At 69.0% G+C, this 54,772-nt stretch carries 55 protein-coding genes, 1 tRNA gene, 1 other RNA gene and 3 pseudogenes (2 of these 60 only partly in view); 33 read left to right on the top strand and 27 right to left on the bottom strand.

All coding sequences use genetic code 11. From position 1 onward, the window contains the following. On the bottom strand, positions 1-296 hold the 5' portion of the coding sequence (gene sucD, locus QZ607_RS03205) for a succinate--CoA ligase subunit alpha (RefSeq protein ID WP_295879581.1). The gene continues 580 nt to the left of window position 1, outside the view; the window shows 296 of its 876 coding nt (coding positions 1-296); its start codon is at positions 294-296; its stop codon lies beyond the left edge, outside the window. Between the two features lie 34 nt (positions 297-330). Beyond that, a complete protein-coding gene (sucC, locus tag QZ607_RS03200) occupies positions 331-1,515 on the bottom strand; it encodes an ADP-forming succinate--CoA ligase subunit beta (RefSeq protein ID WP_295879579.1) in 1,185 nt (394 codons plus the stop codon). A gap of 187 nt (positions 1,516-1,702) precedes the next feature. On the opposite strand from sucC, the gene QZ607_RS03195 reads away from it, so the two are divergent. The 8 genes and pseudogenes from QZ607_RS03195 (at position 1,703) to QZ607_RS03165 (ending at position 12,549) form a co-directional block, all read left to right on the top strand. Beyond that, the gene (locus tag QZ607_RS03195; protein WP_295879577.1) at positions 1,703-3,358 is read left to right on the top strand and encodes an ATP-binding protein; all 1,656 of its coding nucleotides are present in this window, start codon (positions 1,703-1,705) and stop codon (positions 3,356-3,358) included. Positions 3,359-3,527: 169 nt separating this feature from the next. Beyond that, positions 3,528-5,048, top strand: coding sequence for a sigma-54 dependent transcriptional regulator (locus QZ607_RS03190; RefSeq protein WP_295879575.1), 1,521 nt, complete (start codon positions 3,528-3,530; stop codon positions 5,046-5,048). A 234-nt stretch (positions 5,049-5,282) separates the two neighbouring features. Further along, positions 5,283-6,638 carry an amino-acid N-acetyltransferase gene (gene argA / locus QZ607_RS03185; protein WP_295879573.1) on the top strand — a complete coding sequence of 452 codons (1,356 nt, stop codon included), beginning with the start codon at positions 5,283-5,285 and terminating at the stop codon, positions 6,636-6,638. Positions 6,639-6,825: 187 nt separating this feature from the next. Beyond that, the gene (locus QZ607_RS03180; RefSeq protein ID WP_295879571.1) at positions 6,826-8,997 is read left to right on the top strand and encodes an HAD family hydrolase; all 2,172 of its coding nucleotides are present in this window, start codon (positions 6,826-6,828) and stop codon (positions 8,995-8,997) included. 78 nt (positions 8,998-9,075) lie between these two features. Beyond that, a complete protein-coding gene (locus QZ607_RS03175; protein ID WP_295879568.1) occupies positions 9,076-9,936 on the top strand; it encodes an HAD-IIB family hydrolase in 861 nt (286 codons plus the stop codon). Positions 9,937-9,992: 56 nt separating this feature from the next. Then, complete coding sequence (locus QZ607_RS03170; RefSeq protein WP_295879565.1) at positions 9,993-10,655, top strand: YceH family protein; 663 nt, start codon at positions 9,993-9,995, stop codon at positions 10,653-10,655. Between the two features lie 211 nt (positions 10,656-10,866). After that, positions 10,867-11,025 (top strand): annotated as a pseudogene (locus tag QZ607_RS25805) (helix-turn-helix domain-containing protein); the annotation flags it as partial. Positions 11,026-11,034: 9 nt separating this feature from the next. After that, positions 11,035-12,549 (top strand): sigma-54-dependent Fis family transcriptional regulator, encoded by a 1,515-nt coding sequence (locus QZ607_RS03165; protein ID WP_295879563.1) that lies wholly within the window; start codon positions 11,035-11,037, stop codon positions 12,547-12,549. 33 nt (positions 12,550-12,582) lie between these two features. Here the strand turns inward: QZ607_RS03165 and QZ607_RS03160 are convergent, their stop codons facing one another. The 3 genes from QZ607_RS03160 to QZ607_RS03150 form a co-directional block, all read right to left on the bottom strand. Beyond that, complete coding sequence (locus QZ607_RS03160) at positions 12,583-12,861, bottom strand: type II toxin-antitoxin system RelE/ParE family toxin (RefSeq protein ID WP_295879561.1); 279 nt, start codon at positions 12,859-12,861, stop codon at positions 12,583-12,585. A 75-nt stretch (positions 12,862-12,936) separates the two neighbouring features. Beyond that, entirely contained in the window at positions 12,937-13,161 is a 225-nt protein-coding gene (locus QZ607_RS03155; protein WP_295879559.1) for a CopG family ribbon-helix-helix protein, read from the bottom strand. A 46-nt stretch (positions 13,162-13,207) separates the two neighbouring features. After that, positions 13,208-13,396 carry a hypothetical protein gene (locus QZ607_RS03150; RefSeq protein WP_295879558.1) on the bottom strand — a complete coding sequence of 63 codons (189 nt, stop codon included), beginning with the start codon at positions 13,394-13,396 and terminating at the stop codon, positions 13,208-13,210. Between the two features lie 199 nt (positions 13,397-13,595). Here QZ607_RS03150 and QZ607_RS03145 point away from each other — a divergent pair, with 199 nt between their 5' ends. Both QZ607_RS03145 and QZ607_RS03140 read left to right on the top strand, forming a co-directional pair. After that, on the top strand, positions 13,596-13,922 hold the full coding sequence (locus QZ607_RS03145) for a transcriptional regulator (protein ID WP_295879556.1): 327 nt from the start codon (positions 13,596-13,598) through the stop codon (positions 13,920-13,922). Positions 13,923-13,994: 72 nt separating this feature from the next. Then, entirely contained in the window at positions 13,995-14,279 is a 285-nt protein-coding gene (locus QZ607_RS03140; RefSeq protein ID WP_295879554.1) for a UPF0175 family protein, read from the top strand. Positions 14,280-14,286: 7 nt separating this feature from the next. Here QZ607_RS03140 and QZ607_RS03135 read toward each other — a convergent pair whose 3' ends face one another. Continuing rightward, on the bottom strand, positions 14,287-14,430 hold the full coding sequence (locus QZ607_RS03135) for a hypothetical protein (protein ID WP_295879553.1): 144 nt from the start codon (positions 14,428-14,430) through the stop codon (positions 14,287-14,289). Here QZ607_RS03135 and QZ607_RS03130 point away from each other — a divergent pair. Both QZ607_RS03130 and QZ607_RS03125 read left to right on the top strand, forming a co-directional pair. Beyond that, positions 14,429-14,752: a type II toxin-antitoxin system RelE/ParE family toxin gene (locus tag QZ607_RS03130; RefSeq protein ID WP_295879550.1), complete on the top strand. Its 324-nt coding sequence runs from the start codon at positions 14,429-14,431 to the stop codon at positions 14,750-14,752. The two genes, QZ607_RS03135 and QZ607_RS03130, sit on opposite strands and share 2 nt — an antisense overlap. Further along, on the top strand, positions 14,736-15,065 hold the full coding sequence (locus QZ607_RS03125) for a type II toxin-antitoxin system MqsA family antitoxin (protein ID WP_295879548.1): 330 nt from the start codon (positions 14,736-14,738) through the stop codon (positions 15,063-15,065). Before QZ607_RS03130 ends, QZ607_RS03125 begins: the two co-directional genes overlap by 17 nt. A gap of 54 nt (positions 15,066-15,119) precedes the next feature. Here QZ607_RS03125 and QZ607_RS03120 read toward each other — a convergent pair whose 3' ends face one another. Genes QZ607_RS03120 through QZ607_RS03110 form a run of 3 tightly spaced genes read right to left on the bottom strand, consistent with a single transcriptional unit; the run spans position 15,120 to position 16,943 of the window. Next, positions 15,120-15,587 carry a hypothetical protein gene (locus tag QZ607_RS03120; protein WP_295879546.1) on the bottom strand — a complete coding sequence of 156 codons (468 nt, stop codon included), beginning with the start codon at positions 15,585-15,587 and terminating at the stop codon, positions 15,120-15,122. Beyond that, positions 15,577-15,933 (bottom strand): hypothetical protein, encoded by a 357-nt coding sequence (locus QZ607_RS03115; RefSeq protein WP_295879544.1) that lies wholly within the window; start codon positions 15,931-15,933, stop codon positions 15,577-15,579. The genes QZ607_RS03120 and QZ607_RS03115 overlap by 11 nt, the downstream gene beginning before the upstream one ends. Beyond that, on the bottom strand, positions 15,930-16,943 hold the full coding sequence (locus QZ607_RS03110) for a helix-turn-helix transcriptional regulator (RefSeq protein ID WP_295879541.1): 1,014 nt from the start codon (positions 16,941-16,943) through the stop codon (positions 15,930-15,932). The genes QZ607_RS03115 and QZ607_RS03110 overlap by 4 nt, the downstream gene beginning before the upstream one ends. 331 nt (positions 16,944-17,274) lie before the next feature. On the opposite strand from QZ607_RS03110, the gene QZ607_RS03105 reads away from it, so the two are divergent. From QZ607_RS03105 to QZ607_RS03090, 4 genes are all read left to right on the top strand, one after another. Continuing rightward, positions 17,275-17,637: a hypothetical protein gene (locus QZ607_RS03105; RefSeq protein ID WP_295879538.1), complete on the top strand. Its 363-nt coding sequence runs from the start codon at positions 17,275-17,277 to the stop codon at positions 17,635-17,637. Next, positions 17,571-17,960 carry a hypothetical protein gene (locus QZ607_RS03100; RefSeq protein WP_295879535.1) on the top strand — a complete coding sequence of 130 codons (390 nt, stop codon included), beginning with the start codon at positions 17,571-17,573 and terminating at the stop codon, positions 17,958-17,960. The genes QZ607_RS03105 and QZ607_RS03100 overlap by 67 nt, the downstream gene beginning before the upstream one ends. Positions 17,961-18,216: 256 nt before the next feature. Next, a complete protein-coding gene (locus tag QZ607_RS03095) occupies positions 18,217-18,405 on the top strand; it encodes a hypothetical protein (RefSeq protein ID WP_295879532.1) in 189 nt (62 codons plus the stop codon). Beyond that, entirely contained in the window at positions 18,402-18,695 is a 294-nt protein-coding gene (locus QZ607_RS03090) for a type II toxin-antitoxin system RelE/ParE family toxin (protein WP_295879529.1), read from the top strand. The genes QZ607_RS03095 and QZ607_RS03090 overlap by 4 nt, the downstream gene beginning before the upstream one ends. Before the next feature lie 542 nt (positions 18,696-19,237). Here the strand turns inward: QZ607_RS03090 and QZ607_RS03085 are convergent. Beyond that, positions 19,238-20,173, bottom strand: coding sequence for a cytosolic protein (locus tag QZ607_RS03085; protein ID WP_295879527.1), 936 nt, complete (start codon positions 20,171-20,173; stop codon positions 19,238-19,240). A 331-nt stretch (positions 20,174-20,504) separates the two neighbouring features. On the opposite strand from QZ607_RS03085, the gene QZ607_RS03080 reads away from it, so the two are divergent. After that, on the top strand, positions 20,505-20,741 hold the full coding sequence (locus QZ607_RS03080) for a hypothetical protein (RefSeq protein WP_295879525.1): 237 nt from the start codon (positions 20,505-20,507) through the stop codon (positions 20,739-20,741). Positions 20,742-20,969: 228 nt separating this feature from the next. Here the strand turns inward: QZ607_RS03080 and QZ607_RS03075 are convergent, their stop codons facing one another. Further along, positions 20,970-21,494 (bottom strand): GNAT family N-acetyltransferase, encoded by a 525-nt coding sequence (locus QZ607_RS03075; protein ID WP_295879522.1) that lies wholly within the window; start codon positions 21,492-21,494, stop codon positions 20,970-20,972. After that, positions 21,487-21,936 (bottom strand): CopG family transcriptional regulator, encoded by a 450-nt coding sequence (locus QZ607_RS03070; protein ID WP_295879520.1) that lies wholly within the window; start codon positions 21,934-21,936, stop codon positions 21,487-21,489. The genes QZ607_RS03075 and QZ607_RS03070 overlap by 8 nt, the downstream gene beginning before the upstream one ends. 218 nt (positions 21,937-22,154) lie before the next feature. Here QZ607_RS03070 and QZ607_RS03065 point away from each other — a divergent pair, with 218 nt between their 5' ends. Beyond that, the gene (locus QZ607_RS03065) at positions 22,155-22,529 is read left to right on the top strand and encodes a hypothetical protein (RefSeq protein ID WP_295879518.1); all 375 of its coding nucleotides are present in this window, start codon (positions 22,155-22,157) and stop codon (positions 22,527-22,529) included. Between the two features lie 239 nt (positions 22,530-22,768). On the opposite strand, the gene QZ607_RS03060 is transcribed toward QZ607_RS03065, so the two are convergent. From QZ607_RS03060 to rpiA, 5 genes are all read right to left on the bottom strand, one after another. Then, positions 22,769-23,230: a hypothetical protein gene (locus QZ607_RS03060; protein WP_295879516.1), complete on the bottom strand. Its 462-nt coding sequence runs from the start codon at positions 23,228-23,230 to the stop codon at positions 22,769-22,771. A gap of 370 nt (positions 23,231-23,600) precedes the next feature. After that, positions 23,601-23,676 (bottom strand) — tRNA-Gly (locus QZ607_RS03055). A 149-nt stretch (positions 23,677-23,825) separates the two neighbouring features. Beyond that, positions 23,826-24,416 carry a CDP-diacylglycerol--glycerol-3-phosphate 3-phosphatidyltransferase gene (pgsA, locus tag QZ607_RS03050; RefSeq protein ID WP_295879698.1) on the bottom strand — a complete coding sequence of 197 codons (591 nt, stop codon included), beginning with the start codon at positions 24,414-24,416 and terminating at the stop codon, positions 23,826-23,828. Positions 24,417-24,677: 261 nt separating this feature from the next. Continuing rightward, a complete protein-coding gene (gene uvrC / locus QZ607_RS03045; protein WP_295879514.1) occupies positions 24,678-26,495 on the bottom strand; it encodes an excinuclease ABC subunit UvrC in 1,818 nt (605 codons plus the stop codon). 271 nt (positions 26,496-26,766) lie between these two features. Further along, positions 26,767-27,426 (bottom strand): ribose-5-phosphate isomerase RpiA, encoded by a 660-nt coding sequence (rpiA, locus tag QZ607_RS03040; protein WP_295879696.1) that lies wholly within the window; start codon positions 27,424-27,426, stop codon positions 26,767-26,769. Positions 27,427-27,657: 231 nt separating this feature from the next. Between rpiA and ilvA the strand changes: the two genes are divergently transcribed. Further along, positions 27,658-29,226 (top strand): threonine ammonia-lyase, biosynthetic, encoded by a 1,569-nt coding sequence (gene ilvA / locus QZ607_RS03035; RefSeq protein ID WP_295879512.1) that lies wholly within the window; start codon positions 27,658-27,660, stop codon positions 29,224-29,226. Between the two features lie 273 nt (positions 29,227-29,499). Here the strand turns inward: ilvA and QZ607_RS03030 are convergent, their stop codons facing one another. The 4 genes from QZ607_RS03030 to QZ607_RS03015 all read right to left on the bottom strand — a co-directional run bounded on the left by QZ607_RS03030 (position 29,500) and on the right by QZ607_RS03015 (position 31,252). Then, positions 29,500-30,105, bottom strand: coding sequence for a 5-formyltetrahydrofolate cyclo-ligase (locus tag QZ607_RS03030; RefSeq protein WP_295879510.1), 606 nt, complete (start codon positions 30,103-30,105; stop codon positions 29,500-29,502). Positions 30,106-30,520: 415 nt separating this feature from the next. Continuing rightward, positions 30,521-30,705: non-coding RNA, 6S RNA (ssrS, locus tag QZ607_RS03025), on the bottom strand. Between the two features lie 14 nt (positions 30,706-30,719). After that, a complete protein-coding gene (locus tag QZ607_RS03020) occupies positions 30,720-31,046 on the bottom strand; it encodes a cell division protein ZapA (protein WP_295879509.1) in 327 nt (108 codons plus the stop codon). Beyond that, positions 31,043-31,252 (bottom strand): TIGR02449 family protein, encoded by a 210-nt coding sequence (locus QZ607_RS03015; RefSeq protein WP_295879507.1) that lies wholly within the window; start codon positions 31,250-31,252, stop codon positions 31,043-31,045. The genes QZ607_RS03020 and QZ607_RS03015 overlap by 4 nt, the downstream gene beginning before the upstream one ends. Before the next feature lie 167 nt (positions 31,253-31,419). On the opposite strand from QZ607_RS03015, the gene QZ607_RS03010 reads away from it, so the two are divergent. The 6 genes from QZ607_RS03010 (at position 31,420) to QZ607_RS02985 (ending at position 38,014) form a co-directional block, all read left to right on the top strand. Further along, a complete protein-coding gene (locus QZ607_RS03010; RefSeq protein WP_295879505.1) occupies positions 31,420-32,022 on the top strand; it encodes a UPF0149 family protein in 603 nt (200 codons plus the stop codon). A 10-nt stretch (positions 32,023-32,032) separates the two neighbouring features. Beyond that, positions 32,033-33,406 carry a Xaa-Pro aminopeptidase gene (gene pepP, locus QZ607_RS03005; RefSeq protein ID WP_295879504.1) on the top strand — a complete coding sequence of 458 codons (1,374 nt, stop codon included), beginning with the start codon at positions 32,033-32,035 and terminating at the stop codon, positions 33,404-33,406. Positions 33,407-33,408: 2 nt separating this feature from the next. Next, complete coding sequence (gene ubiH, locus QZ607_RS03000; RefSeq protein ID WP_295879501.1) at positions 33,409-34,659, top strand: 2-octaprenyl-6-methoxyphenyl hydroxylase; 1,251 nt, start codon at positions 33,409-33,411, stop codon at positions 34,657-34,659. Between the two features lie 81 nt (positions 34,660-34,740). Next, positions 34,741-35,970 (top strand): UbiH/UbiF/VisC/COQ6 family ubiquinone biosynthesis hydroxylase, encoded by a 1,230-nt coding sequence (locus QZ607_RS02995; protein WP_295879499.1) that lies wholly within the window; start codon positions 34,741-34,743, stop codon positions 35,968-35,970. 26 nt (positions 35,971-35,996) lie between these two features. Beyond that, entirely contained in the window at positions 35,997-37,256 is a 1,260-nt protein-coding gene (locus QZ607_RS02990) for an ABC transporter permease (protein WP_295879498.1), read from the top strand. A 113-nt stretch (positions 37,257-37,369) separates the two neighbouring features. Then, complete coding sequence (locus QZ607_RS02985) at positions 37,370-38,014, top strand: DUF3299 domain-containing protein (RefSeq protein ID WP_295879497.1); 645 nt, start codon at positions 37,370-37,372, stop codon at positions 38,012-38,014. Positions 38,015-38,628: 614 nt separating this feature from the next. Here QZ607_RS02985 and QZ607_RS02980 read toward each other — a convergent pair. After that, positions 38,629-39,045, bottom strand: a complete 417-nt coding sequence (locus tag QZ607_RS02980; RefSeq protein ID WP_295879494.1) for a SufE family protein — start codon at positions 39,043-39,045, stop codon at positions 38,629-38,631. A gap of 301 nt (positions 39,046-39,346) precedes the next feature. On the opposite strand from QZ607_RS02980, the gene QZ607_RS02975 reads away from it, so the two are divergent. Continuing rightward, positions 39,347-40,009, top strand: coding sequence for a hemerythrin family protein (locus QZ607_RS02975; RefSeq protein WP_295879491.1), 663 nt, complete (start codon positions 39,347-39,349; stop codon positions 40,007-40,009). 84 nt (positions 40,010-40,093) lie between these two features. On the opposite strand, the gene QZ607_RS02970 is transcribed toward QZ607_RS02975, so the two are convergent. Then, entirely contained in the window at positions 40,094-41,455 is a 1,362-nt protein-coding gene (locus QZ607_RS02970) for a glycosyltransferase (RefSeq protein WP_295879490.1), read from the bottom strand. Positions 41,456-41,751: 296 nt separating this feature from the next. Here QZ607_RS02970 and QZ607_RS02965 point away from each other — a divergent pair, with 296 nt between their 5' ends. The 6 genes and pseudogenes from QZ607_RS02965 (at position 41,752) to pstB (ending at position 47,674) form a co-directional block, all read left to right on the top strand. After that, positions 41,752-42,090 carry a hypothetical protein gene (locus tag QZ607_RS02965; protein WP_295879488.1) on the top strand — a complete coding sequence of 113 codons (339 nt, stop codon included), beginning with the start codon at positions 41,752-41,754 and terminating at the stop codon, positions 42,088-42,090. Positions 42,091-42,340: 250 nt separating this feature from the next. Continuing rightward, the gene (locus QZ607_RS02960) at positions 42,341-43,381 is read left to right on the top strand and encodes a PstS family phosphate ABC transporter substrate-binding protein (RefSeq protein WP_295879485.1); all 1,041 of its coding nucleotides are present in this window, start codon (positions 42,341-42,343) and stop codon (positions 43,379-43,381) included. Between the two features lie 105 nt (positions 43,382-43,486). Further along, positions 43,487-44,878 carry a phosphate ABC transporter permease subunit PstC gene (gene pstC / locus QZ607_RS02955; protein ID WP_295879483.1) on the top strand — a complete coding sequence of 464 codons (1,392 nt, stop codon included), beginning with the start codon at positions 43,487-43,489 and terminating at the stop codon, positions 44,876-44,878. Continuing rightward, positions 44,871-45,368 (top strand): annotated as a pseudogene (locus QZ607_RS25800) (DUF3333 domain-containing protein); the annotation flags it as partial. The gene pstC and the pseudogene QZ607_RS25800, both read left to right, overlap by 8 nt. A gap of 546 nt (positions 45,369-45,914) precedes the next feature. Continuing rightward, a pseudogene (pstA, locus tag QZ607_RS25795) lies at positions 45,915-46,721 on the top strand (phosphate ABC transporter permease PstA); the annotation flags it as partial. 89 nt (positions 46,722-46,810) lie between these two features. Continuing rightward, positions 46,811-47,674, top strand: a complete 864-nt coding sequence (gene pstB / locus QZ607_RS02945) for a phosphate ABC transporter ATP-binding protein PstB (RefSeq protein ID WP_295879478.1) — start codon at positions 46,811-46,813, stop codon at positions 47,672-47,674. 16 nt (positions 47,675-47,690) lie between these two features. Here the strand turns inward: pstB and QZ607_RS02940 are convergent, their stop codons facing one another. The 3 genes from QZ607_RS02940 to prsT all read right to left on the bottom strand — a co-directional run bounded on the left by QZ607_RS02940 (position 47,691) and on the right by prsT (position 51,601). Beyond that, entirely contained in the window at positions 47,691-48,554 is an 864-nt protein-coding gene (locus QZ607_RS02940; RefSeq protein ID WP_295879475.1) for a Uma2 family endonuclease, read from the bottom strand. A gap of 9 nt (positions 48,555-48,563) precedes the next feature. Continuing rightward, positions 48,564-48,701: a hypothetical protein gene (locus QZ607_RS02935; RefSeq protein ID WP_295879473.1), complete on the bottom strand. Its 138-nt coding sequence runs from the start codon at positions 48,699-48,701 to the stop codon at positions 48,564-48,566. A gap of 152 nt (positions 48,702-48,853) precedes the next feature. After that, complete coding sequence (gene prsT, locus QZ607_RS02930) at positions 48,854-51,601, bottom strand: XrtA/PEP-CTERM system TPR-repeat protein PrsT (protein ID WP_295879471.1); 2,748 nt, start codon at positions 51,599-51,601, stop codon at positions 48,854-48,856. 736 nt (positions 51,602-52,337) lie between these two features. Between prsT and QZ607_RS02925 the strand changes: the two genes are divergently transcribed. Further along, positions 52,338-53,051, top strand: coding sequence for a PEP-CTERM sorting domain-containing protein (locus tag QZ607_RS02925; protein WP_295879468.1), 714 nt, complete (start codon positions 52,338-52,340; stop codon positions 53,049-53,051). Positions 53,052-53,205: 154 nt separating this feature from the next. Here the strand turns inward: QZ607_RS02925 and QZ607_RS02920 are convergent, their stop codons facing one another. Continuing rightward, on the bottom strand, positions 53,206-54,772 hold the 3' portion of the coding sequence (locus QZ607_RS02920; protein WP_295879465.1) for a translation factor GTPase family protein. The gene runs 548 nt beyond the window's last position; the window shows 1,567 of its 2,115 coding nt (coding positions 549-2,115); its start codon lies off the right edge, out of view; the stop codon is at positions 53,206-53,208.

The following is a 54,772-nucleotide window of genomic DNA, read 5'->3' as shown; positions in this document are numbered from 1 at the left end:
CCCTCGGTGATGCAGACGATGACGCGGATGCCCGCATCCGCCGCCTCCATGACGGCATCCGGCGCGAAGGGCGCCGGGACGTAGATCATGCTGGCGTCGGCGCCGGTCTCGCGCACCGCGTCGTGGACGGTGTCGAACACGGGTCGGTCCAGGTGGCGCTGCCCGCCCTTGCCCGGCGTGACCCCGCCGACGAGGTTGGTGCCATAGGCGATGGCCTGCTCGCTGTGGAAGCTGCCCTGCCGGCCGGTGAAGCCCTGGCAGATCACCCGTGTCTGTGCGTTGACGAGTACGCCCATGCGCTGCTCCTTCAGTTGTCAGCCCTGGCAGTTGTCAGCCCTGGCAGTTGTCAGCCCTGGCAGCTGCCGCGGCCACGGCCTGCTGGGCCGCGTCGGCGAGACTGCTGGCGGTGGTGAGCGCGAGCCCGCTCGCCGCAAGCAGCGCCAGGCCCTCGGCAGCGCGGGTGCCCTCCAGGCGCACCACCAGCGGCACGTTCAGCGCCACCTCCCGCGCGGCGGCGACGATGCCCTCGGCAATGAGGTCGCAGCGCACGATGCCGCCGAAGATGTTCACCAGCACCGCACGCACACGACCGTCGCTCAGGATCAGCTTGAAGGCCTCGGCCACGCGCTCGGCGCTGGTGCCGCCGCCCACGTCGAGGAAATTGGCCGGCGCGCCGCCGTGCAGCTGCACCAGGTCCATGGTGGCCATGGCGAGCCCGGCGCCGTTCACCATGCAGCCGATATCACCGTCGAGGGCGATATAGCTCAGCTGATGCGCCGCGGCGGCGAGCTCCCGCGGGTCCTCCTGGGCGGGGTCCCGCAGCCCGGCGAGGTCGGCGTGGCGGTAGAGGGCGTTGTCGTCCAGGTTCACCTTGGCGTCCAGGGCGAGCAGGTCGCCGGCGGCGGTGACCACCAGGGGGTTGATCTCCACCAAAGCGGCATCGGACGCCGTCAGCAGCCGATACAGGCCTGCCAGCATCTCACCCAGGGCCGCCACCTGCGGCTTGCTGAGCCCAAGGCCATACCCGAGCCGCCGCCCTTGCCAGGGCAGCAGGCCGATCACCGGGTCCACATGCGTCAGCAGCAGCCGCTCGGGGGTCTCGGCCGCCACCGTCTCGATGTCCATGCCGCCGGCAGCAGACGCCATCAAGGCGACCCGCCCCGCACCCCGGTCCACCAGCGCCGCCAGGTACAGCTCCCGGGCGACAGCGGTGGCCGCCTCCACCAGCACCTGCGCCACCGGCAGCCCCTCGGGCCCGCTCTGGTGCGTCGCCAGCCGGGAGCCGATGAGCGCCTGCGCCGCGGCGGCGACCTCCGCCTCGCTCGCGCACAGGCGCACGCCGCCCGCCTTGCCGCGCCCGCCGGCATGCACCTGTGCCTTCACCACCCAGCGCTCGCCGCCGAGGGCACGCGCCGCCGCTGCGGCGGCGTCGGCGCTGTCGGCCAGCCTCCCGGGCGGCACCGGCACGCCCTGGTCCGCAAGCAGGGTCTTGGCCTGGTATTCGTGCAGATGCATGGCTGATGGGCTGGGCTCAGGCGGTTGGGTTGGCGGGGTTGGCTTGGCCGACTGGGTTGGCGGGCTGGATCGACAGACCGGGCGGCTTGCGTGCGCGCACTGCGGACATCAGCGTGATCCGGTTATTCTGTGCGAATGCTTCCCCCCTGGCAAAGGTAACCGGGTCTTGCCCCTGCGCAGCAACGGTATGGACCAGCCGCCGGCCCAGCTCGCGGCGCCCGGCGGCGCGGCGCAGCGGGCATTCCGGGCGGACAGTGCCCTCACCTGGCTGTTTCTCTACCGGCTGCTGCTGGCCGCGCTGCTCCTGTTCCTGTTCTCCTACCCAGCGGAGCAGCCCTGGCTCGGCAGCGCCGCCGACGCCGGGGTGGCACGGGTCATCCTCGGCCTGCACGGCCTGACCATCCTCGCCGGCGGGCTGCTGATCGGCGCGCAGCGCCCGAGCCGGGCGCATCAGATCCAGGTGGCGATCTTCCTGGACATCACCGCCTACACCCTCCTGATGCACCTCGCCGGCGGCGTCGCCAGCGGCCTCGGGCTGCTGCCCGCCATCGCCGTCATCGTCGGCGCCATCCTGATGGAGGGGCGACTGTCCCTGCTGTTCGCCTCCCTGGCGACGCTGGCGGTGATGACGCAGCAGCTGTACTCCCAGCTCTACGTCGACACCCAGTCCGGCACCTACACCCAGGCGGGCCTGCTCGGGCTCACCTACTTCGCCGTGGCGCTGCTCGCGCACGTGATGACGCGCCGGCTGCGCGAGACCGAGCGCCTCGCCGCCCGCCGCAAGGTCGACATCGCGGACCTGTCCCGGCTCAACGAGTACGTCATCCAGCGCATGGCCATGGGGGTGGTGGCCATCGACGGCGAGCGCCGGCTGCTGCTGCTGAACAATGCGGCCCGGCGCCTGCTCGGCGCCCCGGACGCCCAGCCCGGCGACAGCCTGTTCCTGCTGGCGCCGGCGCTGCGGGACTGGTTTCTTGCGCGCCTGCGCGACGACGCCGACACGGATCAGGACGACAGCCTGGTGCAGATCGGCGACAACGAGGTGCTGCCGAGCCTGACCCTGCTCGGCGACAGCCGCGTCAACGGCGCCTTGATCTACCTGCGCGACCAGCGCGAGCTGGTGCGCCAGGCGCAGGAGATGAAGCTCGCGGCCCTCGGGCGACTCACCGCAAGCATCGCCCACAACATCCGCAACCCCCTGTCGTCGGTGACTCACGCGGCCCAGCTCCTGGCGGAGTCGGAGCACATCGACGAGGCCGACGCCAACCTGCTCGGCATCCTGCGACGCAACGCGCTGCGCATCGACGAGACCGTCACGAGCATCCTGGACCTGTCCCGCCGCCACGCCGCCGAGCGCACCGACATCGACCTCGCAACCTGGCTCAAGGACTTTGCCGACGAATACGCCGACAACCACCCGGACTGCGCCGGGCGGCTGCGGGTGGTGACGGACGCAACCCCGCTGCCGCTGCGCGTGGACGTGCGCCACCTGGGCCAGATCCTGCGCAACCTGTGCGACAACGGCTTCAAGCACGGCAGCCGCGGGGGCGCACCGGCGCGGGTGGAGCTGCGCGCCGGTCGCGACGGCCGCGCCGGCATGATCCAGCTGGAGGTGCGGGACTCGGGCCCCGGCGTCACGCCGGACAACCGGCGGCAGATCTTCGAGCCCTTCTTCACAACCTCGACGAGCGGCACCGGGCTCGGTCTCTACATTGCGCGGGAGTTGGCAGAAGCGAACGGCATGAGGTTGGAGTATATTGGGGGAGGGCCGATGGAAGGCCGTTTTCGCTTGACATTCGGACCGAACGGGATGCGCCGGCCTACCGGTAACGCCGCGGCCTGACGCCGAACCCGATCCGTCCGACCAGCCGAGCCGCCCAGCCCGGGGCCACGAGACCCGGCAGCCTAAGGCCGGCCCAGCGGCAAAGCGGCGCCGGCCGTTGCGCCCGCGGGCCGCGACACGGGAGGGCGCCGGCACCCCGTCCGTTGCAGCCAGCCCCCGACCCGAGCCCATGCCCAAGCCCACGGCGCCCCACCCCACTGCGCCCGATACCACAACCAGCCCTGCAACCGCGCAGACCCCGGCACCCAAGCCCAAGGCGCTCATCGTCGACGATGAGCCCGACATCCTGGAGCTGGTCAGCATCACCTGCGCCAGGCTCGGCGTCGTCGCTGCCACCGCGGGCAGCCTGCACGAGGCCCAGGCGTTGCTCGAGCAGCGCAGCTTCGACCTTTGCCTCACGGACATGCGCCTGCCGGACGGCAACGGCATCGAGCTGGTGCGGGCCATCGCCGAGCGACGTCCCGAGACGCCCGTGGCCATGATCACCGCCTACGGCAACATGGAGTCTGCGGTGGCGGCCATGAAGGCGGGCGCCTTCGACTTCGTTGCCAAGCCGCTGGATCTGCATGTGCTGCGGGATCTCATCGGCGCGGCGCTCAAGCTGCGCACGCCGCTCGCGGCGGAGAGCGCCGACGGCAGCGACTCCGGGCTGCTCGGCACCTCGGCGCAGATGCGCGAGATCCGCAGCCTTATCGCCAAGCTCGCGCGCAACCAGGCGCCGGTATTCATCAGCGGCGAGAGCGGCACCGGCAAGGAGCTCGCCGCGCGGCTGGTGCATGCCCTTGGGCCCCGCGCGGACGCACCCTTCGTGCCGGTGAACTGCGGCGCCATCCCGGGCGAGCTGGTGGAGAGCGAGCTCTTCGGCCACCGCAAGGGCAGCTTCACCGGCGCCGTCAGCGACAAGCAGGGCCTGTTCCAGGCCGCCCAGGGCGGTACCCTGTTCCTGGACGAGATCGCCGACCTGCCCCTGCCCATGCAGGTGAAGCTGCTGCGCGCCATCCAGCAGAAGAGCGTGCGCCCGGTGGGCGCCGAGCAGGAAGTGCCGGTGGACGTGCGCATCATCAGCGCGAGCCACCACGACCTGAAGCAGGCGGTGGACCGCGGCGCCTTTCGTCAGGACCTCTTCTACCGCATCAACGTCATCGAGCTGTTCATACCGCCGCTGCGGGAGCGCCCGGAGGACATCGACGTACTCGCCGGGAGCATCCTGACCCGCATCGCCGCGCAGGCGGGCGGCGAGCCGCAGCGGCTGTCGGAGGCCGCACGCGCGGCGCTGCACGTCTACGACTTCCCCGGCAACGTGCGCGAGCTGGAGAACATCCTGGAGCGCGCCACCGCCCTGTCCGACGCCCCTGTGCTGGAGGTCGCTGACCTGCGCCTGCCCGACCGCGAGCCGAGCGCCACAGACCCCGACCCCGGCACCGACCCAGCGGCGGCAGCCGCAGCGCCAATCCAGGCCACCAACCAGCAGCCCCGCGCCCATGCCCAGGCGCAGCCCCAGCCCGACAGCACCGACGCCGAGATCGACATCGGCGACCGCCCCCTCGAAGCCAAGCTGGACGAGATCGAAAAAAAGGCCATACTCAAGGCCCTGGACACCACCCACTGGAACCGCACCGCCGCGGCCAAGCTGCTCGGCATGACACCCCGCTCCCTGCGCTACCGCCTGAGCAAGCTCGGGCTGGACTGAGACCACCGCGGGCGCGACGCCCCCCCTGGGGCCGCCGACTTCCAGTCGGCCCACCGCTTACCCGACATCAAGCCGGCCACCGGACGCCACAGCCCGAAGACCCAGCTGAGCCGCAGCAGATCCGACCACTCCCTATTTGAACGCAGCCGCCTTCATGGCAGCGTCGGCGGCAACAGCCCGCCCATCGACCCACGCTGACGCACCAATTCCAGCCGCACCCACACGCACCCCACCGTGCCACCCACCCTCAACAGCGCCACCTCCTTCGCACACTGGTTCCGCCAGTGCACCCCCTACATTCACGCCCATCGCGGGCGGACCTTCGTCATCGCCTTCGGCGGCGAGGCCCTGGACGACCCCGCACTGCCGACCCTGGTGCACGACATCGCCCTGCTGCACGGCCTCGGCATCCGGCTGGTGCTGGTGCACGGCGCCCGACCGCAGATCGAGCGCCGCCTCGCCGAGCGCGGCACCGAGCTGCACTACATCGGCGGGCTGCGCATCACCGACGATGCCGCCCTCGCCTGCGTCAAGGACGCCGCCGGCAGCGCCCGCGTGGAGCTGGAGGCGCTGCTCTCCATGGGCCTCGCCAACTCCCCCATGGCCGGCGTGCGCATCCCGGTAGCCTCCGGCAACTTCGTCATCGCCCGGCCCATCGGCGTGCTCGACGGCGTGGACTATCAGCACACAGGCAAGGTCCGGCGTATCGATCGCGAGGCCCTGCGCGCAGCCCTGGACGCCGGCGCCGTGGCACTGATGCCGCCCATCGGCTACTCGCCCACGGGCGAGGTGTTCAATCTTTCGGCCGCCGACGTCGCCCGCGCCGCCGCCGTGGCCCTGGCGGCAGACAAGCTCATCTTCCTGGTGGAAGGTGAAGGCGTCACCGATGCCGCAGACCGCCCGGCGTCGAGTCTGCTCGCCGGCGACGTGGACGCCCTGCTGGCGGGCGACGCCGGGCTGCCGGAGGAGCTGGCGCAGGCGCTGCGGGCGGGCGCCGACGCCTGCCGCAGCGGCATCCGCCGGGTCCACCTGATTCCGCGGGCGCAGGACGGCGCGCTGCTGCAGGAGCTCTTCACCCGCGACGGCGCCGGCACCCTCATCTCCGACCGGCCCTTCGAGGAGCTGCGACCGGCGCGCATCGACGACATCCCGGGCATTCGCGCCCTGCTGGAGCCGCTGGAGCAGGCCGGCGTGCTCGTGCCGCGCCCGCGCGAAGATCTGGAGGAGGTCATCGACCGCTTCCGCGTCACCGAGCGCGACGGCACCGTGATCTCCTGCGCGGCCCTGTTCTGCTGGCCCGAGGAGCAGATCGGCGAGCTCGCCTGCGTGGTAGTGCACCCGGACTACCGCACCCGCGGCCGCGGCGACCGGCTGCTCGCGCACATGGAGGCCCTGGCCCGCGAGCGCGGCCTGAAACGGCTCTTCGTCCTCACCACCCAGACCGCTCACTGGTTCCGCGAGCGCGGCTTCGAGCCCGCCGGCGTCGGCGACCTGCCGACCACGCGGCGGGCGGCCTATAACGCCCGCCGCAATTCCAAGGTCTATATGAAGCGGCTCGCCGCAACGGCCGAATCCGCTCAGGTCCCATGACCGCCGTAGGCGTCCTCTCAGCAGGAGCGGACGCCGCAGCCTCCACCGAGCGGCAACCAACCCGGCCGCGAACGCCCCGGGCGCGTCCGACCCAACTCCGCAGACCCCCTTCCGGCACGCCCCACTGGAGACGCAAGCCCGCAAGCGTTAGGCTGATGGCCCGATTCCAGCCCCAGCCCTGACACCCATGTCCGACAAGCGTCGCCACCTGTACATCGCCCTCATCAGTGTGCACGGCCTGATCCGCGGCCACAGCCTGGAGCTCGGCCGGGATGCGGACACCGGCGGGCAGACGCTCTACGTGGTGGAGCTGGCCCGAGCACTCGCGGCCCGGGACGACGTGGACCGGGTGGACCTGTTCACGCGGCTGGTGGAGGACCCGCACGTGAGCGGCGACTACGCCGAGCCGCAGGAAGACCTCGGCAACGGCGCCCGCATCGTGCGCATCGAGGCGGGACCCGCCGGCTATCTGCCCAAGGAGCAGCTCTGGGACCACCTGGACGCCTTCTCGGACAACATCCTGGCCTTCCTGCGCGAGGAAGACAGCCTGCCGCAGCTGCTGCACAGCCACTATGCCGACGCGGGCTATGTGGGCGCGCGGCTCACGGCGCAGCTCGGCGTGCCGCTGGTGCACACCGGGCATTCACTCGGCCGGGTCAAGCGCCAGCGCCTGCTCGCCTCCGGCATCAAGCAGGAGGCCATCGATGCACGCTACAACATGGACCGGCGCATCAATGCCGAGGAGGAAACCCTCGCCGCGGCGGCCCTGGTGATCACCAGCACCACGCAGGAGATCGAAGAGCAATACGGCCTCTACGACCATTACCAGCCCGAGCGCATGAGCGTGATTCCGCCGGGCACGGACCTCAAGCGCTTCCATCCGCCGGATGGCTCGGAGCAGCGTGCGCCCATGCGCCAGGAGCTGGGGCGCTTCCTGCACCAGCCCGCCAAGCCCATGATCCTGGCGCTCTCGCGGCCGGACGAGCGCAAGAACATCGCCACGCTGGTGGAGGCCTATGGCGAGTCAGAAGAGTTGCAGCGGCTGGCGAACCTGGTCATCGTCGCCGGCAACCGCGACGACATCCGCGAGCTGGACGCCGGCGCCCAGCAGGTGCTGACGGATATCCTGATCCTCATCGACCTGTTCGACCTGTACGGCCGCGTCGCCTACCCCAAGCACCACAGCTCTGACGAAGTGCCGATCCTCTACCAGCTGGCGGCGGCCTCCGGCGGCGTGTTCATCAACCCGGCGCTCACCGAGCCCTTCGGCCTGACCCTCATCGAGGCCGCCGCCAGCGGCCTGCCCATTGTCGCCACCGAGGACGGCGGACCCATCGACATCGTCAAGCACTGCTCCAACGGCATCCTCATCGACCCGCTGGACACCCAGGACATCACCAAAGCGCTGCTCAAGGTGCTGAGCGACCGCAACCGCTGGCGCCAGTACGCCAAGAACGGCGTCAGCGGCGTCAAACAGCACTACTCCTGGCAGGCCCACGCCGAGAGCTACATGAACGCCGTCGGCCCCCTCCTGGAGCGGGTGGAGCCGCCGCCGCGGGCACCGGTGACGCGCCGGCCCATGCTCTACCACGACCGGGCCATCTTCACCGACCTGGACCAGAACCTGCTGGGCGATCCGGACGCGCTGGCGGATTTCATCCGCGTCATCCGCGAGAACCGCAAGTGCACCAGCTTCGGCATCGCCACCGGCCGGCGGCTGGACTCGGCGCTGGCCACCATGCGCCGCTACGGCATCCCGCGCCCGGACGTGCTCATCACCGGGCTCGGCACCGAGATCTACTACGCCCCACAGCTGACCCGCGACTACGCCTGGTCACGCTACATTGACTACCTCTGGTACCCACGGCGGGTGCGGGACGCGCTCGCCGACCTGCCGGGCATCGAGCGCCAGCCGCGTACCGAGCAGAGCCGCTTCAAGGTGAGCTTCTACATCGACCCGGAGGTCTCGCCCAGCCTGGACGAGATCGCCAGCCTGCTGCACCAGGCGGACCTGCACGTGCAGCTGAACCTGTCGTTCGGCCAGTTTCTGGACGTGGTGCCGGCGCGGGCATCCAAGGGGCTCGCGCTGCGCTATGTGGCGGACCAGTGGGGCATCCCGCTGGAGCACTGCCTGGCCGCCGGGGGCAGCGGCGCGGACGAGGACATGATGCGCGGCAACACGCTGGCGGTGGTCGTCGCCAACCGCCACCATGAGGAGCTGTCCCAGCTCATCGACACCGACGGCATCTATTTCGCCGAGGCGCCCTACGCCGCCGGCATCATGGAGGCCATCGAGCATTACCGTTTCTTCGAGGCATGCCAGGTGCCGAGGGACCCCGAGCCGAAGGGCACTGGCTGAGGGACCGCTCCGCGCGCCCTGCACCGGCATCCCCGGCCGCACCATCCACCGCAACCGCACAGCAAGCAAGGGGGCAAGATGTCCGCACCCGACGGCGCCATTCTCATCTGCACCGACCTGGACCGCACGCTGCTGCCGAACGGCTCGCAGCCCGAGTCCGCCAGCGCCAGGCCCCGTTTCCGGGCACTCGCCGCACATCCGGACGTGCGCGTGGCCTATGTGACCGGCCGCCACCACGCGCTGGTGGACCGGGCCATCGAGGAATTCGACATCCCGGTGCCCGATTACCTCATCGGCGACGTGGGCACCAGCATCTACCGGGTACAGGGCCGCACCTGGCTGCCCCAGCACGACTGGCAGCAGCAGATCGCCGCCAGCTGGGGCGGTCGCGACGGCCCGGCGCTGCACCAGCTCATCGCCGACATCGACGGCCTCCTGCTGCAGGAGCCCGCCAAGCAGGGCCCCTGCAAGCTCAGCTACTACACGCCCGAGGACTGGGATCGGCCGGTACGGCTCGCGGAGATCGAAGCCCGTCTCGTGCACGAGGGCATCGCCGCAAACCTGGTGTGGAGCCTCGACGAGCACGCCGGCACCGGCCTGCTGGACGTGCTGCCGGCGGCCGCGAGCAAGCTCACCGCCGTGCAGTGGCTGATCCGGCTCGAGGGGCTGGATGCCGATCACACCGTCTGCGCCGGTGACAGCGGCAACGACCTCGCCATGCTCACAGGCCCCATCAACGCGGTGCTGGTGGCCAACGCCACCGCCGATGTGCGCGCCGATGCGGCCGGTCTGGCGGAGGCGAGCGGTTACCCCGACCGGCTGTACCAGGCCAAGGGCGACTTCCACGGCATGAACGGCTGTTACTCCGCCGGCATCCTGGAAGGCGTCGCCCACTACCTGCCCAACAGCGTGACGCTGTGGGCGGACGTCGACGCTTAAAAACTCCGGCACAACCCAGAAAGGGCGGCGCCCGGCAGACGCCGCCCGCCACCGCGATGACCACCATGCACGACGACGACAACGACCAGCCCGAGCCACTGCTGAGCCCCATCGAAGCCCGCGTCATCGGCAGCCTGATGGAGAAACAGCGCACCACGCCCGACCAGTATCCGCTGACGCTGAACGCGCTGGTGTCCGCCTGCAACCAGAAGAGCGCCCGCCACCCGGTGATGCAGCTGACCCCGGGGGACGTGGGCCACACCGTGAACCACCTGCGCGACCGTGGGCTGATCCACGCAAGCTTCAGCGGCCGCACCGAGCGCTACGACCACAAGCTCGCCGGCACCTACATGCTCGACCGCCGCCAGCTGGGTCTGCTCTGTGCGCTCATGCTGCGGGGCCCGCAGACGCCGGGGGAGCTGCGCACCCATGCCGCGCGCCTTGCGGATCTGCCGGACCTGGCCACGGTGCACGAGACCCTGGACGGCCTGGTGCAGCACGACCCGCCGCTGGTGCGCGAGCTGCCGCGCCAGGCCGGCGCCCGCGAGCAGCGCTTCGCACATCTGCTGTGCGGTGAGCCGAAGCTGGAAGAGCGCCCCACGGCGGCACAGGCGGCCTCGGTTGGGGATGGCGCCCTCGCCGAGCGGGTGGAGCGGCTTGAGCAACAGGTCCAGGAGCTGAGCCAGGCGCTGGCCGCGCTGCGCGAGCGCCTGCCCTGACCGGCGTCATCCCCCGCTCGCCGAGCGACCGCGTGCGCGAGCGCGTGCTCGCCGCCGACAGCGACACGCTGTTGGAGTGGCTCGACCGCATTCTGGTGGCCGAGTCCGTGGATGCGGTGCTGCATTGAGGTCCGGGGCGAAGCGTCTGGCCAGCCCACATTGACGCGACGGCTCATTCGATCATGCCGGGATTGACTGAAAAAGCGCTGCGTCAAAACGCACCCTGCAAGACTGGGAGCAAGGCCGGCGCCAGCCGAGCGGCGCCGCCAAGACCCTGCTCCGCGTGGCGGATCGGCATCCCGTAGTCCTGCGCGAACTGGGTGCGGAGTCGTTCGGTACGCCGGTGCGCCGCCGTGACCAGAACGGCTAGGATGCATCGATGAACCGCATCCTGCTCTGCTGGCTCGGCCGCACCGACCTGCGCGCTGTCGATGAACAGGATCGAGTCGGCATCGGCCCCATCGCCCAGGCCCTGGCAACTGGCCGCTTCGCTCGGCTGGAGCTGCTCTGCGACTACCCGCCCGCCGAGGTCGAGCCCTACCTCGACTGGCTGCGCGCCCGCACCGACGCCCACATCCAGCCCCACCCGGTCACGCTGCCAAGCCCGACGGACTTCGAGGCCATCTACCGCCACGCCCGCGCCCTCACCGACCAGATCCTCGTCGACGGCAGCATCACGCCCGAGCACCTGACCTTTCATCTGAGCCCCGGCACCCCGGCCATGGCCGCGGTCTGGATCATCCTCGCCAAGACCCGCGTCCCGGCCGAGCTGATCGAGTCGTCCAAAGAGCACGGCGTGCAGACCGTCTCGATCCCGTTCCAGCTCAGCGCCGACTTCCTGCCGGACCTGCTGCGCCGCCCGGATGCCGAACTGACCCGACTGACCGCCGGTCTGCCGCCCGCCGCCCCGGCCTTCGACGCCATCATCCACCGGAGCCCCGTCATGCAGCGCGTCGTCGCCCGTGCCCGCCGGGTCGCGCCGCGCCGCATCCCGGTACTGATCGAGGGCGAATCCGGCACCGGCAAGGAGCTGTTCGCCCGCGCCATCCACCAGGCCGGCCCGCGCAGCGACCGGCCGATGATCACCGTCAACTGCGGCGCCATCGCCCCGGAGCTGATCGAGTCCGAGCTGTTCGGCCACGAGAAGGGCGCCTTCACCGGCGCCGTCGGCCCGCGCCAGGGCGTCTTCGAGGCCACCAATACCGGCACGCTGTTTCTGGACGAGATCGGCGAGCTGCCCAAGGCGGCCCAGGTCCGCTTCCTGCGCGCCCTTCAAGAAGGCGAGATCACCCGCGTCGGCGCCACCGCAACCAAGCGCGTCGACGTGCGCATCATCGCCGCCACCAACCGCAGCCTCACCCAAGAGGTCGCCGCCGGGCGCTTTCGCGAAGACCTGTTCTACCGCCTGGCCGTCGCCGTCATCACCCTACCGCCGCTGCGCGAGCGCGACGGCGACGCCGCCCTGCTCCTCGACCGCCTGCTCCACCAGGTCAACCGCGAGAGCGCCACCGAGCCCGGCTTCTCGCCCAAGCGCCTCTCCATCGAGGCCAGACGCCTGCTGCTCGCCCACCCCTGGCCCGGCAACGTCCGCGAGCTGCTCAACACCCTGCGCCGCGCCGCCGTCTGGACCCCCGGCGACATCATCGACACCGACGACGCCCGCGAAGCCCTGCTGCCGGCCCCGGCTGCCCAGCCGGGCCAAGACCCGCTCCTGGGCCAAGACATCCGCCAAGGCATTGACCTCAATGGCATCATCGACCAGGTTGCGCGACACTACCTGGAGCAGGCCATGCAGCACACCGCCGGCAACAAGACCCGCGCCGCGAAACTCCTCGGCTTCAGCAACCCGACCACGCTGACGAACTGGCTGCGCAGGCACGGCGTCGAGCCCTGATGCGGCGTGACCTGCATCTATAAACCGACGAGATCAGAGGGCATCCGGCCAACGCCGGGCACTGTGCAGCACGCGCAGCACCTCCAAGCGCTGGCCGCGGACGCGATAAGGCACGATATACGGTGTATCGCTGACGATGAGTTCACGGGTGCCGGGAATCCGGCCGGGCCGACCGAGGTGAGGATGCTCGGCCAGGTGCTCGACGGCTTCCAGAATGCGCCGGACAGCCACCGGCGGCGATGTGCCGGCGCCGAGGTAGTCTGCCACCGCATCCAGATCGCAGTCCGCACGGCGGGTCCAGACGATCTTCATCGGCCAGTCATTCAGCTGGAACGGCAGCGCTGTGGGCGCACTTCAGCAGCCAAATCAGTTCTCCGTCTCCCCCCACTACCCGGCTTGCCAGCGTCGCTTGACCTGCTCGTGATCCACCACTCGGCCAGCATCCGCGTCCGCCAAACCGGCCCTGATCGCCTCCACCTGCCAGGTATTCGGCCTCGTATACTCATCGATGGCGACAAGCGCCAGCTCGGCTTTCGATCGGCCTGTTGCCTTCGCCAAGTCGTCGAGGGCCTTGTCGGTCTCGTCCGGGATAGGCAAAGTCAGCGTTGTCATGCGTGTACCTTGTGGTTGTCCATCGATTGCGGACTAGTGTAGCGGTTCAGAGCCGGACTCGGGCAACTTCGCAGGTGTGCAGCCGGTCGGCGCTGGCGTTTTCGAGCGGCGGATGCAGATCAACGATTCCGTCAAGCACGCCCACCGTCTTCACTCCGGCAAAGATGCGAAGAAGTACCAGATCGAGCAGATTCGGGCTTGGCTTTCTGAACAGGGTATCCAGCCATGACAGCAAGAACGCTCAGCTACAAAGGCTACATCGCCGCCATCGAGCACGACGAGCGCGACGACATCTACTGGGGCAAGGTCCTCGGCATGACCGACCGCATCACCTTCTAGGGCGAAACGCTGCAGGCACTCACCGAGGACTTCCACAACGCCATCGACTTCTACCTGGGCCTGCGCAACCGAATCGACCATCGGGCCGCCGAGCCATGCCCCTAGCGAAAGCCTTCAAAGACGTCGTCAAAGCCCGCGCCCAGGCCGACTCGGCCTTCCGCGTCGCCCTGCTTGAAGAGGCCCTCGACGCATTCGTCAACAACGACCTTGAGACCGGCAAACTGCTCCTGCGCGACATCATCAACGCCACCGTCGGCTTCGAGACCCTCGGCGCGCAGTTGCCCAAGAGCCCCAAGAGCCTGAAGCGCTTGTTGAGCGCCGAAGGCAACCCGCGGGTCGACGACCTGTTCGCAGTCGTCGCCCATCTCAAGGCATCTGACGGCGTCTCCTTCAGCGTCCGAGCCTGCGCCGACAAGCCATGATGGCTTGCTACGATGCCGCTGATCCGTTCAGCATAGCGACCGAAACGACACCCGCTGCCGAGAGCATCACCAATGAGTCACACCCTATCGCTGGAGTATCCCGAGAACCTGCCCGACGCCCTGCACATGAGCCGCGCCGAATTCGAGCAAGAGGCACGGCTGGCGATGGCCGCCAAGCTGTTCGAGACCGGCAAGCTCTCGTCCGGCCAAGCCGCGCGGCTGATCGGCATGGCGCGGGTCGCGTTCCTGAGCGAGCTGGGAAGGCTCGGCGTGTCGGCCATCCAGATCGAGCCGGACGAGCTGGCGCAGGACCTTGCCGCTGCCGAGGCTGCCGCCGGTGATCATCCTCGACAGTAGCCCGGTTCTACACCTGACCGCCTGCTTCGACGGACTGGATCACCAGCCGAACCTGCATGGGTTGATCGTCCGGTTGAACGAGATCGCGCCGAATCGGGCTTGGCAGCGTCAGGGCTTGCGATTGTCCGGCATTGCCGTACGATTGGGCCATGCACACCTTCGTCGAGCTGCCCTTATTCACCCGCTATGCCGGCGACTACTTCGACGACGGCGACCTTGTGGAACTGCAGACCCATCTTGCCGCGAACCCCCAAGCAGGCGACGCGGTGCCGGCAACCGGTGGCGTTCGGAAGCTGCGCTGGTCCCGTCCGGGGATGGGCAAACGCGGCGGACTGCGCATCCTGTACTACGTGCAGGACGCCAAAGGTCGCATCTGGCTGCTGACGGTCTACGCGAAGAGTGCACGCGAGAACATCGCCGCGGCCACCCTCAACACCCTCAGAGAGATTGCCGATCATGCCGAGATTGACTGAAGATGCGTTGCTGCAACGCGATGCCGAGCGGGACCTGAACGCGGAACTGTTGGACTCGGTCGACGACCTCCAAGCAGGTCGACTCGGCCGCGTGACCATCGTTCGCGACGGCCAAGTCGTCGAGTCCCCCGTCACCAGAGCACGACTGGCCACGAAGCTGTCCCAAGCACGATTCGCGAGCCTGTTGGGCATCTCCAAACGCACACTGGAAGACTGGGAGCAAGGCCGGCGCCAGCCGAGCGGCGCCGCCAAGACCCTGCTCCGTGTCGCCGAGCGGCATCCTGAAGTCCTGCGTGAGCTGGGAACGGAGTAGATCGAACGTCGCTGAGCCCCGAGCCACTGTTTCAAGCCCACCTGGCTAACCACATCACATCCACACCTGCACATCGCGCCCAAACCGCAGGCCCATGACCTGGCACGCCAGCTTCAGCAGTTGGCGCTTCTTGTCATCGCTCTCGTTGGTGCCCACCACCCAACTGGGTGCAAACGGCTCTGTTTCAGACCATAGCTTCGGTCGACTCGGATAGACCTCCTGCGGCGTGCGGCCGACATAGCGGCGGGTGCGCCCGATGCCCCGCGCCGCGACCCGGAACCGTTCAGGGAACGCCGGTTCCAGCTCGGCGAAGTGGCGGAACAGGCCGACGAAGCTGTCCTTCGCAAACCGAGTCGGGAAATCTTGCCCGAACAGCCGGTAGCCCGACACCAGGGCGCGGGTCTGAGGGGTCTGCGGCACCGATTCTGGTGTCTCCATCCCTTTCTGAAGCCTGGCAATGGTCTGCTGCAAGCCGGCGAGCTGGTTTTGCAGTGTGGCGAGCTCGACGGTATCAGGCAGCATTGGCGTGGTCTCCTGCGACGGATGTGTCTTGGGTGGTTCGGTTCGAGTCGCTCGCACCGGTGTGGCGATGCAGGCCGCGCAACAGGCGCTTCTCGGTCCTACGCGAAGGGCGATAGACGGTGACGACCTTGTCGGCGGCGATCACAACCCGGCAGCCGCGCAATCGCTCCAGCGCGCTGATCTCCTGCTTGCGGCGTCGGATCTCCCGGTCCACGTCGTGCGCGCGCAGCAGCAGGCTGTCGTCGTCCACCGGCGTGCCGGCATCGACAATCATCGGGATATCGCATTCCCGCAGACCGCGCTGGCGGATGCGGGCCTCGGCGTGTTGGGTCAGGACCAGGTTCATGTGCGTTGCTCCGTATTGGTGTTCTCAACATCGGGCGCTTCGTCGGAAGTGCTTCCGGTATCGAGCTGCGATGCGCGTTCTCCCGCAGATTCGGCGAACAGCAACAAGCCATCCGGGATTTTGAAGCGCGATGCGAGCTCTTCGGTTATCACCCGGTTCCGCTCCTCAAGCCAGCCGCGGTAGTCTTCTGGCTCAGCCGTGTTTTTCTTCTCTACGACATCCTGTAGGTCGATCCGCCCATCCTGAATCTTCTCAAGAATCTCCTGGTCGGCTTCATTATCCGGTTCGAGCCCGACAATCCGGCCAAGGATGGGCGCAGGGATCGCATAATCCGGTATCGCGCCGCGATAGCTGAACGAGAAATCGATCGGGTCGTCCTCAAACAGGCCAAGCGTCTTCAGTTGATCTTCCAGGAAATTGACGAAGGGCGAGAGTTCGTTGCCCTCGTCATCCTGGTGCGTCATCAGCAGTTCTCGATCTTTCAGAGACTTCCGCTCATCCTCAATCCAGTCGTAGTCGTAGCCATCGTGAAATGCGCCAGGCATGTACGGCAACCGCCGGCACGCCTCTGCGGTTGCGGCCTCCAACGCCTGAAGAGTTTCATCAAGGGCAGTCTGTCGCGCGCGCAAGCTCTGCTTTGCAAGGATCAGAACGGCCAGCGGGGCCAGGTCGAGGATCGCGTCTTCGGTCAAGCCAAGTTGCCATTGCACGATGGTGAGAAAGGTCCGTGCCGATCCGTCGATGCCGCCCTTGAGCGGGATCCGGTTGTACAACTTCAACGTGTCCTTCTCCTTCGGGGGGCGCGTCAACTGCTCCCACTCGACGCCGAGGGCCTCGCACAGCCGTTCGCGATTGCTCTGCCGGATGTTGTCGATCTGATCGCCTACCTCCCAGCGGCTGATCTGCCGCCTGCTCGGGCTGGGGTGGATCGCCTCTGCGAGTTTCTGTTGGGTCCAACCCTTCTGCTTTCGGTAGAACTTCAGGGCGTCCGGGTTCAAACGATCAGTCATGGTGCATCTCCTGCCTTGTGCCGTTGCAGGAAATTATAGGCGCTTTCGGAGTATGGTCTACGGACGTTTAGGCGCCAACAATCTATCTAACGGCACTTGGTGAACTTCGATTCGAGACTTGGTGCCCGGCGCTAAAACGGCGCCATGACCGTCAGATCCGGCGTCGTCCGCTCGACCGCTGGTCCGAAGAGGCGCAATCGACGTCCTTCGCGCGACAACACCGGCCTCTTGACTGGTGTCGACAAACAACCAGCGTTTCAGTCGAAGGCGTTCCGGGAACGGAACACCCGGCTGCGCCGATCTTTGAAAATGGGATCAACCCCCTCCCGTGTTGCCACGAAACATCGCGTCGCAAACCGAGCAAAACGGCGCTGAAGCGCTCGCCCAGGACGTGCGCTTCAAGACGTCGTTCAACGAGCAGGTGGCGGAGCTTCAGGGCATCGCCGAGCGGTTGTCGGGGCTGGTGGAGGACTTCACTCAGGTCCGTTCCTTCGATGCGCCGGAGGCGCCGGGCTCGGTGGAGGGGCGCGAGCGGCCCCCCGATGAGATCAGGTTCGGATCATCCAGTCGCTCGACCAGCGCGTGCCGCATGGGCTCGACGAGGATTTCCGCTGCAAACGCCCGGCGGTGTTCACCCTCGACGGCGTGCGCTTCGACAACAGCCACTGCTGGTCGCAGCTTCACCGCGCCTTGATGGCCCCGCCATCTGTGTCGATGCGCAGCGAGCCCGCGGTCGTCGCAGACCAGTCGCGGGCGGCAGAGCCGCCAAAACGGCATGCCGAGGCAGAGCCTCGGCACGAGATGAACTCGGTCTTCATCAGCAGCCGCGGCAACCGCTCCTTCTCCCGCCAGCGCGACGAACTGCTCGCGGCGGCGGAGTTCAGCCGTGGGGTGTTCGCCGAGACCAACCTGAGCGCCAATCAGATCCGAGACAACATTGCGCGCCTGCTCGGCGCGTTCGGCTTGCAACGGGATGCGTTCACGGTGTTTCTGCGCGAGGATCGGGATGCCGGCTGATGATGATTGGTCCGGTCTTCCCCGCTCGTCGCTGCCGCGCTCCGCAGGGCAAGCCCTGCCGCGGGGCGACACTTTGCTTCCGAGCTGGGGAATCGAGCGCTGGCCGCATGGGGTTCGCACGCTGGGCGTGGGCCGGGGAGACCGAAAGGGCTTGGGATCAGCAAGACTCTTCGTAGGCAACTGGTTGCTGATGCGCTTGCCTTCCGCGGGCAAACCGATATCCTCTCCTCAACCGCCGCTCTAACTGGAGATCAACATGTCTACGGTCGTCAGCAAACAAGAAGCGCACAAGCTCATCGATCAACTTCCGATCGATGCGACTTGGGAAGACCTGATGCGGGAGATCTATGTGCGCGCAGTGATCGAGAAAGGGCTGGAGGACAGCCGATCAGGAAGGACCAAAGACGTCTCGGAGATCAGAGCGAAGTACGGCTTGACCGAATGAAGGTCCACTGGACCGCCGCGGCGGAGGCCCATCTGGACGCGATCTACAGCTACATCGCGCAGGATTCCGAGACCTACGCCCTGTGCATGATCGATCGAATCACCAAACGATCAGAACAGATCGGGGCATTCCCGCTGTCGGGTCGGCGAGTGCCGGAATACGATATCGATCAAATCCGAGCGGTGTTCTGCGGCCCGTACCGGCTCGTCTACCACATCAAGTCGGACGGCATCGACATTCTCGCCGTGATTCACGGAGCGCGGAACGCACTTCAGGACAACGGGGATTAGGTTCGGATTATCGAGGCGTTGCATCAGCCTGTGTCGTCTGGGCTCTAAGGTGCTTCCGCTACAAGCGCCCAGCGGTGTTCACCTTCGACGGCGTGCCCTTCGACGGCACCCACACCTGGTCGCAGCTTCACCGCGCCTTGATGGCCCCGCCATCTGTGTCGATGCGCAGCGAGCCCGCGGTCGTCGCAGACCAGTCGCGGGCGGCAGAGCCGCCAAGACGGCGTGCCGAGGCAGAGCCTCGGCACGAGATGAACCCGGACTTCATCAGCAGCCGCGGCAACCGCTCCTTCTCCCGCCAGCGCGACGACCTGCGCGCGGCGGCGGACTTCGGTCGCGGGGTCTTCGCCGAGACCAACCTGAGCGCCGATCAGATCCGCGACAATTTGTTTGGCCTATGGCGCCCGCCTGCTCGGCGCATTCGGCTTGCCACGGGATGCGTTCACTGTGTTTTTGCGCGAGGATCGGGATGCAGGCTGAACGAGGTTCGTAAGTGTTTCCTGTCAGATCTACCCCTGACGCCCAGGACAAAGGTGACGATCGGTTCAGGCGTCGTCAGTGAAGACCTCATCCAACGTGCGCGCGTCCAGCACCCGCCGGCTCCAGGCGAGGAGCTGATCCGCATCGGCGGCTTCAAGACGCGCGGTGATTGCCTCGGACAGCGGGCCGAAGCGCTGTTCCAGCTGACCACGGAGCATGACGCCGAAGCCGCGGGTCTCGCCGCGGGCCTCGCCGCGACGCTCGACAAAACTCAGGTAGGGCATGTTCTTGCTCTCCTCGATTTGATAGATCGCGTCGGTATATCGCAGCTCCAGCGCCTCGGGTAGCCGCAGCACCCAATCGATGAAGCGGTACAGGTGCAGGATCTGCTGCTTGGACAGGCCGCGTTCGTAGAGCCGGCGCGTGAGCTCGAGCTTCTCCGCGTAGCGCGCCTCGGCGTCACGGCGGGTGGCGAGGGCGGCCAGGTGGGTCAGCACGACCGTTGCGAAGGGGTTCAGCTCCGCCTCCAGCTCGGCCTCCCGGCCCGCGTAGTCGAGCAGCTTGACGGTCGGGAATTCCAGCCCAAGCCGGCTGCCCCAACGGCCTATCTCGAAGCGGTCCGGTCGCCAGTCGCGGCTGCTGTCGGCGAGCACGGCGAGGCTGACGATCTCGCGGGCGTAGCGGTCGTAGAGCCGGTAGGCATACACAAACATGCGCTGCGCAAAGCCGGCGTCGCGCCGGCCTTGGATCTCGATGTGGATCAGCAGCCATTCCTCGCTGCCGTCTAGGAGATGGACCCGCACCAGCTTGTCCGCGTAGCGCCGGCCCAGCTCGGCGTCTTGGACGACTTGCGCCAGTTCTTTGTCCAGCAGCTCGAAGCCTCGCGACCAGTCGATCTCCGCGGCGGCGGCGGGGAAGAAGAAGGCCATGAAGTCTGGGAAGTAGGCTTCCAGGATGTCCTTCCAAGGGCTGTCGAAGTCGTCGGGCATGGCGTTGGCCACGGTTGCTCCTCGGCGCCGACATTAAGCCGGACCGCTGGTTGCGTCAAACAGACCTCTCGACGCTGGTGGCGGACTTCACCAAGGTGCTGAGCTTCGAGGCCCCGGACGCGCCTCAGTGCAACGAAGAACGGGAGCATCCGGAGCGGATCACCCAGTCGCTGGACCGGCGGGTGCCGCATGGGTTCGGCGAGGACTTCCGCTATAAGCGCCCGGCGGTGTGCACGCTGGACGGCGTGCTGTTCGACGGCACCAAGACGTGGGCGCAGGTCTACGCGGCCCCGTGCCGGCACCTGAACTCACAAGTGGGCGATGCTGAGGCCGGCGGTGTTCGATGCCCGCTCGGAACAATCCGTACAATCCGGTTTTCGTCAGCAACCGCGGCAACAGGTACTTCTCGCACCAGCCGCAAGACCTGCGTTCGCAATCGGACGACGGTCGCGAGGTCTTCGCCGAGACCAACCTGGGCGCCAATCAGATCCGCGACAACATTGCCCGCCTGCTCGGGGCATTCGACCTGCCGCGGGATGCCTTCGCCGCGTTTCTGCGCGAGGACCTGGATGCCGGGTGACTGCGCTTAGCCTGGCGGTGCTCACTGGCTCCCACGCTCCAGCGTGGGAGCTCAGGGCGGACGCTCCAGCGTCCCGAATGCCGCCGGCTCGGTTCTGCGTGTGAGACTCGGCGCTGGAGCGCCCGCCAGACACTCCCACGCTGGAGCGTGGGAGCGAGGCGCGGGACTCTGGGGCATGGCGCAGAACGGCACCGCCTTGGCGGCGACCGGGCGCGCTGGTATTGAGCTTCATTCCAACGCGGCGATGATCCGGCGTATTGCCAGGAACATCGGCAAGGGCTCCGGGCGGTCGCCGAGGGCGCCCTGCATCGCCTCCAGCGGTCGAAAGCCCAGCGTTGTATAGAAGGGGATCGCAGTGACCTTGGCATCCACGACGACGCCGACGCAGCCGAAGCGATCCCGCAGCTCAAGCGCAAGCCGAAAGGCAAACCGCAGCAGCAACTTGCCGATGCCGCGGCGTTGTGCTCGATGGTCTACGGCGAGGCGCGAGACCCGCAGGATCGGCAAAGGATAGTCTGGCAGCCGCTTGCGGGTGTGCTCGAAGACCGTCGCCCCGGTGATCTCGCCGGGGCTCACCGTGACGAAGCCGAGTATCCGCGCGCCGTCGACGGCGACGTAGGTATTGCCGATGTGGTGTCGGAACTGGTTCTGTCCGGCATAGCGCTGAAAGAAACGATCCAGCTCGATGTCGCCGCAGCCGAAATCGGATCGGTCATCAGACCTGGCCAGCGGGCGGACGACGACCTCAGCCATCCACGCGCATCAGCTCCCGCAGGGCCTCGCTGGGCGGGGTATCCGTTTCGATCTCGGCGACGACCTGCTCAAAGGAGGCCTGGGTCAGAGTCAGGCGAACCGGCAACACGAGATCATCGGGAATCTCCCGCTGCGCGGCGAGGTGATGCTGCAGCGCATCCTCGATCAGGCGGGCCTTGGTGATACCGCGCTGGCGCACGAGGCGCTCGATCTGGCTGCGTGTCTCGTCGGAGATGTATGCTGAGATTTGGGTGCTCATGCTGGGGCTGCCACTCTCTACAAATCTGTAGCCGCGCGAGACTATCATTGCGCTTGCGCTGCCGTCCATCGCGCGACAAGGTGACCTCATGCGGCAGAGATACAAAGCATCCTCACCAACCTCGAAGCCGTCGGCGAGGACCTGCTCGCCCTGTCCGATGACATCCGGCTGAACATCGACCACAACGACAACGACGCGCTCACGGAGGGCGTGCGCTTCAAGACCGCATTCAACGAGCAGGTGGCGGAGTTTCAGGGCGTCGCCGAGCGGCTGTCTGGGGTGGTGGAGGACTTCACTCAGGTCCGCACCTTCGATGCATCGGCGGCAACAGGCTCTGCGGAGGAGCGCGAGCGGCCCACTGATGAGATCAGGTTCGCATCATCCAGTCGCTGGACCAGCGCGTGCCGCATGGGCTCGACGAGGATTTCCGCTGCAAACGCCGGGCGGTGCTCACCCTCGACGGCGTGCCCTTCGACGGCACCCATACCTGGTCACAGGTCTACGAGACCCTGTGCCGGCATCTGGCCAAGCTCAAGCCGGCGGTCTTCGCCCAGCTGCCGGACAACCCGGACTTCATCAGCAGCCGCGGCAACCGCTATTTCTTCAGACAACGCGACGACCTGCGCGCGGCGGCGGACTTCGGTCGCGGGGGCTTCGCCGAGACCAACCTGAGCGCCAATCAGATTCGCGACAACAGCGCCCGCCTGCGCGGCGCACTCGGCTTGCCACGGGATGCGTTCACCGTATTTCTGCGCGAGGACCGCGATGCCGGCTGACGGCGATTAGCCTCGCGGTGCTCACTGGCTCCCACGCTCCGGCGTGGGAGCTCAGGGCGGACCCTCCAGCGTCCCGGATGCCGCGGGCTCGGTTCGGCGTGTGAGACTCGGCGCTGGAGCGCCGGCCAGACACTCCCACGCCGGAGTTTGGGAGCGATGCGCGTTCGAGGCGCGGGACTCTGGGGCATGGGCCAGCACCGCACCACCGCGGCGACGATCCGGGGCGCTGGTGTTGAGGTTCAGCCCACCGCGGCGCTGATCCGGCGGATTGCCAGGAACATCGGCAAGGGCTCCGGGCGGTCGCCGAGGGCGCGTTGCATCACCTCCAGCGGTCGAAAGCCGAGCTTTCCGTAGAAGGGGATCGCAGCGAGCTTGGCATCGACGACGACGCGGACGGAGCCGCAGCGCTCCCGCAGCTCAAGCGCGAGTCGGCAGGCCAACCGCAGCAGTGAGTGCTGAAAGAAACGATTCAGCTCGATGTCGCCGCAGCCGAAATCGGATCGACAAGCTGAGGCGGTGAGGCGACTCGCCTGACGCAGGGTGTGCGCGTTTTTCACCTGGCTCGCGTCCAGACCGGCAACCCGCTGATCTCTTTCACCAGTACCACGGAGTCCGCGACCGATGCGGTGGGCCACCTGAAGCGCACCGTCCGCACCCTGGCGCGTAGGCCGGGCGTCGAGGGTGTGCGCCTGCTGGACCATAGCCGAGGCAGCGCGCCGCTGCCCAGCGCCGCGCAGGAGCGCAGCATCGAGGCCAGCGCCGCCGGCGAGAACCCGAGGGCGATTGTTCGGCCATTCCTACTTCACCTGCAACCCCCAGGTGAGCGCCGACCTCATCGAGCTGATTCGCGACGGCACGACGCCGGGCGCCTCGCAGCGCCCGCTGGTGCGAAGCAGCAGGGTCACCTGGACAGGTCCGCTGAAGGGATGGGAGGCGCCCGCGAGCAGGCGGTGCGCCGTGGATGCACCGACGGCTGCGCCCAGGGTTGCCCGGGGCGCTCCTACGGGTGCGCGGTAAACAGAGCAGCTCTGTTTGCCGTGACTGCGCAAACACCGAAGGAGACCAGAAACTTGGAGCGGGAAACGAGACTCGAACTCGCGACCCCAACCTTGGCAAGGTTGTGCTCTACCAACTGAGCTATTCCCGCCTGAGAGCGCGCAAGTATAGCGCCCATGCAGATACTGTCAAGCCGATGTTGCTGTTCGGTGACGGCGCCCAGCAGGCCGAAAGCAGTCGCGGACCAGACGCGGACCAGGCGCCATAAGGGGCGCTTGGCAGACCCGCTTCGGCGCCTGCTCAGCCCTTGCGCGCCGGCAGTCCGGAACCGGTGAGGCTCGGCCAGGCCGCGCGCAGGTACAGCACCATGGACCACAGGGTCAGCACTGCGGCGACGTAGAGCAGCACCAGCCCCAGACTCGACACCGGGAGCGCCGTCACCGGGAACCCTGGCACCGTCCCGCCCAGGATCAACAGCACGATGGCGACCATCTGCGCCGTGGTCTTGAGCTTGCCGGCCATGCTCACGGCCACTTTGGCCCGGGCACCGATCTCCGCCATCCACTCCCGCAGCGCCGACACCGTGATCTCCCGGCCGATAATCACCGCCGCCGGCAGCGCAAGCCAGATGCTCGGCTCCGCCTGCACCAGCAGCACCAGGGCCACGGCCACCATCAGCTTGTCCGCCACCGGATCCAGAAAGGCCCCGAGCGGGGAGGTCTGCCCCCAGCGCCGCGCAAGCCAGCCGTCCAGCCAGTCCGTCAGCGCCGCCAGCGTGAACACCAGGGCGCACACCGGCCGCGCCCAGGGTACGGGCAGGTAGAAGATCACCACGAACACCGGAATCAGCGCGATGCGCAGCAGGGTCAGGGCGTTCGGGATGTTCCAGATCAAGGCGGGGCTCCTCCGGCGGGATGATCTACGGCAGACTGCCGGCGGGGTGGACGGCGGGACGGGTCATTCTAACTGGCGATGCTCGCCGATGAGCCGCAAGGCTTTGCGAGGCAGGCGGATGCGCGAGGCTAGGTCGTGAAGTGCAACAGTACAAAGTGCATAAGTGCACCGCACCATCCACCGATATCAATGCGTTCTTCCGAGTCCTGCACTCCTGCACTCCTGCACTCCTGCACTCCTGCACTCCCTCAGAGGAAGCTAGCCGCTATCCGAGCGCACCGCATCATGGATCAGCTGCGCCAGCTCCGCGCTGATGCCGTCCACCCGCGCGATGTCCTCGGGCGCGGCGCGGGTCAATCCGCGCAGCCCGCCGAAGGCCTTGAGCAGGCTCTGGCGGCGCTTGGGGCCGACGCCGGGGATGCCCTCCAGCACCGAGGTGCGCCTGGCCTTATCCCGGCGCTGGCGGTGGCCGGTGATGGCGAAGCGGTGCGCCTCGTCGCGGATCTGCTGCACCAGGTGCAGCGCCGGTGAGTCCGGCCCCGGGATGATGGGCTGGCGGCGCTCCGGCAGCCACAGCTGCTCGGCGCCGGCCTTGCGGTCCGGACCCTTGGCGACGCCGACGAGCCTGAGGCCGGTGACGCCGAGCTCCGCCAGCACCTCGCGCACGGCGCCGAGCTGGCCCTTGCCGCCGTCGATGAAGAGCAGGTCCGGCATGGGCACCTCGCCCTTCTGCACGCGCTTGTAACGGCGGCTCAGCGCCTGCTCCATGGCTGCGTAGTCGTCGCCGGGGGTGATGCCCTCGATGTTGAAGCGGCGGTAGTCGGACTTGCGCGGGCCTTCGGCGTCGAACACCACGCAGGAGGCCACCGTCAGCTCGCCGCGGGTGTGGCTGATGTCGAAGCACTCCATGCGCGCCGGCAGCTCGTCCAGGTCCAGCGCATCGCGCAGGGCCTCCAGCCGGCGGGCATAGCCGGCGCGGCTGCCGAGGCGGGATTGCAGCGCCACCTCGGCGTTGTCCGCGGCCATCTGGAGCCAGCGGGCGCGGTCGCCGCGCAGGCGATGCCGGATGGCCACGCGGCGGCCCTGCTGCTCGCTGAAGGCGGTTTCCAGGAACTCGCGCTCATCCGGCTCGACGTTGACCAGGAGCTCCGGCGGGATGTCCTTGTCGCCGTAGAACTGCGCGAGGAACGCGGACAGCACCGATGCGAGCCCGGAGGCCTCCGGCACCTGCGGAAAGAACGCCTTGTTGCCCAGGTTGCGCCCGGCGCGGATGAAGAACACCTGCACGCACACCGTCCCGCCCGCCTCGGCGGCAGCGACGATGTCCAGATCGCCGCCGTCACCGGCGACGTATTGTTTCTGCTGGATGCGCCGCAGCGTCGCGATCTGATCCCGCAGCCGCGCCGCGCGCTCGAACTCCAGGCCCTCGGCGGCCTGCTCCATGCGCGCGCCGAGCTCGGCGATGACCTCATCCGTGCGGCCCTCCAGGAACTTGATGCTGTGGGCCACGTCCTCGGCATAGTCCTTGGGCGAGATGTAGCCGCAGCAGGGCGCCGTGCAGCGCTTGATCTGGTATTGCAGGCAGGGCCGGGTGCGGGTGCTGTAGAAGGTGTCCTCGCACTGGCGCACCGGGAACAGCTTCTGCAGGAGCTGAAGGGTCTCGCGGGTGGCCCAGGCGCTGGGATAGGGGCCGAAGTACTTGTCTGCTTTACCGCGCCGCGGGCCGCGGTAGAAGTAGAGCCCCGGGAAGGTGTCGCCCGCCGTGAGCCGGATGTAGGGATAGCTCTTGTCGTCCCGCAGCAGGACGTTGAAGCGCGGCTTGTGCGCCTTGATCAGGTTGTTCTCGAGCAGCAGCGCCTCGCCCTCGGTGCGGGTCACCGTCACCTGGATGTCGGCGATCTGGCTCACCATCACCACCAGCCGGGCATTCAGCCCGCGGGTGAAGTAGCTCGACACCCGCCGCTTCAGGTCCTTGGCCTTGCCGACGTAGAGCACGGTGCCCGCCGCGTCCAGCATGCGGTAGACGCCGGGCTGGGACGGGATCTGCTTGACAGCGGCGCGGTGGTCGAAGGACATGGGGATGTACGGAGCTCGGAGTACGGGGGACGGGGGGTACGGACGGCGCCGCGGTAACGCCGCGCAGCCGGATATCTGGTCAGCCGCGCCCCGTACGACGTACCTCGTACTCCGCACTCAACCGCTCAGCGCCGTACCACCGCCGGATGCAGCAGGGGCTCCATGAGCCCTCCGGCGCCGGTGGCTCAAAGGACGCGCATCGGGGTGCGGCGGCGAGCGGCGCCGTTGCCGACGGCGGCGGGATCGCCGCCCCCCGGCAGCCGGCTCGCCCTCAGCCCTTCTCCAGCGTCCGCGCGCCGCCCTCGGCGCCGAGGATCAGCACATCCGCACCGCGCAGCGCGAAAATGCCGCAGGTGACCACGCCCGGGAGGTTGTTGAGCTGCTGCTCCAGCGCCTTGGGCTCCAGGATCTGAAGCCCCTGCACGTCCAGGATGACGTTGCCGTTGTCGGTGACGAAGCCTTCGCGCCACACGGGGGTGCCGCCCAGCTTCACCAGTTGCCTGGCCACCAGGCTGCGGGCCATGGGGATCACCTCCACCGGCAGCGGGAAGGCGCCCAGCACGTCCACCAGCTTGGAGGCGTCCGCGATGCAGACGAAGCGCTCGCTGGCGGCGGCGACGATCTTCTCGCGCGTGAGCGCACCGCCGCCGCCTTTGACGAGGGCGAGATCCTTGTTCGACTCGTCGGCACCGTCCACATAGAGCGCCAGATCGCCCACGGCGTTCAGGTCCAGCACCGGGATGCCGTGCCCCTTGAGGCGCTCGCTGGACGCCTCGGAGCTGGAGACGGCCCCGTCGATGCGGCCCTTGACGGTGGCGAGGAAGTCGATGAAATGGTTCACCGTGGAGCCGGTGCCGACGCCGATGACACCCCCCTCCACGTACTGAAGCGCCGCTTCTGCGGCCTGCTTTTTGAGCGCATCCTGGTCCATGAGCCTGTCCCCTTTCTGATGATAAGGACCCACCTGGGTGTTGGGTCGTTGCAACATGGGCGATGATAGCAGAGGCGGACCGGCGGTCGGTGTTGGTGGAATTTCGAGTTGCGGGTCACGAGGTTCGAGTGACGAGGTGCTGGGGACCCAGGGTGCAGGTCCGAACACCCGCTCGTCGCTCCCTCGCTCCCAGCTCCTCGCCACTACCCCTCGCCCATCGCCCATCGCCCCTTGCCCCTATCCAAAGCAGCCAAACAAGAGACCATGCCGGAGACTTACATCGAGCGGATCCTGCGGGCACGCGTGTACGACATCGCCACAGAGTCGCCGCTGACCCATGCCAAGCTGCTCTCCAAGCGCCTCGGCAACCAGGTGTGGCTCAAGCGCGAGGACCTGCAGCCGGTGTTCTCGTTCAAGCTGCGGGGCGCCTACAACAAGCTCATGCACCTGAGCCCCGAGCAGCGCGCCCGCGGTGTCATTGCAGCCTCAGCCGGCAACCATGCCCAGGGCGTCTCCATGGGCGCCGCGAAGCTCGGCTACGAGGCCACCATCGTGATGCCCCGCACCACCCCCGCCATCAAGGTGGATGCGGTGCGGGGCTGGGGCGCCAAGGCGGTGCTGCACGGGGACTCCTTCGACGAGGCGAATGCCCATGCCCAGCAGCTCATCGCCGAGCGCGGGCTCACCTTTCTGCACCCCTTCGACGACCCGGACGTGATTGCCGGTCAGGGCACCATCGGCATGGAGATCCTGCGCCAGCACCCGGAGCCGCCGGCGGCCATCTTCGTGCCCGTTGGCGGCGGCGGGCTCATTGCCGGCGTGGCGGCCTATGTCAAGTATGTGTATCCACAGGTGCGCATCATCGGCGTCGAGCCCGAAGACGCCCCCACCCTGCATGCGGCCATGGCGGCGGGGCGCCGCGTGATGCTGCCGGAGGTGGGGCTCTTCGCCGACGGCGTCGCGGTGAAGCAGATCGGTGCGGAGACCTTCCGCATCGCCCGGGAGACGGTGGACGAGGTGGTGCTGGTGAGCACGGACGCGCTCTGCGCAGCCATCAAGGACATCTTCGACGACACCCGCGGCATCGCCGAGCCGGCGGGGGCGCTCGCCGTGGCGGGGCTCAAGCACTGGGTGGCCCGGGAGGGTGCCCGGGACCTGAGCCTGGTGGCCATCGAGAGCGGCGCCAACATCAACTTCGACCGCCTGCGCCACGTGGCCGAGCGCGCCGAGCTCGGCGAGCGCCGCGAGGCCCTGCTCGCGGTGGGCATCCCGGAGCGCCCGGGCAGCTTCCTCGCCTTCTGCCGTGCGCTCGGCAAGCGCCAGATCACGGAGTTCAACTATCGCTACGCGGACCATCGGGAGGCCCATGTCTTCGCCGGCGTGCAGCTCGCGGGCGGCGCCGACGAGCGTGCCGACCTGGTGCAGCGGCTGCGGACCAAGGGCTTCTCGGTGCTGGACATGAGCGACAACGAGACCGCGAAGCTGCATATCCGCTTCATGGTGGGCGGGCATGCGCCGGCGGTGGCCGACGAGCGCCTGATCCGCTTCGAGTTCCCCGAGCGGCCCGGGGCGCTGCTGAATTTCCTGTCCAGCCTCGGCGAACGCTGGAACATCAGCCTGTTCCACTACCGCAATCACGGCGCCGCCTACGGCCGGGTGCTGATGGGCGTCCAGGTGCCGGAGGCGGAGCGGGACGCTTTCCACCGCCTGCTCACCGGCATCGGCTATCGCTTCTGGGAAGAGACGGAGAACCCGGCCTATCGGTTGTTCGCAAGTGCCGGCAACGGGGACGAAGCCTGAAGCTGGAGGGGCGAGGGGCGAGGGGCGAGGGGCGACGGGCGACGGGCGACGGGCGAGGACAAGTCTGACAGCCGTGGGCCAAGAGCCCTTAATCTCGGCATCGATCCCCAGATCGATCCGGATGGCGGCATTGGGCGCATTTCGGCGCATGCCGCGCAGCGGGGCGCGTGGGAGCGACATCCCCGCCGCGATCCGAGCGCGAGCGCAAGGTGTCGCGGCCAGAGGTCGCTCCCACGGCAGCAGTGCAGCGGCCGGCGCCCAGTCCCCCAGCACTCAGCCCCCAGCCCGATAAACCCCACTCTCCGTCACAACCGCATCCAAGGGCACATCCCAAGGCTGCGGCACCAACCGCTCCACACGCTGGCACTCATGCGCGATGCCCACCAGGCGCGGCCGGCGCCAGTGCTGCCGCCGGCGCAGCGGAGCCAGACTGCGGTCGTAGAAGCCCGCGCCCATGCCGAGGCGGTTACAGGCGGCATCGAAGCCCACCAGCGGCACCAGTATCAGGTCCAGGGCATGCATCGGCTGAATGCGGCGGTGCCGGCGCACGGGCTCCAGGATGCCGAAGCGGTTGGGCCGCAGGGGCTCGCCGGGGCGATGCCGGACAAGCCACAAGCGCCCGGCGGCATGACCGCGCAGCACCGGCAGATACCAGCGCCGGCCACGACCCGGCAGGCCCGCCAGGCGCTGGCGGATGTCTGGCTCGCCGTCGGCGGCCACGTACAGGGCGACGCGCTTCGCGCCCTGCAGCAGGCGCGCCCGCAGCAGGTTGCGGACAATGGCCTGCGCGTGCGCCCGCTGGCTGCGGCTGTCCAGCGCGCGGCGGGCTGTACGCAGCCGGCGCCGCAGCGCCCGTGGGCTGTCGATGGCTTCGGTCAAGGTGAGATCATGGCAGGGCAGTCTGGAGATCGGCTCGGCGTCCGTTCAGCCGAGCCCGCGATTCGCTGTTGCAACGCCGTGGCATACCTGAGGCCGGCGATCCCTTGCCGTCGGCGGACTGAAGTCCGCCGGCCCCAGGGTACCGACTGAAGTCGACGCACCCAGGTCGGCCTACCCGAGTGTGGCGGCGCGCCTTCATATACGCGCTCAGCAACGCCCTTCAGCGGCGTGCGGACAGCGTGGAAGAGAGCTTGCACATCGACGCGCCCGACACTTCGGCGGGGGCCGCAGGAGATCAGGTCGCAGGGGACGGATCAGACTGCCGGCTGGCGAGGAGAAGCCCGCCGCGGGCCTGGATCAGCGCGCGGTCAGGACGCGATCAGGACGCACAACAAAGGAGCGCAAAAAAAGAGGGACATCCCCCACCTGTAGCGATGCAGCCCTCGTTCTTGAACCAAGCGGTTCAAGGGGGGACGCAGTACGGGCGCCTCAGGCTTTCCGCTCATGGCGGACTTGCACACCGGCCTCCGCGGCGCGTCCCCAGGGTACGGATTAGGCTCAAGAAAATACCCGGGCCGCTGTCGGATACCGCAGGGGATGTCGTGGGACACAGGCTATACGGAATCGCCCGGGGCGTCCACCCCGGCCGTCGCTCCGCCCGTCCCCGCCGCTTCGTCGATGCGGCTTTGCAGCCGTGCCAGGCGCTCGATGTCCAGCGCCGCCTTGGCGTTGCGCTGCATCAGCTCATAGATGAGGTTCAGCCCGGCCATCACCGCGATGCGGTCGGCCCCGATGACCCGGCCGTTCTGGCGCACCTCGCGCATGCGCTTATCGAGCAGGCGCGCCGACTCCATGAGACCCTGCTCCTCGCCCGGCGCGCAGGCGATGCGGTAGTCCTTGTCCAGGATCTGCACGGTGACCGGAATGGATTCGTCGCTCACAGTTGCTCCTCCATCGACTTCAGCCGTGCCACCATCGCCTCCACCTTGCTGCGGGCAAGCTCGGTCTTTTCGATCAGGTCGGCGCGCTCCGCCACCAGATGTTCCTGACTCGCGCGCAGGGAGGCGTTTTCGTCGCGCAGCCGCTCGACCTGGCGGAGCAAATCGTCCACCTGCCGCTCTAACCGCTCAAGATCGAACTCAGCCATGACACCCGTCCACCGCCGCAAGCCGCTGTTCCACTGGCGCCGCACTATATGATCGGGCCGCCAGTGGGTCAATTGACGCCCACCTGCCCCAGCGACCGCCCGGCCCCTCGCGGCCGACGCCGCGGAACCGTCATAATGGCAGACCGACTGCACCGCCCCACGCTGTGATGATGCAAGAGCCCGACCAGACCACCCTGCCCAGCGCCCCACCCAGCGCCGCCCCGGACCACGACGAGCTGGAGCGCCTGCTGGCGCCGAGCACGCTGTCCTGCTCCGCGGCCGAGGCGCACGGCATCTACTGCGGCCTGCTGGCGAGCGGCGCCACCGAGCCCCGCAAGCGCTGGCTCGCGGAGCTGCTGCCCACGGGAGACGCGGGCAGCGCCGCGGCCGCCGAGGATGCAGACGCCCCCGCACGGCACCGGGCGCTGGATGCACTCGCGGATGCCACCGACCAGGCGCTGGCGAGCACCGAGCAGACCTTCCATCCACTGCTGCCCGCGGCGGACCGCCCCCTGCGCGAGCGCGCCACCGCGGTGCACGCCTGGACCCGCGGTCTGCTCTACGGTCTCGGCATCGCCGATCTTGACCAGGCACGCCTGTCCCCCGACTCGCGTGAGGTGCTCGACGACCTGATGGAGATCACGCGCATGGACCTGGACGACCTCGACGACAGCGCCGAGCACGAAGACGCCCTCACCGAGGTGCTGGAGTTCCTGCGCGTGGCGGCGCTGCTGCTGCGCGAGCAGGACACACCGGCCCGCCGCGCCTGAGGGAGCTGCCATGCCTGCGAAGACCGCCAAAGAGCTCAAGCGCCGCCGCCGTGATCTGGCCCGCGCCATCGGTGCCGACGGCGTGCTCATCGTGCCCGCCGCGCGCGAGGTAACGCGCAACCGCGACGTGCACTACCCCTTCCGCCAAAGCAGCGACTTCGCGTGGCTCACGGGCTTCCCGGAGCCGGACGCCGTGGCCGTGCTGGCGCCCAAGCACAAGGAGGGCGAGCTGGTGCTGTTCTGTCGCCCGCGGGACCCGGAGCGCGAGGTCTGGGACGGCTACCGCTTCGGCACCGAGGGCGCCGTGGAGCACTTCGATGCCGATGCCGCGCATCCGCTGGCGGAGCTGGACGAGAAGCTGCCGGAGCTGCTCGCCGACCGTGAGCGCGTGTACTACCCGCTCGGCGTCGATGCGGACTTCGACCTCAAAGTCATGGGCTGGCTGCGGGCCGTGCGCGGCAAGGCCCGCAAGGGGGTCAGCGCCCCCACGGAGCTGGTCACCTCCGATGCCCTGCTGCACGAGCGCAGGCTCATCAAGAGCAAGCGCGAGCTCGCCACCATGCGCCGGGCCGCCGGCATCTCCGCCGCGGCCCATCGCCGGCTCATGCAGACCTGCCGGCCCGGGCTCGGCGAGCAGCAGCTGGAGGCAACCTTCCTGCACGCCTGCGCCGAGCGGGGTGCCCGCTTCCAGGCCTACCCACCCATCGTCGGCGGTGGCGCCAACGCCTGCGTGCTGCACTACGTGGAGAACGCCGATACCCTGCGCGACGGCGACCTGGTGCTGGTGGACGCCGGCTGCGAGCTGGACGGCTACGCCTCGGACATCACCCGCACCTTCCCGGTGAACGGGCGCTTCACGGCCCCCCAGCGCACCCTCTACGAGCTGGTGCTCGCGGCGCAGCGGGCGGCCATCGCCGCGGTCAAGCCGGGCAAGCGCTGGGACGCCCCGCACAAAGCGGCGCTCAAGGTGCTGACCCGCGGCCTGGTGGACCTGGGCCTCATCGAGGGCAGCCGCGACGACGTGCCCCAGCTCATCAAGGACGAAAAGTACAAGCCCTTCTACATGCACCGCACCGGCCACTGGCTCGGCATGGACGTGCACGACGTCGGCAGCTACAAGCAGGACGGCAAGTGGCGCCCGCTCGCGCCCGGCATGGTCCTGACGGTAGAGCCCGGCCTGTACGTGGCGCCGGACGCCGAGGCGCCGGCCGAGTACCGCGGCATCGGCATTCGCATCGAGGACGATGTGCTGGTCACCGCGGACGGTCACGAGGTGCTCTCCCGCGACGTGCCCAAGGACGTTGAGGCCATCGAGCGCCTGATGGCCGCAGGCGGCCCCGAGTCCGCACCCGCAACCACCCCCCAATCCCACCGGGAGCCCTGAGCATGCAGGACTACGATCTGGTCATCGTCGGCGGCGGCCTCGTCGGCGGCAGCCTGGCCTGCGCCCTTGCCGGCAGCGGGCTGCGGGTGGCCGTGGTGGAGGCCGTCACCCCCCAGGCACCCGGCGGCGCCGCGGCCGCCACCCCGCCGCCGGCCCAATACGACGAGCGGGTCATCGCCCTGTCCCTGGCGAGCCGGCGCATCTTCGAGGGCCTCGGCATCTGGCCGGACCTCGCCGACGCCGCCGAGCCCATTCGCCGGGTGCATGTGTCCGACCGCGGGCACTGGGGCTTTGCGCACCTGGATGCCGATGACGAAGGCGTGGCCGCCCTGGGCTATGTCGCCCCGGCCCGGGCCATCGGCGCGGCCCTGGAGGGACGCCTGGCGCAGGCGGACGGCGTCGAGCTGCTGCGCCCCGCGCGCCTCGGCGGGCTGCGGGTCATGCAGCACCATGCAGACCTGGAGGTGGCGGTGGACGGCGTCTCCCGGCTGCTGCGCACGCGCCTGGTGGTGGCGGCGGACGGCGGCGACTCCGGCGTACGCCGGCGCCTCAAGCTCGGCGCCCGTGAGCATGCCTACGGCTATGACGCCGTCATTTCCACGGTGACGCCGCTCGACCCGCAGCCGGGCGTCGCCTTCGAGCGCTTCACGGACTCCGGGCCGCTCGCGATGCTGCCCATGACGGGCGGGCGCTGGTCCGTGGTCTGGACCGCGCACGAGCGCGACACGCCGGCCATCCTGGCGCTGGACGACGACGCCTTCCTCGCCGCCCTGCAGCAGCGCTGCGGCCGCCGGCTCGGCACCCTCACCAGGCCCGGGCGGCGCATCGCCTATCCGCTGCGGCTGGTGCTCGCCAAGCAGATCACCCGCCCGCGGGTGGCCCTGGTGGGCAATGCCGCCCACACCCTGCACCCGGTGGCGGGGCAGGGCTTCAACCTCGGGCTGCGCGACGTGGCCGAGCTCGCCGACCTGCTGGCGGAGGCACAGGTCACGGGCCGCGACCCCGGTGGGCCTGCGGTGCTCAACGCCTATCGCCAGCGCCGCGGGCCGGATCAGCGCAGCGTCGCCCTGGTGACCGACACGCTGGCACGGCTGTTCGTGAACCCCTTCCCGCCGGTGCGCGCCGCACGCGACGCCGGCATGCTGGCGCTCGACCTCTGCCCAACGGCCCGGCACGCCCTGGCCCGCCGCTTCATGGGCCTGGGCGGGCGGCTGCCGCGGCTCGCGCGCGGGCTGCCGGCCGCTTCGCGGTAGGGCCGAGGGCTGAGGGCTCAGGAGCGCCCCTCTACCCCCCGCCCTTGATTTCTCCAAGAACGCACGCCCCGAACAACACACATGGCTCAGGAATCCGCACAGTTCGACATCATCATCCTCGGCGGCGGCATGGTGGGTGCAGCCCTTGCCTGCGCCTGCCGTGGCCGGGGCTGGCGCATCGCCGTGCTGGACGGCGCGCCGCCCCAGCGCGAGTGGCCCAGCGGCGAGGTGGACCTGCGTGTGTCGGCGCTGAGCCGGGCGAGCCAGCGCATCCTGGAGCGTCTCGGCGCCTGGCCGCGCATGCAGGCGCTGGGTGTCAGCGTCTATCGCGAAATGCATGTCTGGGACGCCGTGGGCGGGGCCTCCATCCACTTCGACAGCGCCGACCTCGGCGAGCCCGACCTGGGCCACATCGTGGAGAACCGGGTCACCCGCCTCGCCCTGTGGGAGCTGCTGGAGGCGCACGACGACGTGACCCTGCTCTGCCCTGCCCAGGTGGAGGTGCTCAGCATCACCGAAGCCGGTGCCCGGGTGGTGCTGGCAGACGGCAGCGAGCTGGATGCCAAGCTCATCGTCGGCGCCGACGGCCGCGACTCCCTGGTGCGCACCGTGCTCGGCATCGCCACCGGCGGCTGGGGCTATGACCAGCGCGCCATCGTCTGCAACGTCGAGCCCGCCCACTGGCACCGCGAGACCGCCTGGCAGCGCTTCCTGCCCACGGGGCCGCTGGCCTTCCTGCCGCTCGCGGACGGGCGCTGCTCCATCGTCTGGTCGGCGGACGAGGGCCGCGCGGAGGCATTGCTTGCCATGGACGATGCCACCTTCACCACCGAGCTGGAGCGCGCCTTCCAGGAGCGCCTGGGACCCATCCTCTCCGTTGGGCCGCGGGCGGCCTTTCCCTTGCAGATGCAGTACGCCAAGAGCTATGTGCGCTCGCGGGCGGCCCTGGTGGGCGACGCAGCACATGCCATCCACCCGCTGGCCGGCCAGGGGGTGAATCTGGGCCTGCTCGACATCGCCGCACTGAGCGACGCCCTGGAGCACGCCCGCAGCCACAAGCGCGACATCGGCGGGCTCGCCACCCTGCGCCGCTACGAGCGCGCCCGGCGCGGTGACAACCTGCTCATGCTCGCCGCCATGGATGCCTTCAAGCGGGCCTTCGGCAACCGCATCCCGCCGCTGGTGGCGGCACGCAACCTGGGGCTGCTCACCGCGGACCACCTGGGGCCGCTCAAGAAGGCCTTCATGCGCCAGGCGCTGGGGCTCGGCGAGGAGCTGCCGACACTGGCGCGGGCGGACGTGCGCAGCTGAGCGGAGCCGGGCGCCGAGAAGCGGTTATGGCCATCCTGTCACTGGCGCTCAAGAGTCTGCTCAACCGCCGCACCACGGCGCTCCTGACGCTCGCGTCCATTGCGCTCAGCGTTGCGCTGCTGGTGGGGGTGGAGCGGCTGCGCACCGAGACCCGCGACAGCTTCGCCAGCACCATCACCGGCACCGATCTCATCGTCGGCGCCCGCAGCGGGCCGGTCCAGCTGCTGTTGTACTCCGTGTTCCGCATCGGTAACGCCACCAACAACATCTCCTGGGAGAGCTACCAGGACCTTGCCGCCCAGCCGCGCGTGGCCTGGACGGTGCCGCTGTCGCTGGGCGACTCGCACCGCGGCTTTCGCGTGCTGGGCACGACGGATGCGTATCTCACGCACTATCGTTACGGCCGCGATCAGCCGCTGGCCCTGGCAGAGGGGACCTGGCTCGACGACCTCTTCGACGCCGTGCTCGGGGCGGAGGTGGCGGAGCAGCTCGGCTACGGCCTCGGTGATCCGCTCACCATCGCCCACGGCGCCGGAGACGTGGCCTTCGCCCGCCACGACGACAAGCCCTTTCGTGTCACCGGCATCCTCGCCCGCACCGGCACCCCGGTGGACCGCACGGTGCACGTGAGCCTGGAGGCCATCGAGGCCATTCATCTCGGCTGGCGCGGCGGCGCCCCGGTGCCGGGCGTCGAGATCGGCCCCGAGCAGGCCCGCCGCATGGACCTGACCCCCGAGGCCATCACCGCCGTGCTGGTGGGGCTGGAGTCGCGCATCGCCACCTTCGGCGTGCAGCGCTGGGTCAACGACTACCCGGAGGAGCCGCTGCTCGCCATCCTGCCCGGCGTGGCGCTGGCGGAGCTCTGGTCCCTGGTGGGGGTGGCGGAGAACGCCCTGCTGGTGGTCTCCGCCTGCGTGGTGCTGGTGGGGCTCATCGGCATGCTGACGGCACTCCTGATCGGCCTCAACGAGCGCCGCCGGGAGATGGCCATTCTGCGCTCCGTGGGCGCCCGGCCGGCGCAGGTACTGGCGCTCATCGTCGGCGAGGCGGCCTTCCTGACCCTGCTCGGCCTCGCCGCGGGCATCGGCCTGCTGTACCTGCTGCTGGCCGCAGCCCAGCCCATGCTGGCGTCCTGGCTCGGGCTCTTCATCGAGCTCGGCGCGCCGAGCCTGCGCGAATGGCTCCTGCTGGGGGCGGTGCTCGGCGCCGGGGTGCTGGCGGGCGTGCTGCCCGGCTGGCGGGCGTATCGCATGTCGCTCACCGACGGACTCTCCATCCGCGTCTGACGCCGCCGCCGGAAGCCGTCACAGCCGGCCCTCCCTTGACCGCGCTGCCGCCCCCATCTTCGAGCCCGCCGCAGGCGCAATGCCCTGCGTGTCATTTGCCACAGAGACCGCCGATGAAGTCAGACCACACCCCCATGCCAGGCCCTTGGGCGCTGTTCCTGCTGCTCGCGCTGGCCCTCGCCGGCTGCGGCGACGACACCGGCGACGCGAGCCAATCCGAATCAGGCGATGTGCCGGACGGCGGTCGCCTGAGCCCCGAAGAGCTGGCGGCGGAGCCCGCACCTGCGGTGCTCGCGGACGGGCCTGAACTGGAGTGGGACGATCTGATCCCGGCGGACTGGCGCCCGGACAAGCTGTTCGAAGAGTACGACGTGGGCAATATCGACGACGACGACCCCCGCGCCGATGCCCTGATGGACAAGCTCGACACCCTCTGGGCAGAAGCCCCCGTGGTGCCGGAGCTGGACGGCCACAGCGTGAAGCTGCCGGGGTTCGTGGTGCCCCTCACCACGGACGCGCGGGAGATCCGCGAATTCCTGCTGGTGCCCTACTTCGGCGCCTGCATCCACGTGCCGCCGCCGCCGCCGAACCAGACCGTCTATGTCGTCACCAGCGAGGGCGGCGCCTACCGCGGCGAGCTCTTCGACACCGTCTGGGTGGAGGGGGTCATGCACATCGAGACCTTCGACAGCGACCTCGGCAGCGCCGGCTACCGCATCGACGCCGTGCGTGTCAGCCCCTACGAGGAAGAGACCTGAGCCCGCCGCGTCTTCTGCCCGGGCGCCAGACCCAGATCGCCCGAGCCCAGGTCACAGCGTGCACGCTCCTGCTGCTGACCGCGGCGTCGGCGGCGCCCCAGGCGGCGGTCTGCCACATCCATCCGCCCGCCGCGGGCAGCGGCGAGCCCGCCGAGCTCATCGGCCCCTACCCCGATGCCGCGCGCTGCGAGCAGGCGCGCGCCCTGCGCTTCGGCCCCGCCGGGCGCTGCCATTGCAGCGCGCCCTTCACGCCGGACTGGCTGGGCCAGGGCGCCTCGCGCGAGCGCCGCCAGTCCGCCGGCGATGATCCGCGCTCCCCTGAGCCCGGCAGCACGCCCGCGCTGCCGCTGCCCTAGTCAGCCGGCCAAGTGAACCGCATCCCACCTGGGGCCGCCGAGTTCCACTCGGCCACAACAAGCCCTGGGGGCGCCGAGTTTCACTCGGCCACAAGACGCCCTGGGGCCGCCGAGTTTCACTCGGCGACAAGACGCCCTGGGGGCGCCGAGTTTCACTCGGCGACAAGAGGCCCTGGGGGCGCCGAGTTTCACTCGGCGACAAGAGACTCCCCCAGCCCGTCAGCCCGCATAAGCGCAGCGCATCCACCACATACCCAGTCAGCCGCCCTTCAACCCCCGGGCGATCTGAAATACCCGCTCGATGAAATGCTCCATGCCGGCACGGCGGTTCGCGCTCAGGTGCTCGGCGAGCCCGGTCTTGGCGATGTAATCCCGGGGGTCCGTCTCCAGCACCGCCTCCGGCGTGCGGCCCTGGAAGGGCACCAGCAGCAGCGCCACCAGGCCGCGCACCAGCGGTGTTTCGGCATCGGCGCGGTACTCGATCACCGGCGGATCACCGTCCGTGAGGTCACCGGTGAGCCAGGTCTTGGTGTTGCAGCCCTTCACCAGGTTCGCATCGGTCTTCTCACGCTCGGCCACCGGCAGCAGCTCGCGGCTCAGGTCGCCGATGAATTCGTAACGGGCCTCCCAAGTGTCCAGCAGCTCGAAGGCGTCGAGCACATCTTTGGTTTTCATGGCTTGCCCTCCGGCCTCGTGGGCGCTCGCAAAATCTCACTGCACAACGCAGCAGTGCGACTGTCAATGCCTGTGCACTCTGGGGGCGACTCGCGGGAATCCCCAACAACGGGGACGGAAAGCATCGGTTTGCGACGAACGGCGCCGCGGGTGCCTTGGTAAAAACCACAGTATCAGTTACACTTTCCTTTATACACCAGACCTCACGAACTCCGGGCGCTTGGGCGGGATCCCACCGTCGGCGATCATCGGCCAGTCGCCGCGGCGCCCGCTCAAGCACGCCCCCAACCGGAGCCCGTCCATGGCATTCCTCAACGCGCTGTCCGATTTCGACGCGGCGGCAACGGGTGCCGTCACGGCGCCGCCCCCGGTGTCCAACACGCCGCACAAGACAGCGCCCGCCGGCGTGGAGCCGCGGGCGCCCTTCTTCCGCTGGCGCGAGCATTGGTGCGTGGGTATCGAGGCGCTGGACCGCGACCATCGCGCCCTCGCCGCCATCCTGAACCACATGGCCCTGCGCTTCGGCGCGCACAACATCCATGCTGCGGATACGGGCCTGCGGACATCTGCACGCGAATCCGCCGTGCCCACGGCCCTGCGCTATTGGCTGGACGCCCTGCGCGAGCGTGCGCGTGAGCATTTCGCCCGCGAAGAGGCGCTGATGCGGGCGACCCACTACCCGGATACCGCCGAGCATGCCAGCGAGCACGCCCTGATGCTGGCGGAGTACACCGCGCTGGTGCGCGACATCTGTGCCCGCGGCGACGAGCAGCTGCGCTTGAGCGACCTGGAGGCCCTCAAGCAATGGCTTCTGGGCCACATGCTCGACATGGACAAGCGCCTTGCCTGCTACCTGCGCGAGAACGGCGTCACGGCGCTGCCCGTTGGTCCGAGCCGCTCCCGGGCCGCCGCCCGGCCAACCGCCAGGCCAACCGCCAGTCCGACCGCCCGTCGGGCACGCTGATCCCGCGCCACCGAGGCCCAACTGCTGCGCGTGCCTGACGCGGCGCGCAGGGTCCAAAGCCGCGGGCGAGCGCAGCAGGAGCCCTCAGCGGGTCCCGGTCCGCCGCGCCCGGGCGCCGGGGACCAGCCCGGCATCCACACCCGCATCCAGCGCGGCCGCCTCGGTCGCTGCTTCGGCGGTCTCCAGCATGTCCGCCGCCGGCCCGCGTCTGGGCCCGACCGCATGCAGCCGGGGCGATAACTCCGTGCAGGGCTCGGCTGCGGCGGGCGAGCGCTCACCCGTCCCGGCATCGACGCAGCCGTCGCAGACGCGCCCGTAGAGCTCCAGCATGCGCTCGGCCATGGCCCGTGCCGACCACTGCTCGGCATAGGGCCGTGCGCGCGCCTTGAGCGCGGCCCGCAACGACGGGTCGGTGAGGAGCCGGATGGTCTTGGCGGCGAAATCCGCCTCGTCGTCCCGGGCGATCAGGCAGCCGTCACCGTCGCACAGCACCTCACGGGTGCCCATCTCCGCCGTCGCCACCACCGGGGTACCGAGGGCCAGCGACTCCAGCAGCACCAGCCCCTGTGTCTCTGTGCGGGAGGCGAAGACGAAGGCGTCACCCGCCGCATAGCAGTCCTCCAGCGAGCCGTCCCGGTCCAGATAGCCCACGAAGCGCACGTGCCCGGTGAGGTCGAGCTGCCGGGTCAGCGCTTCCAACTGCCGTCGGGCCGGCCCACCGCCGGCGATGACCAGCATCACGTCCGGCACCGCCGCGCGCACCTGCACCAGCATGCGCAGCAGAAAGTCGCAGTTCTTCTCGAAGGCGAGCCGCCCCACGTGCACCAGCAGCGGGCGCTCGCCCGCAATCCCGTGGCGGCGGCGAAACGCCGCACCGTCGCCGGCGTGAAACTTGCCGAGGTCGATGCCGGTGGGCACCACCTCGGCCGGGGTGCGCACGCCGTAGCGCGTCAGCACCTCGAGCATGGCCTGCGACGGCACCGCGAGCGCGTCGACGTCGCCGCACTGGGCCGCCGAGAAGCGCCGCGCCACGTAGCGCATCCAGGCGCTCGGCACCAGCGGGACGTATTTGTCGAGGTATTGCTCGAAGAAGGTATGATAGCTGGCCACCGACGGCACCCCGAGCCGGCGCGCCAGCGCCTGCCCCGCATAATGGGCGATGAAGGGCGTATGGATGTGCACCAGGTCGAAGCCGGCCGCCCCCAAGCGGGCGTGGTGGCGGCGGATGCGGCCCCAGCGAATGATCCGGTCTTCGGGGTCGAACAAGAAATAGCGCGACGGCAGCCGGATGATGTCGAAGGGCTCGGGCTGCCCCGCGCCATAGTCCGGCGCCAGCAGCGTGACCTCGTGGCCAAGCCCGACGAACTCCCGCGCGAAGGTCTGGATGGAGGTGGAGACGCCATTGACCCGCGGGAAGTAGACGTCGGAGATCATCAACACGCGCATGGATCACACACCGCGGCCTGACCGCGTTTCCCAGCTGGCGGAGAACAACCTTGAAATGGTACCAGCACCGCGCCGCATTGCGCCCGGCGACCGTCGGCAGAATCCCCAGCGGCACATCCGTGCCCACCGCGCTCGACATCGGGGCTGACGGCAGCTCCCCGGCCCGGCCGGGCGCTGCTGCGGTGCCTGCCCCGCCCACAGCCGGCGGCGCCCGCTGCCGGACCAGACCGGGGCGGCTCGCCGGCGTACTGCGCGCGGGCCAATGCCCTATCGGCTGCCGTATCGGCCGCCGGAACATGCACCGTGCGGGCTTTTGGGCCGTCCTCAGCGCCGCTCTCTGGCTCGGCGCAGCAGCGCAGGCCGCCGAGCGTACGCTGTGGGGCTATGGCGTGCGTGGCTGCGATGCTTATCTGGCGGCGGCCATCGCCGCGGACGCGGGCAACGCCGCCGAGCTGCAGCGCTACGAGGACTGGCTCACAGGCTTCGTCTCGGCGCTGAACCTGGCCCTGAACGACGATGTGCTGCGCGGCTCCGACCTGATGGCGGCCATGCAGGGCATCCGCGACTACTGCCGCCAGAATCAGGACCAGGACTTCTTCAACGCCGCCATGGACCAGGTCCGCAACGGCCGCTGAGGGCCCGCCGGCACCGGCCACGCCCGGCGCTGCGGGCGGGCGCATGTGCCTCGGCGTGTACGCCGATAACCGGGGCGACAACCCGCAGACTGGGCAAACATCGGGGGTCGGCGGCCGCAGCGAGCAGGGATCCGAAAACCTGCGCAGTGTCCCGGGCTTTGTCACGAAATCGAAACCGTTCTTTCATAGTCCGTAAACCTGTGCCCTTCACAATGGGCGGCTCCGAACCTTTCTCAACGGAGCCGAAACCATGCAGAAGCAAGTGCTTGCCGTAGCGGTGATCGCCGCCACGGCCTCCACGGGCGCCCTGGCCCGCGACACCATCAACATCGTTGGCTCGTCCACCGTGTTCCCCTTCGCCACCGCCGTGGCGGAGCGCTTCGGCAACGCCACGGACTTCCCGACACCGAAGATCGAGTCCACCGGCTCCGGCGGCGGCCTGAAGCTGTTCTGCGCCGGCGTGGGCGTCGAGCACCCGGACATCACCAACGCCTCGCGGCGCATGAAGGTCTCGGAGTTCGAGCAGTGCCAGGCCAACGGCGTGGACGAGGTGGTCGAGGTGAAGATCGGCTACGACGGCATCGCCATGGCCAACTCCAAAGACGCCGACCAGCTGGAGCTCACCCCGCGTGATGTCTGGCTCGCGCTGGCCAAGGACGTGCCGAACCCCGAGGGCGGCGAGGAGCTCGTGGCGAACCCCTACAAGACCTGGCAGGACGTCAATCCGGACCTGCCCAACGTCGCCATCGAGGTGCTGGGTCCGCCGCCCACCTCCGGCACCCGTGACGCCTTCGCCGAGCTGGCCATGGAAGCGGGCTGCAAGAGCTTCGACTTCATCAAGGCCATGAAGGACTCGGACGAGGACAAGTACGAGGCCGTCTGCCACGGTGTGCGCGAGGACGGCCCCTATGTCGAGGCCGGCGAGAACGACAACCTGATCGTGCAGAAGCTGGAAGCCAACCCGACCGCCGTCGGCATCTTCGGCTTTAGCTTCCTGGACCAGAACAGCGACAAACTGCAGGGCTCCAAGATCGACGGCGTGGCGCCCACGTTCGAGAGCATCGCCAGCGGCGACTACCCGGTCTCGCGCTCGCTGTACTTCTACGTCAAGAAGGCGCACGTGGGTACCGTGCCGGGCATCGCGGAGTACGTCGGCGAGTTCACCAGCGACCAGGCCTGGGGTCCCGAGGGCTACCTCGCCGACAAGGGCCTGATCCCGCTGCCCGGTGACATGCGCGCCGAAGTCGCCAGCCGCGTGGAGAGCATGGAGCCCATGTCGAGCCCGGAGTAACCGCCGTCCGGCGGGCGGCAGCCAAAACGGCTGCCGCGCCCCGAGCCCGCGCCGGCGGCCCAACGGTCGCCGGCGCTCGCATTTGCTGCTAGACCGTTTTTCCCGATGTCAGACACGGTGCTGCTTCTGGTGATCCTTGCCGCCATGGCCGTCGCCTTCCAGATCGGCCGCGGCCGCGCCGTGCGCACCGCCGGCGGCCCCGCCGGCATCAAGCACCTGCACTCCCTGCCTGCCTACTACGGCTGGTACCTGGCCATCTGGGTCGGGCTGCCGGCGCTGGTGGTGCTGCTGGCGTGGATCGGCCTGCAGGAGCGCGTCATCACCGCGCTCCTGGTGCAGCAGCTGCCCGCCGAGCTCACCGCCGGGCTCTCCGAAGGCCGCGTCGGGCTCCTGCTGAACGACATCAAGAACCTGGCCACCGGCGGCATCACCGCCGGCGATGTGACCCCGGCGGTGGAGGCCGCCGCGGAGCGCTATCGGCACTGGCAGGGCATCGCCACCGCGGCCCAGTGGGCGCTGGTGCTGGCCGTGGCGCTGGCGGGTCTGACCTGGGCCTGGCGACGTGTGGCGCCGGACTTCCGTGCCCGCAACCGGGTGGAAGCCACCCTGCTCGGCATCCTGATCCTGTGCTCGTCCATCGCCATCCTGACTACCCTCGGCATCGTGCTGTCGGTGCTGTTCGAGTCGATCCTCTTCTTCCAGCGGGTGCCCTGGACCGAGTTCCTGTTCGGCACCCAGTGGAGCCCGCAGATCGCCCTGCGGGCCGATCAGGTGGGGTCCTCCGGCGCCTTCGGCGCGGTGCCGCTGTTCACGGGCACGCTGCTGATCTCCGCCATCGCGATGCTGATCGCCGTGCCCATCGGGCTCCTGTCCGCCGTCTACCTGTCCGAGTACGCGTCCAGACCATTGCGCGCCTGGAGCAAGCCGGCACTGGAGGTGCTGGCCGGCATCCCGACCGTGGTCTACGGCTTTTTCGCGGCGCTGACGGTGGCACCCTTCATGCGCGACCTGGGCGCCGCCGTGGGCCTGGACGTCGCCTCCGAAAGCGCGCTCGCCGCCGGTGCCGTCATGGGCATCATGATCATCCCCTTCGTGTCGTCACTCTCGGACGATGTCATCAATGCCGTGCCCCAGTCCCTGCGCGACGGCTCCTATGCCCTCGGCGCCACCCAGGCCGAGACCATCCTGCGCGTCATCCTGCCGGCAGCGCTGCCGGGCATCGTCGGCGGCATCCTGCTGGCCGTCTCCCGCGCCATCGGCGAGACCATGATCGTGGTCATGGCCGCCGGACTCGCCGCCAACCTGACGGCAAACCCGCTGGAGAGCGTCACCACCGTCACGGTGCAGATCGTCACCCTGCTCACGGGCGATCAGGAGTTCGACAGCGCCAAGACGCTGGCCGCGTTCGCGCTCGGGCTCACGCTGTTTGCGGTGACGCTGACGCTGAACGTCATCGCCCTGCACATCGTGCGCAAGTACCGGGAGCAGTATGAGTAGCACCGCCGCCGCACCGGCCCGCACCATCGATACCGTCAACGCGAGCCTGAAGCGCCGCTACGCCGCCGAGCGCCGCTTCCGCATCCTCGGCCTGACCGCCGTCGTGCTGGGCCTCGCCTTCGTGGGCCTGCTGCTCTTCAGCATCGTGAGCAAGGGCTATACCGCCTTCTGGCAGACCTATATCCAGCTGCCGGTGACCCTCACCGCAGCAGACATCGACCCGAGCGGCGTCATCACGGACCCCGACACCAACGAAGAGGTGCGCCGCAAGACCCTGGTGCGGGCCGACTTCCGCACGCCTGTGCGTGACGCGCTGCGGGCACAGTTCCCGGACGTCTCCGGGCGCAGCCAGCGTCGTGCCCTGCATGGACTCATCAGCAGCGGTGCGGCGCTTCAGCTGCGCGAGCTGGTCCGCCGGGACCCGGCGCTCATCGGCACCGAGCAGACCCTGTGGCTGGTCGCCGACGACGACGTGGACATGTTCATGAAGGGCCGCTCGACGCCCATCGACGAGCTGCCCGGGGCCGGCACAGCCACGCCCACGGGCACCACCGGCGAGATTGCGCTCACCTCCAGCGCCGACGACTTCAAGCTCATCACGGCGCGCGTGGGCGCCCATCTGGAGCGCACCGCCGCCGCGCTGGACCGCGACATCGCCCGGCTGGAGGGGGTGCTGGCGGACCTCGCCGCCGAGCGCGCGGACATCGAGGCCGCCATGGCGGACGCGGACGGCACCGCCCGCGCCAAGCTGGAGGACCGGGCAGAGCGCGTGGACCGCCGCAACGCGCAGCTCACCCGCAAGCTCGGGCGCACCCGCAACGAGCGCGCCGACATCGCCGCACAGCTCGCGGCCGCGGCCGAAGGCGAGCCACTGGCGCTGTCCGATGAGATGCCAAGCTTCCTGATCGCCGTCAACGGCGGCGTGGTCAAGGTGCGCGAGGCCACCCCTACGCGGGTGAGCGCGGACGTGGTGAGCGGCCTGGACACCGCCGACCCGGCCGCCCCCGGCACCTGGCGGCTGCTGGAGCTGCGCACACCGGAGGACGACCGGCGCCTGTCGGACCGGCAGATCGCCTGGATCTGGCAGCTCGACCAGCGCGGCCTCATCGAGACCCACTTCAACACGCTCTTCTTCACCAACGGCACCTCGCGCGAGCCGGAGCTCGCCGGCATCGCCGCGGCCCTGGTGGGCTCCTTCTACACCCTCGCGCTGACGCTGCTGTTCAGCTTCCCCATCGCCGTGGGCGCGGCGGTATACCTGGAGGAATTCGCGCCCAAAAACCGCTTCACGGACCTGATCGAGGTGAACATCAACAACCTCGCCGCCGTGCCGTCCATCGTCTTCGGCCTGCTCGGCCTTGCGGTGTTCATCAACTTCTTCGGCATACCGCGCTCCACGCCGCTGGTGGCGGCCATGGTGCTGACGCTGATGACCCTGCCCACCATCATCATCGCGAGCCGGGCGGCGCTCAAATCCGTGCCGCCGTCCATCCGCGAGGCGGCGCTGGGTGTGGGCGCCTCACCGCTGCAGACGCAGCTGCATCACGTGCTGCCGCTGGCCCTGCCCGGCATGCTCACCGGCACCATCATCGGCATGGCGCAGGCGCTGGGGGAGACAGCGCCGCTGCTGATGATCGGGCTCATCGCCTTCATCGTGGACATCCCCGGCGGCATCACCGATCCCGCCACGGTGCTGCCGGTGCAGATCTTCATGTGGGCGGACAGCCCCGAGCGCGGCTTCGTGGAGCGCACCTCCGCCGCCATCATGATCCTGCTCGGCTTCCTGGTGCTGATGAACCTCGCCGCAGTGCTGCTGCGGCGGCGGTTTGAGCGGCGATGGTAAGGGGGAAGGACTGAGGGCTGAGGGCTGAGGGCTGAGGGCTGAGGCAGGGTCCACCCGTACTTCGAACTTCGTACTACCTACTACATTTCATGAACACCACAGCCGAAGCCATCGAGACCAACACCGGCAACCTGCGCGCCAGCGATTTCGACGGCGAGCGCGCCTTCGAAGGCACCCTCGGCGACATCACGGCCGCCGAGCCCCGCATGGAATGCCGGGAGGTCAACGTCTGGTACGACGCCAACCACGCCATCCGCGAGGTGAGCCTGGACATCGGCAAGCACGAGGTGGTGGCCATGATCGGCCCCTCCGGCTGCGGCAAGTCCACCTTCCTGCGCTGCCTGAACCGCATGAACGACACCATCCCGGCGGCCAAGGTGACGGGCTCCATCAAGCTCGACGGCATGGAGGTGCTGGACCGCGGCATCGACGTGGTGCCGCTGCGCGCCCAGGTGGGCATGGTGTTCCAGAAGCCGAACCCCTTCCCCAAGTCCGTCTACGAGAACATCGCCTACGGCCCGCGCATCCACGGGCTCACCAACCATCGGGAAGAGCTGGACGAGCTGGTGGAGACCAGCCTCAAGCGCGCCGGGCTCTGGAAGGAGGTCAAGGACCGCCTGCACCAGCCGGGCACCGGCCTGTCGGGCGGCCAGCAGCAGCGCCTGTGCATCGCCCGCACCATCGCCGTGTCACCGGAGGTGATCCTGATGGACGAGCCCTGCTCGGCGCTGGACCCCATCGCCACCGCCGTCATCGAGGAGCTGATTGCGGAGCTCAAGCAGGAGTACAGCATCGCCATCGTCACCCACAGCATGCAGCAGGCGGCGCGGGTGTCCCAGCGCACGGCCTATTTCCACTTGGGTGACCTGGTGGAGGTGGGCGCCACGGGGCAGGTGTTCGAAGACCCGCAGCACCATCTCACCCGCGCCTATGTGACGGGGCGGTTCGGATGAGGAGCAGCAGGTCGGGTCAGCGATAGCGCAACCCGACAATCCACGAGTTACGGGCACGCGCAGTGGGCTTACGCTGCACTGACACGACCGACGCCGAATCCGTGCAGGGTCTCAGAGCGGTGTCACGAGCGCACGCACCATCAGCAACTTCCACCTGCCTGGATGTCGGCGCAGCCGTTCTAGCCCGCGTCGGGGTCGATACCGAGCTCCCGCAGGCGCCGGGCAAACCTTCGGCCCGCACATCGGCCTGATTCTGCCGCTGCTCCGCCTGCTTTCGAACCTGCTCGGCCTGCTTTTGCGCCTGCTCGGCCTGCTTGCGCTGCTCGGCCTCCCGCCGCCAGCGCTGTTCGAGCGCGTGGGCGTCCAAGAGCGGCTCGCCGGTGGCGGCATCGACGATGACCACGCCGCGGTGGCCCGGCGCGGTGGCAAAGTCGAGTCCGGTCGTAAAGCTCCGCAGCCGGCCGCGGGCATCGGGGCGAAGCGGGCGATAGCCGCCCTCGACCAGACGGTAGCCTTGGATGGAATAGTTGACCACGCGCAGCGGCTCGAAGGTCTTGACGATCAGGTATTCGGCAACGCCGGCACGACGGTAGATCTCGACCTTGTCGGTCTCATCGCCGTCCTGATAGGGCGAGACCACCTCGATGACCAGGCTCGGGCCCGTGCCGTCCACGGGTACATGGAAGGCTTGGCGCGGGCGGTCGCGGTCGCGAATGTCCGGGATGACGGCGATGTCCGGGGCCGGCTCCTTGAGACCCGGACTGCCCCATTTGATTTTGACATCGCTGTAGACGGCCCGCGTTGGATCATTGCGGAAGTGACGACGGAGGCGCACGGCCAGGTCAGTGACGCAAAAGGCGTGCTCCGTCCCCTGGATCAAGTAGTCGCCCTAGTGCGGGTCGAGAAAGGCGTCCGGCGGCAGCGGCGCCTCGCGATAGTCGAGCGAGCCGTCCGGCCGCCGCACCGGCACCTCGCGCCAACCGCGCGGCGCGGCATCGTGCTCGACGGGGATCGCATTCGGCTGCATGGCACTGGCTCCGAGCTCCAATGGCAGTACACTGCTGCCGCAGTATAGCAACGGCAGTCGGGCTCGACCCGACGACGCCTGGTGCCGCTTGGCCTCGGTGGGGGTGCCTCCCGGCCCTGCCCGGAGCCGGCCCCCATCGCCACGGTCGTTGCCTAGTTCAGCGTACGCAGCAGCTGCTGGACCTCTTCGGCGCCGGAGAACGATTTGTCGGCGATGGGCAGGAGCAGCTGCCGCGCCTCGGCCCGGCGCCCGGCCGCCGTCAGCGCCCGGGCGTAATGCAGGGTCACATCCAGGTTGTTCGGCATCTGCTCATGGGCGGCGCTGAGCGTCTCCACGGCGGCCTCGGTGCGCCCGGTGGCGAGCTGCGCCACACCCAGAGTGTCGACGACGGCGGGTGAATTGGGCGCCGCAGCCCGCGCACGCTGCGCGAGCGTGAGCGCCTGCTCCGGCGCCGTCTCCAGCAGCAGGAATGCCAGATTGTTGAGCGCGGTCGCATCCTGCGGCGCGCGCTCGAGCACGGCCTGGTAGGCGGTGACGGCGGCGTCAGTGTCGCCCTGCTCGGCAAGGAGCTGCGCGAGGCGCCGCCGCATGACCACATCCTCGGGTTGATCGGCCAGCCATGCGCGGGCGGTGCCAACGGCCGCTTCGGTGCGACCCACCCCCTTCTGCTCACGCACCAGTACTTCAACGAAGCGGCGCTCATCCACGGCTGTCGCATCCAGCTCATCGAGCAGCTCCCGCGCTGCCGCGACATCACCCAGCTCACGCAGGTGCCGGGCACGGAACAGGCGCACCACCGCCGCATTGCCGCCGCTGCGCGCAAGGCTGTCCAGGAGCCGCTCCCGCGCATCGCCGTCGTTGGTGCTCTCCAGAACCCTGCCAATGACCTCGCTCACCGCGGCGTGCCCGGGGTCCAGCTCAAAGGCCCGCAGCAGCGCATCCGCCGCCGTGGCAGGCTTGCCGGACTCTGCCAGCACCGCCGCCAACTGATAGCGCGCCGCAGCATCGGTGGGCGCCGCCTGGACCAGGGATTCATAGGTCAGGATTGCGGCGTCGAGATCGCCGCTGCGCAGCTCCGCGGCGGCCCGCTCCCGCAGCAGGTCGTCGGTCACCCGCACCGACGGCGGCAAGGCCCGCAGCAAGGCCACCGCGTCGTCCAGGCGCCCCAGGCTTTGGTAGCCACGGGCCAGGTTGCGCCGCAGGACGAGGGAGTCCGGCGCTTCGGCGAGTGCCGCTTCCAGACGACTGATGGCGGCCTGCTTGTCACCCGCCGCAATGTCGAGCTGCGCCAGCGCTGCGATCACCTCCACGTTGCCAGGCGCCTGCGTGAGCAGTGCCTCGTGGCGCTCGCGCGCCGCCTGCACATCGCCGGCGGCGAGCTCCAGCCGCGCGAGGTTCATGCCGGCCTCGACGAACCCAGGGTCAATGGACAGCGCCTGCTCGAGGGCAGCGCGCGCCCCCTGCGTATCGCCGCTTCGCGCGCGCGCCGCCGCCGCGGCGGTCAACGCCGTGGGGCTGTCCGGGTGCAGGCGCAGGAAGGTCTCGGCGGTCTCCACCACGGCGTCGGTGTCACCCGTTTGCGCGGCCAGGCGCACCCGCTCCAGCAGCGCCGGCGCGTGCTGCGGCTCGGTTGTCAGCGCGGCATCCAGTGCGCGGCCCGCGGCGGTGGTGTCACCGGTCTGCATCAGGGCCCGTGCCAGCTGCACGCGCAGACCCGCGTCGTCCGGCAGCAGCTGCACCGCGGCGCGCAGCGCTTCCACCGCGCCCGCTCCATCCCCCTGTGACAGCCTTATGGCGCCGAGCGCGCGCTGCGCATCGGCAGCCGCCTCGGGCTCGGCCAGCAGCGGCGCGAGGATACGCTCGGCCGTCTCCATGTCCCCCGTGGCGGCTGCGATCTGCGCCGACAACAGTATGCCTTGGCGGGAATCGGACACCACGCTCAGATGGGCGTCCACATAGATGCGTGCACGCTCCAGTTGCCCGCTCATGAGCGCGGCGCGGGCCGCGACCAGGTTGGCAGCGGGCTCCGTGGGGTTGGCCTTGAGGAAGCGCTCCACGTCGGAGAGCGCCGCCCGGACGTCTCCTGCCTGGAGGGCGAGGCGCGCCGCCGCATAATCGAAGCCGAGAAAACCGGGGTACTGCGCGCGACCTGCGTCCAGGTCCATACGGGCGGCGTCCAGCTCACCCTGCTCGATGCGGCTCAAGGCGCGCAGGTAATAGGCCCACCAGCGGGCGCGGGTACTGATGAGCGCATGCGTGAGCCAGCGCTCGGCGTCCTCGAAGCGGCGCTCCGTCACCGCCAGCTCGGCGGCGGCGACCAGCACGGGTGCGGCGTCAGGTGCAATCTTCAGCGCCTGATCGAGGGTCTCTCGCGCACGCTCGGGCGCCTTCAGTGCGACCTCCTGTCGAGCGCGCTCGATCAACGCCTCGGTGCTGTCCGGGGCGAGCTGAAGGGCCTTGTCCACGGCGATCTGGGCCTGCTCCAGATCGTCCATGCCACGATACGCTTGCGCGCGCAGGGCGAGCCGCTCAGCGCGGTCTCCCGCGCTGGCGGCTTCGCTCTCGATGTCAAGGGCGTCCAGCGCCCTGCCGAAGGCGCGTTGCAGCAGCAACGCCCGCGCCGTCAGCGACGCGACGGCCGGCTGGCTCGCACCGTCACCCAGAACCCGATTGAGCGCCTGCTCGGCCGCCGCCCCCTGGCGCAGATCCAGGTAAACCCTTGCCAACAACAGCCGCGCGTCGAGGCTGTTCGGCTCCTCGCGGAGCAGCGCCTTGAGCGTCACGACCGACTCCTGGAGTTGCCCTTCCCGCCATGCCTGATCGGCGTCGGCAAGGCCGTCCGCGGCGGCGGGTCCGGCGCTGGTCAACGCGGCGACGAGAAAGCTTGCCGGTATACGCATGGTTTGGCGTCCGCTAAGGCAGTGTGGCGACTAGCGTCCGCATGTTACCCGATGCGCTCCTACAATGAGCACCTGATCAGATGGTCAGACCTCAGGGGTCGCCCGGTGTCGCAGACAAAGACCAAGCGCGGCCAGAGGGACACTGTCCGGCCCCGAGGCTTCGCCCAACAGGGTCGGAACCAGCCACAGAGCGCCCGGCAGCCGCCGCTGGACCCGGCGAAGCGCCGCTGAGGCGACACCAAAACCGCATGCGGACACCTGACGATCAGGCGAGTCGCGGTCACCGCAGCGCAGGCGCTGGCAAGCCCGCGCATGGTCAAGCTTTTCTCTGTCCAGCGACCAATCCAGCCGCCGAAGTGTAAAAAGTCCTGACGCCCACAAGAGCTGAGGCAACCCCGCAATACGCTCAGTAAGCCTTTGTTTCTCAGATGCTTCGTTTGCAGATCCATGTGTCTGCCCGGGCTGTCGTGCAGCCCCGGCTTCGCGCTGCGGTGCGTTATCCAGGAGTCTGGGGCTTGCCCGTGGTAGCAGTTCTTTACAGTTTTGCTTAAATGAGGGATTCACTTATCATATTACCAGTTTCTTCTCCACTAAAGACAGTAGGTTATGCCGCATGGCATCAGCATTGCTACTATCAGGCGAAGGGCAAAAACCCTGACCTAGGGGGTCCCGGCCCCATTGCACTTCCAGGCTCATAGCAAGCGACCACAAAACCCAAGACAGGGGAACTTTCAACATGACGCAAAAATACCTGGCTCAGGCTGCCGGCTTTTCCGGCCTGCTGCTGCTCGGCGGCCTTGCACATGCCGTCACCATCGACAATTTCGACGTCGGCCCCTACTTCGGCAGCTCGACCATCCGCGCCTTCGGCGACGGCAGCGACCTCAACAACCCGACCAACCAGCCTGGCTTGAGCACATCTGACGTCATCGGCGGCGTCCGCGACACTGAACTGACCATCCCGAACTCGGGCAACGGCGCCGATGAGATTTCGGCCACGGTCTCGGCCTCTACCGGCTATTTCCAGGTCTCGAACTCCAGCTCCGCCGCCGGCACAGCCACCCTCACCTGGGACGGCGGCGGCACGCTGGGCGGCCTGGACCTCACCAATGGCGGTCTCGCCACCGGCTTCTTCCTGGGTATTCCGGAGCCCATCGACAACGAGCTGGACATCACTTTCACCGTCAACGGCTCGTCCACCGAGTCTGTCAGCTTCCCGAACGGCTCTGAAGGCGACGATTTCTTCATCCCGTTCGCGAGCTTCTCCGACCCCGCCGTCTTCACGACGGTGGACGTCATCCAGATGAGCGTGACCGGCCCGAACGCCTACGATGCGACCATCGATCTGGTCGAAACCCGCCCGCGTCCCGTGCCTGTGCCGGGCACCCTGGCGCTGCTGGGGCTGGGCTTGGCCGGTCTCGGCCTGCGGCGGCGGAAGCGGGTCGCGTAACACGCGCCTGCTGCGCCCCCAATCTGGGCAGGGCACCCCCGTGGTGCCCGTGCGCAAACACAAGGTTCGTCGCTCGACGAGCCTTTTTTTTGCACCTTGTCCACCCGTCTCGACGCCATGCCGCAAGCGTCATCCGCGAGCGCCGACCGCAGCACTAACCGCTGCCCACCTCATCGAACCGCACAAACTGCATGCTGAACTGCCCGCGACCGTGGGTCAGGCTGCGCAACTCCGTGGCATAGCCGAGCAACTCGGCGAGGGCCACCTCGCAGGTGATGGTCGCGGTGCCGTCGCTGGAATCCGTGGCCTGGATGACGGACTGGCGCTGCTGGAGGTCGCCGAGGACGGTGCCGAGGTTCTCGTCGGGCACCACCACCTCCACCCGCATCACCGGCTGCAAGAGGCAGGGCCCGGCGGCAGACAGGACCTTGGCCAGGGCGCGGGCGGCGGCGGCGGCCAGGGCATCGGGTGTGCTTTGGGTGCCGAACAGCTCCACCGCCGCCAGCGTCACCTTGACGTCCTCCACGGGTGCCGCCTGCCCGGGGCCGGCGGCGAGGCCCTGGGTGAGCCCGCGGCGCAAGGCGTCGAGTTGATCCGGGGACAGCTCGGTGCCGTCCGGCAGCACACTGGGCGCCAGCTCCAGGCGGTTGCCGGCACCGCGGGCGGCGGGCTGCACCTGCACGCGGGCACCCGCCGCCAGCTCCGGCTGTTTGCCGTCCGGGCTGGGCGGGCGGGTATAGGTGAACGCCACCTCGGCATCGGCGGTGATGCTCTCGCGCACCGCCACCGCGGGCTTGCCGCTGCGCACGGCGACGCCGAATTCCCGCGCCAGGCGCTCCAGCACGATCTGCAAGTGCAGCTCGCCCATGCCGCGCAGCAAACGCTGGCCCGTGTCCGGGTCCTCGGCGACGGCCAGCGTCGGGTCCTCCTGGGTGACCTTGTCCAGCGCCTCCAGCAGCTTTTCCTCGTCGGTGCCGGCGCCGGGCTCGATGGCGAGGCTCAGCACCGGCTGGCGGGCATCGATGCGCTCCAGCAGCAGCAGGTGGTCGGGGTCGCAGAGGGTGTCGCCGGTGCCGGCGTGCCTAAGCCCCGCAAGGAGCACGATCTGGCCGGGCTCGGCGACGTCCAGGCGCTGCTTGCGCCCGGCGTCAGTGTCGAAGATGCGGGCCACGTGCTCGCTGACCGTCTGGCCGTCGGCGCCCACGAAGCTGACGCGATCCCCGGGCAGCAGCCGGTTGCGGTAGACGCGCACGAAGCAGTGCCGGCGCCCGTCCCAGAGCTGCACCTTGAACACCAGGGCCGCGAGGGGGCCATCGGGGCCAAGGACGACCTCTTCCGTACCACCCTCCGGCAGCCTGGCCAGCGCCGGCGGGCGGTCCAGCGGTGCCGGCAGCAGGTCCACGGCGGCGTCCAGCAGCGGCTGCACGCCGATGTTGCGCAGCGCACTGCCGCCGAGACACGGGAAAATGCGCCCCTCGAGGGTGCCCTTGCGCAGCGCGGCGGTGACCTGCGCCGTATCCGGCTCTTCGCCCGCAAGCACTTGGTCTGCCAGCGTCTCGTCCACATCGGCAGCGGCGAGCAGCAGGGTCTCGTGCAGGCCGGCGCAGCGCGCCCAGAGGTGCTCGGGGCAGGGCTCGGTGGTGAGCGCTTCTCCCTGCTCGCCGCCGAAGCGGACCAGGGTGCGGTGCAGCAGATGCACCACCGCATGCTCCTCGTTGCCC

The sequence above is a fragment of the uncultured Thiohalocapsa sp. genome, from assembly GCF_913063425.1.
Classification (GTDB): domain Bacteria; phylum Pseudomonadota; class Gammaproteobacteria; order Chromatiales; family Chromatiaceae; genus Thiohalocapsa.
This window is presented reverse-complemented; position numbering and strand designations above follow the sequence as displayed.

Excerpts from the sequence above, each read along its gene's own strand:
- sucC (WP_295879579.1), bottom strand. The coding sequence starts at position 1,515 with ATGCATCTGCACGAATACCAGGCCAAGACCCTGCTTGCGGACCAGGGC.
- QZ607_RS03195 (WP_295879577.1), top strand. The coding sequence starts at position 1,703 with ATGGACCAGCCGCCGGCCCAGCTCGCGGCGCCCGGCGGCGCGGCGCAG.
- QZ607_RS03190 (WP_295879575.1), top strand. The coding sequence starts at position 3,528 with ATGCCCAAGCCCACGGCGCCCCACCCCACTGCGCCCGATACCACAACC.
- QZ607_RS03180 (WP_295879571.1), top strand. The coding sequence starts at position 6,826 with ATGTCCGACAAGCGTCGCCACCTGTACATCGCCCTCATCAGTGTGCAC.
- QZ607_RS03175 (WP_295879568.1), top strand. The coding sequence starts at position 9,076 with ATGTCCGCACCCGACGGCGCCATTCTCATCTGCACCGACCTGGACCGC.
- QZ607_RS03170 (WP_295879565.1), top strand. The coding sequence starts at position 9,993 with ATGACCACCATGCACGACGACGACAACGACCAGCCCGAGCCACTGCTG.
- QZ607_RS03165 (WP_295879563.1), top strand. The coding sequence starts at position 11,035 with ATGAACCGCATCCTGCTCTGCTGGCTCGGCCGCACCGACCTGCGCGCT.
- QZ607_RS03160 (WP_295879561.1), bottom strand. The coding sequence starts at position 12,861 with ATGAAGATCGTCTGGACCCGCCGTGCGGACTGCGATCTGGATGCGGTG.
- QZ607_RS03155 (WP_295879559.1), bottom strand. The coding sequence starts at position 13,161 with ATGACAACGCTGACTTTGCCTATCCCGGACGAGACCGACAAGGCCCTC.
- QZ607_RS03145 (WP_295879556.1), top strand. The coding sequence starts at position 13,596 with ATGCCCCTAGCGAAAGCCTTCAAAGACGTCGTCAAAGCCCGCGCCCAG.
- QZ607_RS03140 (WP_295879554.1), top strand. The coding sequence starts at position 13,995 with ATGAGTCACACCCTATCGCTGGAGTATCCCGAGAACCTGCCCGACGCC.
- QZ607_RS03130 (WP_295879550.1), top strand. The coding sequence starts at position 14,429 with ATGCACACCTTCGTCGAGCTGCCCTTATTCACCCGCTATGCCGGCGAC.
- QZ607_RS03135 (WP_295879553.1), bottom strand. The coding sequence starts at position 14,430 with ATGGCCCAATCGTACGGCAATGCCGGACAATCGCAAGCCCTGACGCTG.
- QZ607_RS03125 (WP_295879548.1), top strand. The coding sequence starts at position 14,736 with ATGCCGAGATTGACTGAAGATGCGTTGCTGCAACGCGATGCCGAGCGG.
- QZ607_RS03120 (WP_295879546.1), bottom strand. The coding sequence starts at position 15,587 with ATGCTGCCTGATACCGTCGAGCTCGCCACACTGCAAAACCAGCTCGCC.
- QZ607_RS03115 (WP_295879544.1), bottom strand. The coding sequence starts at position 15,933 with ATGAACCTGGTCCTGACCCAACACGCCGAGGCCCGCATCCGCCAGCGC.
- QZ607_RS03110 (WP_295879541.1), bottom strand. The coding sequence starts at position 16,943 with ATGACTGATCGTTTGAACCCGGACGCCCTGAAGTTCTACCGAAAGCAG.
- QZ607_RS03095 (WP_295879532.1), top strand. The coding sequence starts at position 18,217 with ATGTCTACGGTCGTCAGCAAACAAGAAGCGCACAAGCTCATCGATCAA.
- QZ607_RS03090 (WP_295879529.1), top strand. The coding sequence starts at position 18,402 with ATGAAGGTCCACTGGACCGCCGCGGCGGAGGCCCATCTGGACGCGATC.
- QZ607_RS03080 (WP_295879525.1), top strand. The coding sequence starts at position 20,505 with ATGCCCGCTCGGAACAATCCGTACAATCCGGTTTTCGTCAGCAACCGC.
- QZ607_RS03075 (WP_295879522.1), bottom strand. The coding sequence starts at position 21,494 with ATGGCTGAGGTCGTCGTCCGCCCGCTGGCCAGGTCTGATGACCGATCC.
- QZ607_RS03060 (WP_295879516.1), bottom strand. The coding sequence starts at position 23,230 with ATGGTCCAGCAGGCGCACACCCTCGACGCCCGGCCTACGCGCCAGGGT.
- uvrC (WP_295879514.1), bottom strand. The coding sequence starts at position 26,495 with ATGTCCTTCGACCACCGCGCCGCTGTCAAGCAGATCCCGTCCCAGCCC.
- rpiA (WP_295879696.1), bottom strand. The coding sequence starts at position 27,426 with ATGGACCAGGATGCGCTCAAAAAGCAGGCCGCAGAAGCGGCGCTTCAG.
- QZ607_RS03015 (WP_295879507.1), bottom strand. The coding sequence starts at position 31,252 with ATGGCTGAGTTCGATCTTGAGCGGTTAGAGCGGCAGGTGGACGATTTG.
- QZ607_RS03010 (WP_295879505.1), top strand. The coding sequence starts at position 31,420 with ATGATGCAAGAGCCCGACCAGACCACCCTGCCCAGCGCCCCACCCAGC.
- pepP (WP_295879504.1), top strand. The coding sequence starts at position 32,033 with ATGCCTGCGAAGACCGCCAAAGAGCTCAAGCGCCGCCGCCGTGATCTG.
- ubiH (WP_295879501.1), top strand. The coding sequence starts at position 33,409 with ATGCAGGACTACGATCTGGTCATCGTCGGCGGCGGCCTCGTCGGCGGC.
- QZ607_RS02995 (WP_295879499.1), top strand. The coding sequence starts at position 34,741 with ATGGCTCAGGAATCCGCACAGTTCGACATCATCATCCTCGGCGGCGGC.
- QZ607_RS02990 (WP_295879498.1), top strand. The coding sequence starts at position 35,997 with ATGGCCATCCTGTCACTGGCGCTCAAGAGTCTGCTCAACCGCCGCACC.
- QZ607_RS02985 (WP_295879497.1), top strand. The coding sequence starts at position 37,370 with ATGAAGTCAGACCACACCCCCATGCCAGGCCCTTGGGCGCTGTTCCTG.
- QZ607_RS02980 (WP_295879494.1), bottom strand. The coding sequence starts at position 39,045 with ATGAAAACCAAAGATGTGCTCGACGCCTTCGAGCTGCTGGACACTTGG.
- QZ607_RS02975 (WP_295879491.1), top strand. The coding sequence starts at position 39,347 with ATGGCATTCCTCAACGCGCTGTCCGATTTCGACGCGGCGGCAACGGGT.
- QZ607_RS02970 (WP_295879490.1), bottom strand. The coding sequence starts at position 41,455 with ATGCGCGTGTTGATGATCTCCGACGTCTACTTCCCGCGGGTCAATGGC.
- QZ607_RS02965 (WP_295879488.1), top strand. The coding sequence starts at position 41,752 with ATGCACCGTGCGGGCTTTTGGGCCGTCCTCAGCGCCGCTCTCTGGCTC.
- QZ607_RS02960 (WP_295879485.1), top strand. The coding sequence starts at position 42,341 with ATGCAGAAGCAAGTGCTTGCCGTAGCGGTGATCGCCGCCACGGCCTCC.
- pstC (WP_295879483.1), top strand. The coding sequence starts at position 43,487 with ATGTCAGACACGGTGCTGCTTCTGGTGATCCTTGCCGCCATGGCCGTC.
- pstB (WP_295879478.1), top strand. The coding sequence starts at position 46,811 with ATGAACACCACAGCCGAAGCCATCGAGACCAACACCGGCAACCTGCGC.
- QZ607_RS02935 (WP_295879473.1), bottom strand. The coding sequence starts at position 48,701 with ATGCAGCCGAATGCGATCCCCGTCGAGCACGATGCCGCGCCGCGCGGT.
- prsT (WP_295879471.1), bottom strand. The coding sequence starts at position 51,601 with ATGCGTATACCGGCAAGCTTTCTCGTCGCCGCGTTGACCAGCGCCGGA.
- QZ607_RS02925 (WP_295879468.1), top strand. The coding sequence starts at position 52,338 with ATGACGCAAAAATACCTGGCTCAGGCTGCCGGCTTTTCCGGCCTGCTG.